Annotated in this window: 58 protein-coding genes (2 of these 58 only partly in view); 32 read left to right on the top strand and 26 right to left on the bottom strand. The window is 66.8% G+C overall.

Features of this window, described 5'->3' with window-relative positions:
- The 3 genes in view from ACZK5G_RS01545 to coaBC are tightly spaced (at most 12 nt apart) and all read right to left on the bottom strand, a layout consistent with a single transcriptional unit that may run on beyond the window.
- A protein-coding gene (locus ACZK5G_RS01545) for a phosphomannomutase/phosphoglucomutase (RefSeq protein WP_478465101.1) crosses the window boundary here: on the bottom strand, positions 1-327 show its beginning. Its footprint begins 2019 nt before the window's first position; only the first 327 of its 2346 coding nucleotides appear in the window; the start codon lies at positions 325-327; the stop codon falls past the left edge of the window.
- A gap of 12 nt (positions 328-339) precedes the next feature.
- Positions 340-813, bottom strand: a complete 474-nt coding sequence (gene dut, locus ACZK5G_RS01540) for a dUTP diphosphatase (protein ID WP_478465099.1) — start codon at positions 811-813, stop codon at positions 340-342.
- Positions 810-2072: a bifunctional phosphopantothenoylcysteine decarboxylase/phosphopantothenate--cysteine ligase CoaBC gene (coaBC, locus tag ACZK5G_RS01535; protein WP_478465098.1), complete on the bottom strand. Its 1263-nt coding sequence runs from the start codon at positions 2070-2072 to the stop codon at positions 810-812. The genes dut and coaBC overlap by 4 nt, the downstream gene beginning before the upstream one ends.
- A 228-nt stretch (positions 2073-2300) precedes the next feature.
- On the opposite strand from coaBC, the gene ACZK5G_RS01530 reads away from it, so the two are divergent.
- The 5 genes from ACZK5G_RS01530 to ACZK5G_RS01510 all read left to right on the top strand — a co-directional run bounded on the left by ACZK5G_RS01530 (position 2301) and on the right by ACZK5G_RS01510 (position 7742).
- On the top strand, positions 2301-2927 hold the full coding sequence (locus ACZK5G_RS01530) for a response regulator (RefSeq protein WP_478465096.1): 627 nt from the start codon (positions 2301-2303) through the stop codon (positions 2925-2927).
- Between the two features lie 70 nt (positions 2928-2997).
- The gene (gene radC / locus ACZK5G_RS01525) at positions 2998-3702 is read left to right on the top strand and encodes a RadC family protein (protein ID WP_049421495.1); all 705 of its coding nucleotides are present in this window, start codon (positions 2998-3000) and stop codon (positions 3700-3702) included.
- 114 nt (positions 3703-3816) lie between these two features.
- Complete coding sequence (gene argS / locus ACZK5G_RS01520) at positions 3817-5505, top strand: arginine--tRNA ligase (RefSeq protein ID WP_012478915.1); 1689 nt, start codon at positions 3817-3819, stop codon at positions 5503-5505.
- Positions 5506-5526: 21 nt separating this feature from the next.
- Entirely contained in the window at positions 5527-6432 is a 906-nt protein-coding gene (locus ACZK5G_RS01515) for an SPOR domain-containing protein (protein WP_100437688.1), read from the top strand.
- Positions 6433-6776: 344 nt separating this feature from the next.
- Positions 6777-7742, top strand: coding sequence for an IS110-like element ISStma4 family transposase (locus ACZK5G_RS01510; RefSeq protein WP_032130373.1), 966 nt, complete (start codon positions 6777-6779; stop codon positions 7740-7742).
- Positions 7743-7809: 67 nt separating this feature from the next.
- On the opposite strand, the gene ACZK5G_RS01505 is transcribed toward ACZK5G_RS01510, so the two are convergent.
- Positions 7810-8562, bottom strand: a complete 753-nt coding sequence (locus ACZK5G_RS01505; protein WP_019337645.1) for an SDR family NAD(P)-dependent oxidoreductase — start codon at positions 8560-8562, stop codon at positions 7810-7812.
- Between the two features lie 117 nt (positions 8563-8679).
- Between ACZK5G_RS01505 and ACZK5G_RS01500 the strand changes: the two genes are divergently transcribed.
- A complete protein-coding gene (locus tag ACZK5G_RS01500; RefSeq protein ID WP_005411992.1) occupies positions 8680-9147 on the top strand; it encodes a YehS family protein in 468 nt (155 codons plus the stop codon).
- Here the strand turns inward: ACZK5G_RS01500 and ACZK5G_RS01495 are convergent.
- Complete coding sequence (locus ACZK5G_RS01495) at positions 9116-10003, bottom strand: LysR family transcriptional regulator (protein WP_478465094.1); 888 nt, start codon at positions 10001-10003, stop codon at positions 9116-9118. The two genes, ACZK5G_RS01500 and ACZK5G_RS01495, sit on opposite strands and share 32 nt — an antisense overlap.
- A 144-nt stretch (positions 10004-10147) precedes the next feature.
- Between ACZK5G_RS01495 and ACZK5G_RS01490 the strand changes: the two genes are divergently transcribed.
- Complete coding sequence (locus ACZK5G_RS01490; RefSeq protein ID WP_343170875.1) at positions 10148-11296, top strand: MFS transporter; 1149 nt, start codon at positions 10148-10150, stop codon at positions 11294-11296.
- Here the strand turns inward: ACZK5G_RS01490 and ACZK5G_RS01485 are convergent.
- The gene (locus ACZK5G_RS01485) at positions 11293-11985 is read right to left on the bottom strand and encodes a TorF family putative porin (protein ID WP_478466474.1); all 693 of its coding nucleotides are present in this window, start codon (positions 11983-11985) and stop codon (positions 11293-11295) included. The genes ACZK5G_RS01490 and ACZK5G_RS01485 overlap by 4 nt on opposite strands.
- A 178-nt stretch (positions 11986-12163) precedes the next feature.
- On the opposite strand from ACZK5G_RS01485, the gene ACZK5G_RS01480 reads away from it, so the two are divergent.
- On the top strand, positions 12164-12553 hold the full coding sequence (locus ACZK5G_RS01480) for a DUF6165 family protein (RefSeq protein ID WP_032130333.1): 390 nt from the start codon (positions 12164-12166) through the stop codon (positions 12551-12553).
- 7 nt (positions 12554-12560) lie between these two features.
- On the opposite strand, the gene ACZK5G_RS01475 is transcribed toward ACZK5G_RS01480, so the two are convergent.
- A complete protein-coding gene (locus ACZK5G_RS01475; protein WP_478465093.1) occupies positions 12561-13232 on the bottom strand; it encodes a response regulator in 672 nt (223 codons plus the stop codon).
- Between the two features lie 190 nt (positions 13233-13422).
- A complete protein-coding gene (locus ACZK5G_RS01470; protein WP_032130335.1) occupies positions 13423-13995 on the bottom strand; it encodes an OmpO family porin in 573 nt (190 codons plus the stop codon).
- A gap of 210 nt (positions 13996-14205) precedes the next feature.
- Here ACZK5G_RS01470 and ACZK5G_RS01465 point away from each other — a divergent pair, with 210 nt between their 5' ends.
- Together ACZK5G_RS01465 and ACZK5G_RS01460 are read left to right on the top strand one after the other, a co-directional pair.
- Positions 14206-16608 (top strand): S9 family peptidase, encoded by a 2403-nt coding sequence (locus ACZK5G_RS01465; protein WP_478465092.1) that lies wholly within the window; start codon positions 14206-14208, stop codon positions 16606-16608.
- Between the two features lie 91 nt (positions 16609-16699).
- Positions 16700-17059: a DUF1428 domain-containing protein gene (locus ACZK5G_RS01460; RefSeq protein ID WP_032130337.1), complete on the top strand. Its 360-nt coding sequence runs from the start codon at positions 16700-16702 to the stop codon at positions 17057-17059.
- Between the two features lie 15 nt (positions 17060-17074).
- Here ACZK5G_RS01460 and ACZK5G_RS01455 read toward each other — a convergent pair whose 3' ends face one another.
- Together ACZK5G_RS01455 and ACZK5G_RS01450 are read right to left on the bottom strand one after the other, a co-directional pair.
- Positions 17075-17776: a hypothetical protein gene (locus tag ACZK5G_RS01455; protein ID WP_478465090.1), complete on the bottom strand. Its 702-nt coding sequence runs from the start codon at positions 17774-17776 to the stop codon at positions 17075-17077.
- Between the two features lie 107 nt (positions 17777-17883).
- Positions 17884-18777, bottom strand: coding sequence for a histone (locus ACZK5G_RS01450; protein ID WP_317218200.1), 894 nt, complete (start codon positions 18775-18777; stop codon positions 17884-17886).
- 491 nt (positions 18778-19268) lie between these two features.
- Here ACZK5G_RS01450 and ACZK5G_RS01445 point away from each other — a divergent pair, with 491 nt between their 5' ends.
- From ACZK5G_RS01445 to ACZK5G_RS01405, 9 genes are all read left to right on the top strand, one after another.
- Positions 19269-20702 carry a Do family serine endopeptidase gene (locus tag ACZK5G_RS01445; protein ID WP_049421476.1) on the top strand — a complete coding sequence of 478 codons (1434 nt, stop codon included), beginning with the start codon at positions 19269-19271 and terminating at the stop codon, positions 20700-20702.
- 101 nt (positions 20703-20803) lie between these two features.
- On the top strand, positions 20804-21169 hold the full coding sequence (locus ACZK5G_RS01440; protein ID WP_032128158.1) for a hypothetical protein: 366 nt from the start codon (positions 20804-20806) through the stop codon (positions 21167-21169).
- 8 nt (positions 21170-21177) lie between these two features.
- Positions 21178-21648: a phage holin family protein gene (locus ACZK5G_RS01435; protein WP_478465088.1), complete on the top strand. Its 471-nt coding sequence runs from the start codon at positions 21178-21180 to the stop codon at positions 21646-21648.
- Complete coding sequence (locus ACZK5G_RS01430; protein WP_293794230.1) at positions 21645-22106, top strand: protein sip-5; 462 nt, start codon at positions 21645-21647, stop codon at positions 22104-22106. The genes ACZK5G_RS01435 and ACZK5G_RS01430 overlap by 4 nt, the downstream gene beginning before the upstream one ends.
- Positions 22107-22173: 67 nt before the next feature.
- Positions 22174-23283: an AI-2E family transporter gene (locus tag ACZK5G_RS01425; protein WP_032128161.1), complete on the top strand. Its 1110-nt coding sequence runs from the start codon at positions 22174-22176 to the stop codon at positions 23281-23283.
- A 31-nt stretch (positions 23284-23314) separates the two neighbouring features.
- The gene (locus tag ACZK5G_RS01420; protein ID WP_032128162.1) at positions 23315-24034 is read left to right on the top strand and encodes an HAD family hydrolase; all 720 of its coding nucleotides are present in this window, start codon (positions 23315-23317) and stop codon (positions 24032-24034) included.
- 3 nt (positions 24035-24037) lie between these two features.
- On the top strand, positions 24038-25405 hold the full coding sequence (locus tag ACZK5G_RS01415; RefSeq protein ID WP_478465086.1) for a leucyl aminopeptidase family protein: 1368 nt from the start codon (positions 24038-24040) through the stop codon (positions 25403-25405).
- A 135-nt stretch (positions 25406-25540) separates the two neighbouring features.
- The gene (locus ACZK5G_RS01410; RefSeq protein ID WP_478450318.1) at positions 25541-26644 is read left to right on the top strand and encodes a catalase family peroxidase; all 1104 of its coding nucleotides are present in this window, start codon (positions 25541-25543) and stop codon (positions 26642-26644) included.
- Complete coding sequence (locus tag ACZK5G_RS01405; RefSeq protein WP_012509795.1) at positions 26641-27177, top strand: cytochrome b; 537 nt, start codon at positions 26641-26643, stop codon at positions 27175-27177. The genes ACZK5G_RS01410 and ACZK5G_RS01405 overlap by 4 nt, the downstream gene beginning before the upstream one ends.
- 566 nt (positions 27178-27743) lie before the next feature.
- On the opposite strand, the gene ACZK5G_RS01400 is transcribed toward ACZK5G_RS01405, so the two are convergent.
- Genes ACZK5G_RS01400 through ACZK5G_RS01385 form a run of 4 tightly spaced genes read right to left on the bottom strand, consistent with a single transcriptional unit; the run spans position 27744 to position 31233 of the window.
- The gene (locus ACZK5G_RS01400) at positions 27744-28346 is read right to left on the bottom strand and encodes a response regulator transcription factor (RefSeq protein WP_005407733.1); all 603 of its coding nucleotides are present in this window, start codon (positions 28344-28346) and stop codon (positions 27744-27746) included.
- Positions 28343-29557 carry a sensor histidine kinase gene (locus ACZK5G_RS01395; RefSeq protein ID WP_478465084.1) on the bottom strand — a complete coding sequence of 405 codons (1215 nt, stop codon included), beginning with the start codon at positions 29555-29557 and terminating at the stop codon, positions 28343-28345. The genes ACZK5G_RS01400 and ACZK5G_RS01395 overlap by 4 nt, the downstream gene beginning before the upstream one ends.
- A 6-nt stretch (positions 29558-29563) precedes the next feature.
- Positions 29564-30340, bottom strand: coding sequence for an ABC transporter permease (locus tag ACZK5G_RS01390; RefSeq protein WP_478465082.1), 777 nt, complete (start codon positions 30338-30340; stop codon positions 29564-29566).
- Positions 30337-31233 carry an ABC transporter ATP-binding protein gene (locus tag ACZK5G_RS01385; protein ID WP_478465081.1) on the bottom strand — a complete coding sequence of 299 codons (897 nt, stop codon included), beginning with the start codon at positions 31231-31233 and terminating at the stop codon, positions 30337-30339. Before ACZK5G_RS01385 ends, ACZK5G_RS01390 begins: the two co-directional genes overlap by 4 nt.
- Positions 31234-31435: 202 nt before the next feature.
- On the opposite strand from ACZK5G_RS01385, the gene ACZK5G_RS01380 reads away from it, so the two are divergent.
- The 5 genes from ACZK5G_RS01380 to ACZK5G_RS01360 all read left to right on the top strand — a co-directional run bounded on the left by ACZK5G_RS01380 (position 31436) and on the right by ACZK5G_RS01360 (position 39241).
- The gene (locus tag ACZK5G_RS01380; RefSeq protein WP_478465079.1) at positions 31436-32689 is read left to right on the top strand and encodes an efflux RND transporter periplasmic adaptor subunit; all 1254 of its coding nucleotides are present in this window, start codon (positions 31436-31438) and stop codon (positions 32687-32689) included.
- Between the two features lie 102 nt (positions 32690-32791).
- Positions 32792-33481 carry an ABC transporter ATP-binding protein gene (locus ACZK5G_RS01375; protein WP_049399872.1) on the top strand — a complete coding sequence of 230 codons (690 nt, stop codon included), beginning with the start codon at positions 32792-32794 and terminating at the stop codon, positions 33479-33481.
- A gap of 14 nt (positions 33482-33495) precedes the next feature.
- The gene (locus tag ACZK5G_RS01370) at positions 33496-34653 is read left to right on the top strand and encodes an ABC transporter permease (RefSeq protein ID WP_134951784.1); all 1158 of its coding nucleotides are present in this window, start codon (positions 33496-33498) and stop codon (positions 34651-34653) included.
- A gap of 13 nt (positions 34654-34666) precedes the next feature.
- A complete protein-coding gene (locus tag ACZK5G_RS01365; protein ID WP_279912844.1) occupies positions 34667-35989 on the top strand; it encodes an ABC transporter permease in 1323 nt (440 codons plus the stop codon).
- Positions 35990-36415: 426 nt separating this feature from the next.
- Entirely contained in the window at positions 36416-39241 is a 2826-nt protein-coding gene (locus ACZK5G_RS01360; RefSeq protein WP_478465076.1) for a TonB-dependent receptor, read from the top strand.
- A 118-nt stretch (positions 39242-39359) separates the two neighbouring features.
- On the opposite strand, the gene rarD is transcribed toward ACZK5G_RS01360, so the two are convergent.
- Both rarD and yedA read right to left on the bottom strand, forming a co-directional pair.
- Positions 39360-40256, bottom strand: a complete 897-nt coding sequence (gene rarD / locus ACZK5G_RS01355) for an EamA family transporter RarD (protein WP_032128173.1) — start codon at positions 40254-40256, stop codon at positions 39360-39362.
- The gene (yedA, locus tag ACZK5G_RS01350) at positions 40253-41158 is read right to left on the bottom strand and encodes a drug/metabolite exporter YedA (RefSeq protein ID WP_032128174.1); all 906 of its coding nucleotides are present in this window, start codon (positions 41156-41158) and stop codon (positions 40253-40255) included. The genes rarD and yedA overlap by 4 nt, the downstream gene beginning before the upstream one ends.
- A gap of 223 nt (positions 41159-41381) precedes the next feature.
- On the opposite strand from yedA, the gene ACZK5G_RS01345 reads away from it, so the two are divergent.
- Together ACZK5G_RS01345 and ACZK5G_RS01340 are read left to right on the top strand one after the other, a co-directional pair.
- Positions 41382-42716 carry an MFS transporter gene (locus ACZK5G_RS01345; protein ID WP_010486964.1) on the top strand — a complete coding sequence of 445 codons (1335 nt, stop codon included), beginning with the start codon at positions 41382-41384 and terminating at the stop codon, positions 42714-42716.
- 67 nt (positions 42717-42783) lie between these two features.
- Complete coding sequence (locus ACZK5G_RS01340; protein WP_100435675.1) at positions 42784-43080, top strand: hypothetical protein; 297 nt, start codon at positions 42784-42786, stop codon at positions 43078-43080.
- A gap of 126 nt (positions 43081-43206) precedes the next feature.
- Here ACZK5G_RS01340 and ACZK5G_RS01335 read toward each other — a convergent pair whose 3' ends face one another.
- The 4 genes from ACZK5G_RS01335 to ACZK5G_RS01320 all read right to left on the bottom strand — a co-directional run bounded on the left by ACZK5G_RS01335 (position 43207) and on the right by ACZK5G_RS01320 (position 47818).
- Positions 43207-44859 carry a M28 family metallopeptidase gene (locus tag ACZK5G_RS01335; protein ID WP_336684606.1) on the bottom strand — a complete coding sequence of 551 codons (1653 nt, stop codon included), beginning with the start codon at positions 44857-44859 and terminating at the stop codon, positions 43207-43209.
- Positions 44860-44964: 105 nt separating this feature from the next.
- Entirely contained in the window at positions 44965-45897 is a 933-nt protein-coding gene (locus tag ACZK5G_RS01330) for an MBL fold metallo-hydrolase (RefSeq protein WP_032128178.1), read from the bottom strand.
- Positions 45898-46053: 156 nt separating this feature from the next.
- On the bottom strand, positions 46054-46356 hold the full coding sequence (locus ACZK5G_RS01325) for a hypothetical protein (protein ID WP_164080611.1): 303 nt from the start codon (positions 46354-46356) through the stop codon (positions 46054-46056).
- Positions 46357-46525: 169 nt separating this feature from the next.
- Complete coding sequence (locus ACZK5G_RS01320; protein WP_478465074.1) at positions 46526-47818, bottom strand: tryptophan--tRNA ligase; 1293 nt, start codon at positions 47816-47818, stop codon at positions 46526-46528.
- Positions 47819-47926: 108 nt separating this feature from the next.
- On the opposite strand from ACZK5G_RS01320, the gene ACZK5G_RS01315 reads away from it, so the two are divergent.
- Positions 47927-48727: a hypothetical protein gene (locus ACZK5G_RS01315; RefSeq protein ID WP_478465072.1), complete on the top strand. Its 801-nt coding sequence runs from the start codon at positions 47927-47929 to the stop codon at positions 48725-48727.
- A 73-nt stretch (positions 48728-48800) separates the two neighbouring features.
- Here ACZK5G_RS01315 and ACZK5G_RS01310 read toward each other — a convergent pair whose 3' ends face one another.
- The 3 genes from ACZK5G_RS01310 to rocF form a co-directional block, all read right to left on the bottom strand.
- Positions 48801-49022, bottom strand: a complete 222-nt coding sequence (locus tag ACZK5G_RS01310; protein ID WP_004153772.1) for a CsbD family protein — start codon at positions 49020-49022, stop codon at positions 48801-48803.
- 203 nt (positions 49023-49225) lie between these two features.
- Entirely contained in the window at positions 49226-49363 is a 138-nt protein-coding gene (locus tag ACZK5G_RS01305; protein ID WP_008266021.1) for an entericidin A/B family lipoprotein, read from the bottom strand.
- Between the two features lie 162 nt (positions 49364-49525).
- A complete protein-coding gene (gene rocF, locus ACZK5G_RS01300) occupies positions 49526-50446 on the bottom strand; it encodes an arginase (RefSeq protein WP_049462319.1) in 921 nt (306 codons plus the stop codon).
- Positions 50447-50578: 132 nt separating this feature from the next.
- On the opposite strand from rocF, the gene ACZK5G_RS01295 reads away from it, so the two are divergent.
- Positions 50579-50926, top strand: coding sequence for a hypothetical protein (locus tag ACZK5G_RS01295; RefSeq protein ID WP_478465070.1), 348 nt, complete (start codon positions 50579-50581; stop codon positions 50924-50926).
- Between the two features lie 17 nt (positions 50927-50943).
- Here the strand turns inward: ACZK5G_RS01295 and ACZK5G_RS01290 are convergent, their stop codons facing one another.
- Positions 50944-51888, bottom strand: a complete 945-nt coding sequence (locus tag ACZK5G_RS01290) for an ankyrin repeat domain-containing protein (protein ID WP_478465069.1) — start codon at positions 51886-51888, stop codon at positions 50944-50946.
- A 581-nt stretch (positions 51889-52469) separates the two neighbouring features.
- Here ACZK5G_RS01290 and ACZK5G_RS01285 point away from each other — a divergent pair.
- Positions 52470-52877, top strand: a complete 408-nt coding sequence (locus ACZK5G_RS01285; RefSeq protein ID WP_121505132.1) for a hypothetical protein — start codon at positions 52470-52472, stop codon at positions 52875-52877.
- An 80-nt stretch (positions 52878-52957) separates the two neighbouring features.
- Positions 52958-53281 (top strand): hypothetical protein, encoded by a 324-nt coding sequence (locus tag ACZK5G_RS01280; protein WP_478465067.1) that lies wholly within the window; start codon positions 52958-52960, stop codon positions 53279-53281.
- 57 nt (positions 53282-53338) lie between these two features.
- Here ACZK5G_RS01280 and ACZK5G_RS01275 read toward each other — a convergent pair whose 3' ends face one another.
- Positions 53339-53641, bottom strand: a complete 303-nt coding sequence (locus ACZK5G_RS01275; protein WP_478465065.1) for an addiction module antidote protein — start codon at positions 53639-53641, stop codon at positions 53339-53341.
- 58 nt (positions 53642-53699) lie between these two features.
- Positions 53700-53987 carry a type II toxin-antitoxin system RelE/ParE family toxin gene (locus ACZK5G_RS01270; RefSeq protein ID WP_010486984.1) on the bottom strand — a complete coding sequence of 96 codons (288 nt, stop codon included), beginning with the start codon at positions 53985-53987 and terminating at the stop codon, positions 53700-53702.
- A 233-nt stretch (positions 53988-54220) separates the two neighbouring features.
- Here ACZK5G_RS01270 and ACZK5G_RS01265 point away from each other — a divergent pair, with 233 nt between their 5' ends.
- Together ACZK5G_RS01265 and ACZK5G_RS01260 are read left to right on the top strand one after the other, a co-directional pair.
- Complete coding sequence (locus ACZK5G_RS01265) at positions 54221-54820, top strand: hypothetical protein (RefSeq protein ID WP_478465062.1); 600 nt, start codon at positions 54221-54223, stop codon at positions 54818-54820.
- Positions 54821-54847: 27 nt separating this feature from the next.
- A protein-coding gene (locus ACZK5G_RS01260; RefSeq protein WP_478465060.1) for an XVIPCD domain-containing protein crosses the window boundary here: on the top strand, positions 54848-54862 show its start. The gene runs 1110 nt beyond the window's last position; only the first 15 of its 1125 coding nucleotides appear in the window; it begins with the start codon at positions 54848-54850; the stop codon falls past the right edge of the window.

Genomic DNA, 54862 nt, shown 5'->3' with positions numbered 1-54862 from the left:
CGTCAGTACCTCGGCGTGCTCGACGCCGGTCCAGCTCTCGCGGACCGCGAGTGCCGCCGCAGCGGCATCACCGGCCTGCAGCGCCTGCTGCACGCGCTCGTTCTTCAGCTGCTGCTGCAGCTGCTTCAGCTGGCCGGCAGCGGCCTCCTGCAGGCCCTGCACGGCCTGGTCACGTGCAGCTTCCAGCGCCTGGCCGTTGGCCTCCTGGCGCCATTGCTGCACTGCGCTCCATCCGAACCAGCCGGCCAGCAGGATCAGCAGCACCCCCAGTAGTGGCGCACTGCGTCCCAACGACCGTCCCCGCTGTCCTTCCCCGATGCCGCTCATCGATGTCCCCCGTCAACGCACCCCGGTATGGCCGAATCCACCCGTTCCCCGCACGCTGTCGGTGAAAGTATCCACCACCTGCAGGCTGACGCGGGCAATCGGCACGATCACCAGCTGCGCGATGCGATCGCCCGGCTCGATGGTGAAGGCCTCGCGGCCACGGTTCCAGACGCTGATCAGCAGCGGGCCCTGGTAATCGGCGTCGATCAGGCCGGTGCCATTGCCGAGCACGATGCCGTGGCGATGGCCCAGCCCCGAGCGCGGCAGGATCACCGCGCACAGGTTCGGGTCGGCAATGTGGATGGCCAGGCCGCTGGGCACCAGCGCGGTGTCGCCCGGCTGCAGGGTCAGCGCGGTATCCAGCGCCGCGCGCAGGTCCATGCCGGCGCTGGCTTCGGTGGCGTAGGCCGGCAGCGGCCAGCTGTCGCCGAAGCGCGGATCGAGCAGCTTGACCTGCAGCGGTTGGGAAGTGAAAGCCTGGTTCATGCCTGGAGTCTCCGCGCGATCAGCGCCAGCAGTTGTTCGGCCAGCTCACGCTTGGAGGTGGCCGGGAATACCTGTTCACCGTCCTGCCAGAAGGCCGTGGCGGCATTGTTGTCGCTCTCGAAACCGCCGCCGCTGATGCCGACCTGGTTGGCGATCACCAGGTCCAGGCGCTTGTCGACCAGCTTGCCACGTGCGTATTTCTCCACGTCGTGGGTTTCGGCGGCAAAGCCGACCACCAGCTTCAGCGACTGCGTCTGCGCAGCCACCTCGGCAAGGATGTCCGGCGTGCGCACCAGTTCGATCACCAGCGACTGGCTGTCGGCGGTCTTCTTCAGCTTCTGCGGCGCGACCTGGCGCGGCGTGTAGTCGGACACTGCAGCGGCACCGATATAGATGTCGGCCGGCAGCGACTTCAGCACGGCATCGCGCATCTGCGCAGCCGAGCGCACGTCCACACGCTGCACGCCGGGCGGCGTCGGCAGCTGTACCGGGCCGCTGACCAGCACCACCTGAGCACCCATCGCGGCGGCGGCCGCGCCCAGGGCAAAGCCCATCTTGCCGCTGCTGCGGTTGCCGACATAGCGCACCGGATCGATGTCTTCATAGGTCGGGCCGGCGCTGATCAGCAGGCGCAGGCCCTGCAGCGCGCGGGTTTCCGGCGCGGCAACGGACGCCGCGCTGCTGCCATTGGCGGCCAGCGCGGCCACGATGTCGCCCGGTTCGGCCAGACGCCCCGGACCGGACTCGCCTTCGGCCAGCGGGCCATCGACCGGGCCGATCACCTGCGCGCCGCGCTGACGCAGCAGGGCGATGTTGGCCTGGGTGGCCGGGTGCAGCCACATGCGATGGTTCATCGCCGGGCAGATCGTCAACGGCGCGGTACTGGCCAGGCACAGCGTGCTGACCAGGTCATCGGCGTGGCCCTGGGCCAGCCGGGCCAGCAGATCGGCGGTTCCCGGGGCAACCACGATGCGGTCGGCCCAGCGCGCCAGCTCGATGTGGCCCATGGCCTGTTCGGCGGCGCTGTCCCACAGCGTGGTGCGGGTGGGCTGCCCGGACAGGGCCTGGAAACTGAGCGGAGTGACGAACTGCTGGGCACCGGCGGTCATCGCCACCTGCACCTGGGCACCGGCGTCGCGCAGGCGCCGCACCAGTTCCAGGGCCTTGTAGGCCGCGATCCCGCCTCCGACGCACAACAGCAGTTTCTGACCTTCCAGCGCGCGGGCCTGCGCGGGGGAAGCGTTGGGGGAGTCAGCCACCTGGAATTCCTGTGCAAACGAGGGCGCTAGCTTACCCGATGGTCGGTAATGTCCCGGTGCAGGGTGCACATAGCGGACAGCTATCAGTAGATGGAGCGCGCTGCGCCTGACCCTGGGTCAGCCGGGCATCGGTTTCGGACCTTTCCTATACCTCTACGGGTCTGCGCTTTTGCAGAATCAGGCATTGGCTGCCGTCTGCCGTGGCCTGTTCGACCTTCGAGGAGCCTCGTGCATCCACGCATCATCATTGCCGACGACCATCCCGTGGTCCTGCATGGCATCCGTATCGTGCTGCAGACCCACCTGATGGACATCGTCGGCAGTGCACGTGACGGCGCCCAGCTGCTGGAGCTGGTGGACCACCACGACTGCGATGCGGTGCTGACCGACCTGTCGATGCCGGGTGACGGCCCGGACGGTCCAGAGCTGATCGACGCGCTGCGCGTGCGTCACCCCAGGCTGCCGGTGGTGGTGCTGACCGGCGCCCGCCATCCCGGGCTGCTGGACGGACTGCTGCGCGAGGGCATCAGTGGGCTGGTCGACAAATGCGCCGATTTCGCCGAACTGCCGCAGGCACTGAACGCCGCACTGGCCGGGCAGGTCTTCGTCTCCCAGCAGCTGCGCCACCACCTGCAGGCGCGCGACCTGCTGTTTCCACGCGAACCGTCGCCGCTGTCGGCACGCGAACAGGAAGTGCTGGATCTGCTGGCGGCCGGGCTCAGCGTGAATGCCGTCGCCGAGCGTTGCGGGCGCAGCCCGAAGACCATCAGCCGGCAGAAGGCCGAAGCCAAGCGCAAGCTGGGCCTGCAGAACAACCAGGAACTGTTCGACTATCTGCAGACCCGGCGCGGGTGAGGCATCCTCCGACCCGGTGCTGCGGTATGCACCGATGGGAGCCGCCACGCAGGCTGGCGATGATGCAGGCATGCCCATCCATGACTGGCCCGAACAGGAACGCCCCCGCGAGAAGCTGATCGCGCGCGGGCCCACGGCACTTTCCGACGCCGAACTGCTGGCCCTGTTTCTCGGCTCCGGGTTCGGTGGCCGCGATGCCGTGCAGACCGCGCGCGACCTGCTGCAAGCGCACGGCCCGTTGCGGGTGCTGCTGGACCGCCCCGCGCGTGAACTGGCCCGCCTGCCCGGGCTCGGCCCGGCGCGCAGCTGTACGCTGGCTGCCGGGCTGGAACTGGCCCACCGCTACCTGGCTGCCGAGCTGGAACACGGCGAAGCGGTCGGCAACAACCCGGCCGCGGTCGGCCGCTATCTGCAGCACCGCCTGCGGGGGCAGGCCCGGGAGATCTTCATGGCCCTGTTCCTGGACAACCGGCACCGCCTGATCGCCTGCGAGGAACTGTTCCACGGCACCATCAACGCCGCACCGGTCTACCCCCGCGAAGTGGTGCGGCGCGCCCTGCTGCACAACGCGGCGGCGGTGATCCTCAGCCACAACCACCCTTCCGGCGACCCGGAACCCTCCAGCGCCGATACCCGCATCACCGACGAACTGCAGCAGGCACTGGCGATGGTGGACGTGCGCCTGCTGGACCACTTCGTGGTCGGTGAGGGCCGCCCCGTTTCGTTTGCTGAACGAGGCCTGCTGTCGCCGCCCCAGCCCCGCCTGTTCGGCTGAGCGCCCGCCCTCCAGGCGCCATCGGTCGCCCCCACAGGCAGGTTTCGGTCAGCGTGGCCGCTGGTATCTGCGCTAAAATGGGCGATTCCGCCGCTCATTCTCACAGCAGGCCTCGTGAAAAATCTCCTCCGCGCCCTGATCAGCCAAGGCATCGAAGCCTTGCGCGCCAATGGCACCCTGCCCGCCGACTCCCTGCCGCCGGACTTCGTGGTCGAGCGCCCGAAGACCCGTGACCACGGCGACTTCGCCACCAATGCCGCGATGCTGCTGGCCAAGGCCGCGCGCAGCAATCCGCGCGCACTGGCACAGGCGCTGGTCGAGGCGCTGCCGCGCAGCGAGGACGTCAGCAAGGTCGAGATCGCCGGCCCCGGCTTCATCAATTTCCACCTGGCGCCGGCCGCGTACCAGCGTGAAGCCGCGTCGGTCATCAAGGAAGCCCACGACTACGGCCGCAACCTGTCCGGCAATGGCCGCACGGTGGGCGTGGAGTACGTGTCGGCCAACCCGACCGGCCCGCTGCATGTCGGCCATGGCCGCGCGGCGGCGATCGGCGACTGCGTGGCACGCGTGCTCGATGCGAACGGCTGGAACGCCAAGCGCGAGTTCTACTACAACGACGCCGGCGTGCAGATCGAGAACCTGGCGCTGTCCACCCAGGCACGGATCAAGGGTATCGCGCCGGACCAGGATGGCTGGCCGGAGGGTGGCTACCGCGGTGAATACATCGCCGACGTCGCCCGCGCCTACATGGCAGGCGCCAGTGTCGATCTGGAAGGCAGCACCGTGGTCGGTGCCAAGGACCCGGACGACATGCAGGCGATCCGCCGCTTCGCCGTGGCCTACCTGCGCAACGAGCAGAATCTGGACCTGGCCGCGTTCGGCGTCGACTTCGACATCTATTTCCTGGAAAGCTCGCTGTACGCCGACGGCAAAGTCGCCGAAGCGGTCGCCAAGCTGCAGGCCTCGGGTCATACCTATGAAGAAGGTGGCGCGCTGTGGCTGCGCAGCACCGACTTCGGTGACGACAAGGACCGCGTGATGCGCAAGTCCGACGGCACCTTCACCTACTTCGTGCCGGACGTGGCCTACCACCTGTCCAAGTGGCAGCGCGGCTACGAGCGCGCGATCACCGAGCTCGGCGCCGATCACCATGGTTCGCTGGCACGCGTGCGCGCCGGCCTGCAGGCGATGGAAGTGGGCATCCCGCAGGGCTGGCCGGAGTACGTGCTGCACCAGATGGTCACCGTCATGCGTGGCGGCGAGGAAGTGAAGCTGTCCAAGCGTGCCGGCAGCTACTTCACCCTGCGCGACCTGATCGAGGAGGCCGGCCGCGATGCCACCCGCTGGTTCCTGATCGCGCGCAAGCCCGATTCGCAGCTGACCTTCGACATCGACCTGGCCCGCCAGCAGAGCAACGACAACCCGGTGTTCTACGTGCAGTACGCGCACGCCCGCGTCTGCAGCCTGCTGCGCCAGGCACAGGAGAAGGGCCTGGTGTACGAACAGGGCAATGGCCTGGCCAACCTCGGCCGCCTGGCCGACGACGCCTCGCTGCTGCTGATGAACGAGATCTCGCGGTACCCGGAAGTGGTGGAGGCGGCCGGCGTGGCGCTGGAACCGCATCTGGTGGCGCAGTACCTGCGTGAATTGGCGCACGCGTTCCACACGTGGTATCACGGGACGCCGGTGCTGGTGGAAGACGCTGCGGATCGCAACGCCAAGCTGACCCTGGCCTGCGCCGCGCGCCAGGTGCTGGCCAACGGCCTCGAACTCCTGGGCGTCAGCGCCCCGGAAAAAATGTAAGCATCAGGAGACGCAGTACACATGGCAGCACGACGCGGCAAAAACCAGGCACGACGCAACAGCAGCAGCCAGGGCACACCCGGATGGGTGTGGCTGGTCGCTGGCGTGGCGATTGCGGCCGTGGTGTTCCTGGCGGCGCCGAACCTGTTCAAGGGCGAAGGCGATGGCTTCCTGCGCGCCGGTCCGCAGCCGAACCCGAACGCGCAGCCTGCCCCGGTCGCTGATGCCGACAGCGATGTCGGCACCCAGCCGGCCGCGCAGCCGGCCACGCCGAAGCCGGCCGAACCGGAAAAGCCGGCCGCCACCCAGTACGACTTCTACACCCTGCTGCCGGGCAAGGAAGTTGAAATGTCCGACGCCGAGCTGGCTGCCAGCGCGCGTGCTGAAGACCAGCGCCGGGCCAAGGCTGAAGCGCAGCGCGCGCAGGCGGCACTGGAAGGCAAGCCGGTTCCGCCGCCAGCGGCTACCGCGCCCGCACCGACGGCAACCGCCAGCGTGGCCAGTACCGCGCCGGTGACCGCCACCAGCCGTCCGCTGCCGGCACCGCTGAGCGAACGACCGGCTGCGGCAACGCCTCCGGCCAGCACACCGACGGCGTCGACCAGCACCGCCGCCGCCACTCCGGCAGCGCGTGCGGAAACCGCGCCGACCGCGGCCACTCCCCCGGCCGCTGCGGCACCGGCTGCCGCCGACAATGCCCGCTACATCCTGCAGGCGGGTGCGTTCGGTGCCTCCGGCGATGCCGAAGCGACCAAGGCCAAGCTGGCGATGATGGGCCTGGCGGCACGCGTGGAATCGGCGCAGATCAACGGCAAGACCGTGTACCGCGTGCGCATGGGGCCGTATGGCAGTGCAGGTGAACTGTCTGAAGCCAAGCAGAAGCTGGATGGCACCGGCCTGCAGGCGATGGCGATCAAGGCACAGTGAGTCTGCGGAAGTGAATGAAAAAGCCGGGCACAGCCCGGCTTTTTTTGTCTGTGTAGAGTCGAGCTTGCTCGACTGCCGTTCAAAGCAGTCGAGCAAGCTCGACTCTTGTGTCTTGGATCGTGCCCTGATCAGGCACAATCCCCCGGTGACCCGGGAGGCTCCGATGACGCTGCCTCGGCTCTTAAGCCTTCGAGCTTGCAAAGTAGATTCAGCGCGTCGGCGGCCTGACACCGCCATGGAACTTGAACGGTATCTTAGGCCCGCCATCGGGTGAGAGCCTGTACTCACAAGGGCAAGTCTGGCGGCTTCCGATCACGATCGTAAGTTCAAGCTGGAGCGAAATCATGCAATTTATCGGCATCGACGCAGCCAAGGCGACTTTTGACATCGCCCTGCCTCTATCTCACGGCAAGTATCGAACCAAGGCCAAACTCCCCAATACGCCAAAGGGTTTTGATGAGCTTCTGGCTTGGCGCGCCAAACATGCGCCGAACGCGGCGGTAGGTATGGAGGCTACAGGCATCTATCACGAGGCCTTGGCTCAAGCACTGGTGGAGGCAGGGGTCGTGGTTCATGTGGCCAATCCCGCCCGAGTAAAGGCGTTTGGGCAGGCGGAGGGGATGCGGACCAAGACTGACCGCAGCGACGCCAAGCTGATTGCCCGTTTTTTTGAGGCACAACGCTCGGAAAAGCTATATCCCTACGTTCCACCGACGCCCTCGGAGGTGAAGCTGCGCGCCTTGGTACGGCGTCGAGATGACCTCCAGGAAATGCTGCAGATGGAGCACAACCGCCTGGACGTTGCCGATATCTCGGTCCAGCAAGGGATCAAGGATGTGATCCGGACGTTGGAAGAGCAGATCAAGCAGGTCCAGAAGGCGATTGAGGACCATATCGATAACGATCCGGACCTGCGCCGGCGTCATCAACTGCTTACCAGCATCCCCGGTGTAGGCAACACCAGCAGTGCCCAGCTGTTGGCCATTCTGGGGGATCTAAGCAAATACAGCGACGTGCGCCAGGTGGTTGCCCACGCGGGCCTGAATCCGGCCCAGCGTCAATCAGGAAACTACGAAGGCAAATGCCGGATATCACGCGTCGGCGACGCCAATTTCCGCAAAAAGCTGTACATGCCGGCGCTGACCGGGAAGACCCACAACCCCACACTGAAGTCCTTTGCAGACCGGCTCAGCGCGAAAGGCAAGCCCTTCAAGGTCGTCATGTGTGCAGTGATGCGCAAGCTCATCCATCTGATTTGGGGCGTACTGAGAAGTGGCCGACCCTTTGAGCCTGACGTCGCCCTTGCCTAGGCGAGGGCGACACGGTATCTACAAAGGGCGAAGGGCAGTCGAGCAAGCTCGACTCTACAGACGGCGGTCAGCCTTCGCGGGCGACCTGGAAACCGGCGAAGGACTGGCTGACCGGCATCAGTTCCAGGCGATTGATGTTCAGGTGCGGCGGCAGGCTGGCCACCCAGAAGATCTGTTCGGCGATGTCTTCGGCGGTCATCGGGTTGGCGCCGGTGTAGAGCTTGTCCGACGCCGCCTGGTCGCCATGGGTACGCACCACGGTGAACTCGGTTTCGGCCATGCCTGGCTCGATCGTGGTCACGCGCACGCCGGTGCCGTGCAGGTCCGAACGCAGGCCGAGCGAGAACTGGCTGACGAAGGCCTTGGTGCCACCGTAGGCGTTGCCGCCCGGGTACGGGTAGACGCCGGCCACCGACGAAATGTTGATGATTGCGCCCTTGCGCTCCACCAGCTGCGGCAGCAGGCGGTGGGTCAGGGTCACCAGCGCGGTGATGTTGGTGTCGATCATCGTGGTCCAGTCCGACAGCTTGGCGCTCTGTGCCGGCGCGGTGCCCTGCGCCAGACCGGCGTTGTTGACCAGCAGATCGATCTCGCCGAAGGCCGGCGGCAGTGCCAGCAGCGCCGCTTCCATCGCCACCGGATCGCGGATGTCGAAGGCGGCGGCATGCACCACGTCCTTGCCGTAGCGCTCGACCAGCGGCTGCAGGCGTTCACCGCGGCGGCCGGTGGCGATCACCTTCCAGCCCGCCTGGGCGAAGCGGTGGACGGCGGCGGCGCCGAAGCCGGACGTGGCGCCGGTAATCAGGACAGTGCGGGTCATCAGGCAACTCCAGGGGGAAAAACCAGACCCCCATTCTGGCACCGTCGGCCGGGGGTTGCGTTGCCTGATCGGCCAGATCCGGCCCCACCTGCCGGGGTGACCGGTACAATTGGGGCCATGATCAACAACGATGTCCTGCGCAGCGTGCGCTACTCCCTGGACCTGGGCGACCACCACGTGGTGACCCTGTGCCAGATGGCCGACCCGGCCTTCGCCGTGGATCCCGAACAGGTGAAGGCCTGGCTGCGCCGCGAGGACGAAGCCGGTTTCGAAGCGATGAGCGACAGCGCGCTGGCGCACTTCCTCGACGGCCTGATCGTGCACCTGCGCGGTCGCGACGAAAGCCAGCCGCAGCGTGCGGTGGAAACCCGCATCGACAACAACCTGGTGCTGAAGAAGCTGCGCGTGGCCTTCCAGCTGCGCGACGTCGATCTGATGGAGATCTTCGCCAGCGCCGGCTTCAACGTCTCCAAGTCGGAAGTGGGCGCATTGTTCCGCCAGCCCGGGCACACCAATTACCGGCGCTGCCTGGACCAGATGCTGCGCAATTTCCTCAAGGGCCTGAGCCTGCGCCTGCGCGGCTGAGCACAGCTTCGACAAACGCCCGCGCCGCCGGTGTTGGCAGTCGCTGCCAGACCAGGTGCACGCGGCGGGTCGGGGTCGGCTGCAGCGGAATCTGTACCACCCCCTGGAACCCGTCGGCGATCAACGCTGGCACGATGCCAACCGCCAGCCCATGGCGGACGAAGCGCTCGATCAGTTCCATCAGATTGACCTCGAAGCGCACCGTATGCGGCAGGCCAGCGGCGGCGAAGGCATCGTCGGTCTGGCGGCGTGCACCGGTGCCGCGCGGAAAGTCGACCAGCGCCTCGTCCTGCAGTTCGGTCAATGGCAGCCGCTTGTGGCGGGCCAAGCGGTGCGACGGCGCCAGCACCGCCACCAGGTCTTCTTCCTGCAGCATCTGGTGGCAGACCCCGTCCAACCCCGCCGACGGCGCCAATCCGACCAGTGCCACGTCCAGCTCTCGCGACTGCACCTGCGCGATCAGGTCCTCGCTCTTGTCGACCCGCAGCTGGAACTCCACCTGCGGGTGCGCCTGCTGGAAGGCCGCCAGCATCGCCACCACATCGATGTCGGTCAGCGAGGAGATCTGCCCGATCGCCAGCAGGCCACGCACCTCGCCAGTGACGGCGGCCACGTCGGCGCGCAGGTGGCGCAGGCTGGCCAGCACATGGCGTGCATGCACCAGCAGCGCCTCGCCGGCGGCGGTGGCCCGCACCTGGCGCGGCAGGCGCTCGAACAGCGTTGTGCCCAGTTCCTGCTCAAGATGGGCGATCTGGTGACTGAGCGCGGACTGCACCACGTGGCAGCGCTCGGCGGCGCGGGTGAAGTTGCCCTCCTCGGCCAGGGCGACGGCGAACTCGAGCTGCTTGAGATTCACGCAACCATCTCATTTCCAGATGACAGGGATGATGATGATTCATTTCCATCATGACTGCAGCAGGCGGACACTGTGCTCCCCCGCTTCCTGGAACACCGCGTGAGTCCGTCCCTTCCCCCTCTGCACCGCTGGCAGGTGCTGCTGATGTCGGTGGCTACCGGCGTGGCCGTGGCCAGCAACTACTATGCGCAGCCGCTGCTGCACACCATCGCCGATGCCTTCGGTGTGCCGTTCGGCCAGGTCGGCATGGTGGTCACCGCCGCACAGCTGAGCTATGCCGCCGGACTGATCCTGCTGGTGCCGCTGGGTGACCTGTTCGAACGTCGCCGCCTGATCGTGGTGATGAGCCTGCTGTCGGCAGGCGGGCTGGTGATCAGTGCCTGTGCACCGTCGCTGACCTGGTTGCTGGTCGGCACCGCGATCACCGGCCTGTTCTCGGTGGTGGCGCAGGTACTGGTGCCGTTTGCGGCCACGCTGGCCGCGCCGGAACATCGTGGCCGCGTGGTCGGCACATTGATGAGTGGCCTGCTGCTGGGCATCCTGCTGGCGCGCACCGTGGCCGGCCTGCTTTCCAGCCTGGGCGACTGGCGCCTGGTGTATGCGATCGCCGCCGGCACCCTGGTGCTGACCGCACTGGCGCTGCAGCGCGGCCTGCCGCGATTCCACCACAGCGCCGGCCTCGGCTATTTCGCATTGCTGCGCTCGATCGGCGTGCTGTTCGTGCAGGAGCCGGTGCTGCGCCAGCGCACCCTGCTGGGCGCCTGCAGCTTCGCCATGTTCGCGATCTTCTGGACGCCGCTGGCGTTCCTGCTGGCACAACCACCGTACGCCTACAGCGATGCCACCATCGGCCTGTTCGGGCTGGTCGGCGCCGCCGGTACGCTGGCGGCCGGCCTGGCCGGGCGCATGTCCGACCGCGGCCAGACCGGACGCGCCACCGCCATCGCGCTGGTGCTGTTGCTGCTGTCATGGCTGCCGCTGGGACTGTCGGCACACTCGCTGCTGGCGCTGCTGGTCGGCGTGGTGGTGCTGGACCTGGCCGCGCAGCTGCTGCACGTGAGTAACCAGAACCTGATCTATGCACTGCAACCGGCAGCGCGCAACCGCCTCAATGCCGGCTACATGACCGGCTACTTCATCGGCGGTTCGCTGGGTTCGCTGCTGTCGGCGCAGGTCTACCAGCGCTTCGGCTGGACCGGCGTCTGCGTGGCCGGTGCTGCGGTGGCCATGCTGGCCCTGCTGCTGTGGCTGCCCGGCGCGCTGCGCGCGCGCCAGGCTTCGGTGACTGACTAGAAGCTGCCCTGCAGCGCCAGCTCCCAGCGTCCGCCGGCATTGCCCGGAAACAGCCGCTTCGCTGCGTTGTCGGTGTCATGCACGGTGGCGCGCAGTTCCCATGCCGGGGTCAGCGAGGCGATGGCACTGAGCTGGCCATGCAGGTAATCAGGCCCCTGTGCGGTGGCCAGCCAGTACTGGCCTACCGCCGCTTCCAGGCGGAACCGCTCGTGCAACGGCACCCGCACACCCAGCTGGGCGTAGGTGCCGCGATGGCCGCCCGCCAGCGCGTTGTTGGAATGCGCCAGCTGCAGCCAGGCGCGCTGCTTCCAGGTCACGGTGGTATTGAGCTCGGTCCAGTCCAGCGCGCGGCCGGTGCCCGGGTACACGTAGCGGGTCAGGTTGGCATCCAGTGCCCAGTCCGGTGCCAGTGCACCACTCCAACCGGCCACCAGGTCGAACTCGCTGCGCGCGCCGTTGTCCGGTTTGAACGATACGTTGGACCCCCACACGCTGGCGTACCAGCCCGATGGGATCGAGACCTTCGCGCCGGCCTGCACCGCCGGGTCGCCGTCGCTCTGCGAGCTGCCGCGCCACACGTAATCGCTGGTCAATGCGGCACTGCCACTCACCTGCGCCTGGGCGGTGCCGATGCCGAGCAGCCCTGCCAGGGCGGCCACCACTGCCGCCATCATCCCCTTGCTGTTCACTGCACTGTGTTCCTCGTCGAAGGCGGTCACGCCGCCGGGACCGCAGTGTCGAGGCGGTGGCCGTAACGGATCGAGGGTGCTGCCGGGCCCGTGGCGCAAATTCGGCGTAAATCCCGCGGACCGGGGCCACATGCCAGCAGCGCGGTATCATGGCGCCCTGTTTCCAGGAACCAACCGCGTGGACGCCATCCTGACTCCGGTATCGATCGGCGAGCTGATCGACAAGATCACCATTCTCGAGATCAAGGCCGAGCGCATCGACGATGCCGCCAAGCTGAGCAACGTGCGCACCGAGCTGGACGGCCTGCTGCCGTTGCTGCAGCTGCAGCTGCAGGCTCAGCCGGCGCTGGCCGTGCTGAAGCAGCAGCTGAAGGCGATCAACGAGCGCATGTGGGACATCCAGGACCAGCTGCGCGACAAGGAAGCGGCCCAGGTGTTCGACGATGCCTTCATCCAGTTGGCGCGTGGTGTCTATGGCACCAATGGCGAGCGCGTGCAGGTGAAGAACGAGATCAACCGCGTGGCCGGTTCGGCCCTGGTGGAAGAAAAGCAGTACCAGGGCGAGTAACGCCACCTCAGTCAGCGTCGATCAGATGGCGGAAGCGGAACAGCTCGCCATCGTTGCGGATGCCCAGCTTGCGGTACGCCGCTCGCTTCTGCGTGCTGATGGTGCTGGCTGCACGCCCACTGCGGCGTGCCATCTCGCCGGTGCTGCAACCACGCAGCACCCACTGCAGGACGGTGCGCTCGCGGGTACTCAACCGTGGTGAACGCATGGACTGCTGGCGCTGCCGACGGGACTGGTTCAACTGTGCACGCAGCTCCGGCGGCACGAAGCGCCCGCCACGGGCAACCACGCTCACTGCCCGCAGCAGCATCTGCGGCGCGCAGGCCTTGGACAGGAATCCGCGCGCACCGGCCTGCAGGGCCAAGGACACGACACCCGCGTTGCAGTGCGCGGACAGCACCAGGATCGGCACTGCCGGCCAATGGCGTGATAGGTGCCGCAGCAGTTCCAGGCCTTCGCCGCTGTCACCGATCGGCAAGGCGTCGACCAGCAGCAGATCGATCGCGGCCGCCTGCTGCTGCAGGCGCTGCAGCAGATCACCGCTGCGGCCGTAGCTTCCATCCACCTGCAGGCCCGCCTGCCGGGCCAGGACTTCCTGCACGCCATGCCGCAACAGCGGGTGTGGATCCAGCAGCAAGAGGCGGCAGGGAGGATCGCGGGGCGACGGAAACGTGGGCATCGTTGCATTCCTGCAGAACAGGCCACTCACCCTAGGGCGCAGCCGACGCCTGCGGAATCCAATTCGTTGCAATGCCGCCCTTCCGCCGCGACACGGTCAGGTAGCGTTTGCCCAGCCGGAAACGCAACAGGCCCGGCATGGGCCGGGCCTGTCGAGGCATCTTCGGCGCGCAGGCGCGCCGAGGAAGCAATTACCAGCTGAAGCGCGGTCCGACGGTGTATTCCTTGTCGCCGTCGCGGTTCATCTTCAGCTCGCCGTTCAGGCCCCAGTTCTGGTTCAGCTTGACCTGACCACCCAGGCGGCCGTACCACTGGCCTTCCGGATTGATGCCGTGCTTCTTCGAGAAATCTTCGTAGCCGACCATGCCGTAGACTTCGGCGTGGGCACCGAAGGCGGTGCGGATACCGGCTTCAGCGCTGTAGCCATTGAAGTCCAGGCCGTGCTTCTGGTCGCGCTTCTGGTAAGCAACGCGGGCAACGAAGTCGGTGGTCGGGGCGATTTCAACGTTGTAGCCGGCGCCGATCTTCCACTGGTCCAGCTTGATGTTGGTGTGGTCGATTTCCTGGCGGCTGTACTCACCGAAAGCGTGGAAGTTCGGCAGGAAGCCGTACGAACCCTTCACGCCCCAGCCGTCGGCCTTGAACGCGTCGATGTCGGTCTTGGCGTAGTCGGCTTCGGCGTAGTTGTACGACAGGTTCTCAGCAGCCGAGGCGGTGAACGGCAGGGCAGCGGCCAGGGCCAGAGCAATCAGCGAATTCTTCATGGGGGTACACCTTTACTTTCTTATGGTGTGCAGCAGCGCCAGGGCGCCATCGCATCGGGAATGTAAATTCTCCGTTATTCGCCACAACGCTCCCTGAAAACAGCGGTCTTCGCATTGCTGAATTTTTTGCCTTGATTCAGGCTGTCTCTGGCATACGCGCGCGGCGCGCGTGCATTTGTGATTCGTCGTCGATTGCAACAGGAGGTTGCCTTGTACGTTTCCGATCCGCCGCTGATGCCTGTTCGCGCCGCGCTCCTGGCATGCGCGGCCCTGTTTCCGATCCACGCTGCGCACGCACTGCAGGCGGCTGACTACCAGCGCGCCGAACGCGTGCATGACAGTCACCTTCGCGGTGCGCTGCGCAATGCTTCGGTGCTGCCCCACTGGCTGGCCGATGGGCGCTTCTGGTACGAACGCGAAAACACGCAGGGCCGGCGCCAGGCGGTACTGGTCGATCCAGTCCAGGCCACACGCCAGATCATGTTCGAACCCGATGCGCTGGACGCCGCGGTTGCACCTCTCGGCGCCAGCGGACCACGCCTGCGCTTGAGCAGCGTGCAGGTACTGGATGAAGGCCTGCGCCTGCAGTTCAACGGCGAGGCGGCGATCAGCTGTCAATGGCCACGCCTGCAGTGCGTGCGTTCGCAGGATGCAGCGCCAGCGACCGATGCACTGCCATCGCCCGGCGGTGATGCCTGGCTGCAGGTACGCGATCACAACCTGTGGCTGCAGTCGCCCGGAATGGCAGCACGAGCGCTGACCAGCGGCGGTGAACCCAATCATGGCTTTGGCGTGCTGCCGGACTTCACCCTGCGCGGCATTCCACGCCGCCAGGGCCGGATGCCGACGCGGCCGTTCGCGGTCGGCTGGTCACCGGATGGCCGCTACGTGGCCGGCATCCGCTACGACGAACGCGCGCTGCAGGACTACCCCTATCTGGAAAGCAGCCCGGCCAACAGCGCGCGGCCGCGCGTGCATACGGTGAAGCTGGGGGTGCTGGGTGACACCCGGCAGGTGCGCGACAGCGTGTATGTGGTCGACACCCACAACGGCCAGCAGCGTGACATCCCCCTGCCAGAAGGCTGGAACACCCTCAGCGAAGCCGGCGTACTCGGCTGGGACGGCGACCGGTTGTATGCCGTGATCGCGCACTTCGATGCACCGCGCAGGCTGCGTCTGCTGGAGATCGATGCCAACAACGGTGCGTTGCGCACGGTTCTGGAAGAAGCCAGCGACACCCGCCTGCAGCTCAACGTGTATTCCTACAACCGGCCAGCGGTGGCCATCCTGCCCGGCCAGGACACGGCGGTGTGGTTCTCGCAGCGCGATGGCTGGGGCCATCTGTACCGGGTCCGCCTGTCCGACGGCAAGGTGCTGCGCCAGCTCACCCGCGGCCAATGGGCGGTGCGCGACCTGCTGGGCGTGGACGCTGCGGGTGGCTGGGCGTACTTCAGCGCCGGCGGCGTCGACGGTGGCGACCCCTACGTACGCGGCCTGTACCGTGTATCGCTGCAGGGGGGGCCGGTCCAGCGCCTGGCCGCCGATGGCAACGACCATCTGGCCGATGCCGGCACCGGCGCGTTGTTCGGCGGGCGCGACCCCCAGGCGCTGTCGCCTGGCGGTGGCTATCTGGTGGATACCGTTTCCCGTCTCGACCAGCCACCACGCACCGTGCTGCGGGCCAGCGATGACGGCCGTGAAGTGATGGTGCTGGAAACAGCGGATGACGGCGCGATCATTGCTGCCGGCTGGCGCCCACCACGGCGCGAACGGCTGCTGGCCGCCGATGGGCGAACGCCGATCTTCGCCACCGTCTACCTGCCCCGCGACTATCGCGACGACGGCCGCTTTCCGGTGATCGACGCGATGTACGGTGGCTCCTTCGTCAGCAATGCGCCGGTGACCTACGCCGAGGCGGTGTCCGCCTTGAATCCGGTGTCACGCGCCAGCCTGGCCGAACTGGGCTTCGTGGTGGTCAGCATCGACGCGCGCGGCACCGGTGGCCGCGACAAGGCGTTCCATGACAGCAGCTTCCTGCACGGGGCAGATGTGCAGCTGGATGACCATGTGGCTGCGCTGCGCCAGCTGGGCGAACGCTACCGGGGCATCGACCTGCAGCGGGTCGGCATCTACGGGCATTCGTTCGGTGGTTACAGTGCAGCGCGCGCCCTGCTGCGCTATCCGGCGTTCTACAAGGTGGGCGTGGCCTCGGCCGGCAGCCACAATTTCCAGGGCATGTACGGCGGTGCATTGCACGGCATGGACCGGCTGTTCGGTGGCGTGCTGCCACCAACACCCCTGGCCGATGGCGTGCCGGCGCCGTTTGCCGGACTCGACAATGCAGCGTTGGCCGGCAACCTGCGTGGGCATCTGATGCTGGTCTATGGCGAACTGGACGAGAACGCGCCGCCGGCGCTGACCCTGCAGCTGGCCGCCGCCCTGAACAAGGCCCAGCGCAGCTACGACCTGCTGTACCTGGCCCGGCAGGACCACGAACTGTTCCGCAACGACGCCACCTACACGCACCGCATGTGGGACTACTTCGTGCGCCACCTGGCCGGCCAGCAGCCACCGGAGACGGTGCTGGCGCCGCTGCCCGGCGGGCCGGGCTGAACAGGCGCACACAGGATGTCGATCCACGGCGCCCTGGTTCGTCGGGTACTTGAAGGCCGTGCATGCGGCACGGTCCATCCGGAGGCAGGCAATGAGCTACATCGATGGTTTCGTCCTGGCGGTGCCCACCGCCAACAAGGAGAAGTTCCTCGCCCATGCACGCACAGGGGATCCCGTTTTCATCGAATACGGCGCGCTGCGCGTGGTCGAGTGCTGGGGTGACGACGTACCGCACGGCAAGACCACCGACTTCTTCGGCGCGGTGAAAGCCACGCCGGATGAGACGGTCGTGTTTTCCTGGATCGAATGGCCAGACAAGCCGACCCGCGACGCCGGCATGAAGAAGATGATGGAAGACCCGCGGTTTGATCCGGCGACGAATCCGATGCCGTTCGACGGCGCGCGGATGATCTACGGTGGGTTCGTGCCGCTCTACGAGCTGACGCGCTGAATCCGGCGGACGTGCTCAGCGCGCGTCCGTGTCATCGCTGGCAGACGCATGGCCGGCGCCCAGTGCGGCGCCGGCGCCGAGGCCCATGCCGCCCATTCCGGCCCCCATTCCGCCACCGCCACCGCCGCCGCCACCGCCACCACCCGCACGACCGCCCTTGGCATCGCCATCGTTGCGGCCCTTGCCACCGCCACTGGCAGCGGGCCGGGTCGGGCCCTGCGGTGGAATCTGCAGGTCGGTCGGGATGGGGGCCAGATCCAGCGCTTCGCGCACGAAGTCGCGCAGCGAGACCACCAGTTCGTGGAGGTGCACCGGCCGCCCCTGTGCCAGTTCGTTGGCCGCACGCGCGGCCAGCCGCACCTGCTCGTCGGTGCCCAGCAACAGGATGTCCGACAGTGCCGCTTCAACCGCATCGCGGATGCGGCGCGCGCGATCCGAGCGGGGTTCGGCGATGCCTTCGGCATCTTCGCGCTGGCGCAGGTCGCGGCGATGGCTGGGATCCACACCCAGTTCGCCAGTGAACGACCCGCCCAGGGTCTTGTAGGCCGCCATCAGCGTGCGCAGCCGTTCGTTGATCTGCCGGTTCTCGCGTTCGCGGCGCTGCTGCAGGGTCTGCATCACCAGCAGGCGGATGCCCACGCCCAGCAGGGTGATCAGGACCAGGCCGGCCAACGTGGACAGCACGCCCTGCCAGGAACTGAAGTCGATACCACGCATGCCCGGGGCTCCTGCAGGAAGAACCTGCATCTTGCCCCAGACCGTGCCCCAGAAACGCGAAAGGCCCCACCACCCGTTGGGTGGCAGGGCCTTCGGTCACGGCGCGATTACTTGCGCTTGGCGACCTTGCGCACGGCCTTCTTGGCCGGAGCCTTCTTGGCGGCGACCTTCTTCAGCGGCGCAGCCTTCTTGGCGACCGTCTTGCGGGTGGCGGCAACCTTCTTGCCCACCGCCTTCTTGGCAACGGCGGTCTTCTTGCCGACAACCTTCTTGGCAGCAGCGCTCTTCTTGCCGACGGCCTTCTTGGCGACAGCAGCCTTCTTGCCGACAACCTTCTTGGCGGCCGCGGTCTTCCTGGTGGCGACCTTCTTGGTAGCGGCAACCTTCTTGCCGACAACCTTCTTCGCAGCCACGGCCTTCTTGCCAGCGACCTTCTTGGCGGCGACGGTCTTCTTGGCCACGGCCTTCTTGGCGGTGGCGACCTTCTTGCCGACAACCTTCTTGGCGGCCGCGGTCTTCTTGGCAACGGTCTTCTTCGCGACGGCGGCCTTCTTGGTGGCAGCCTTCTTCACGGTAGCGACCTTCTTGCCAGCAGCCTTGGTGGCAGCCTTGGTGGTCTTCTTGGCAGCGGCGGCCTTCTTGGTCACGGCCTTGCCTGCAGCCGCCTTCTTCTTGGCCACTTCCTTCTTCAGGGCAGCGGCTTCGGCCTTGGCGTTCTTCTTGGCGGCTTCCAGCTTCTTCTTGGCGTTGGCAACAGTCTTGCCGACCGACTTGGCAGCCTTCTCGGCCTTCTTGGCAACGGTCTTCTCGACCTTCGCCACGGCCTTCTTGGCCTTGGCAACGCGGGTGCCGGCAGCCTTGGTGGCGCGCTTGACGGTCTTCTTGACCGACTTCACTGCGTCTTCGGCAGCGTGGGCGATGGTCTCGCCAACGTTGGTGGCGGTTTCTTTGACGTTCTCGACGGCGTCGGTCACGACCGACACACCATTACCGTTGCTCATGTTGCCCTCCTGCGGGCCTTAAGTATCAAAACGGGGCGATGCTATACCGACATTGACGATCGTGGAACGGGGCATGCGCCCGCAATCGCATCTGCTGCGACGGTAATGGTGTAGCCCAGCACCCTCTCGAGCACAGTGGGTTGACAGGAAACCCCTTTTTTTCAGTGCTGCGCCGCACGGTGCGGGTAGCGGCAGGTGCTGCCTGCGCGCACCTGCCAGAGTGCTGCGAAAGGCATGCGATATGGCGCATCGCGGCACCAGGATGCGCAGAACTGCGCAAGTATCAGCCTGTATCCACACGCGCTTCGGCAGACGTCGGCACATTGCGAAGCACGCCCGACGTTGTCGCCACCGCCCCACAGATGGCGACGCCGACCCGCGTTCCGGGCGCCCGGTTTTCATGGCGCATTTATCCAGATCGCGACACACTCATTCAGCTTGTTTTACCGTAGGGCCGAACCGCCCCCACCCACGCCAGCGAACCGACTCCCATGCGACCGCTTCCCACCCTGCTCACGCTCGCAATCGCCGCCGCCTTCGGTGGCTTCGTTGCCACCGGCATCAATGCCCACCTGGACAACCGTGCCGACGCCGCGCCGCTGCCTGCGGTACTACCGACCACGGCGGCATTGCCGGCCTCGGTGGCCGGACAGGCGGTGCCGTCGCTGGCACCGATGCTGGAGAAGGCGATGCCGGCCGTGGTCAGCGTCAACACCAAGCAGGTGGTGCGCGTGCGCAACCCCTTCTTCAACGACCCGTTCTTCCGCCGCCTGTTCCCGGACATCCCGCAGGAACGCATCAACGAATCGCTGGGCTCGGGCGTGATCATCGACGCCAAGGAGGGCCTGGTGCTGACCAACCACCACGTCATCGACAACGCCGATGACGTGCAGGTGACACTGGCCGACGGACGCACGGTCAAGGCCGAGTTCCTCGGTTCGGACCGCGATACCGACATCGCGCTGATCCGCATCCCGGCGCAGAACCTGACCGACATCAAGCTCGGCAACAGCGACCAGCTGCGGGTGGGCGACTTCGTGGTGGCGATCGGCAACCCGTTCGGCTTCAGCCAGACGGTCACCTCGGGCATCGTCTCGGCGGTGGGCCGCAGCGGCATCCGCGGGCTGGGCTACCAGAACTTCATCCAGACCGATGCGTCGATCAACCCGGGCAACTCCGGTGGCGCACTGGTCGACCTGCAGGGCCAGCTGGTCGGCATCAATACCGCCAGCTTCAACCCGCAGGGCAGCATGGCCGGCAACATCGGCCTGGGCCTGGCGATCCCCTCCAACCTGGCGCGCAGCGTGGTCGACCAGCTGGTCAAGCACGGCGTAGTGGTGCGCGGCACGCTGGGCGTGGAGAGCCAGAACCTGACCGCGCAGATCGCGCAGGGGCTGGGCCTGGGCGAAACGCGGGGTGCGCTGATCACCCGCGTGCTGGCCGGTTCGGCCGCTGCGACCGCCGGCCTGAAGCCGGGCGACGTGGTGGTCTCGGCCAACGGCCAGCGCGTGGACAGCGCAGAAGCCCTGCACAACGTGGAAGGCCTGGCGGCGGTCGGCAGCACGCTGACGCTGGACGTGCGCCGCGAGGGCAAGCCGCTGCAGATCAAGGCAACCTTGAAGGAACAGGCGCGCGCGGTCACCGGCGAGAGCCTGGACCCGCGCCTGACCGGGGCCACCTTCGTCGACCTGCCCGAGTCGCTGCGCCAGTCCGGTGTCGGTGGCGTGCTGGTCAGCGAGGTCAAGCGCGGCAGCCGCGCGGCCACCAACGGCCTGCAGCAGGGCGACATCATCACCGATGCCACCGTGGGCGAATTCGCCGACCTGGCCAGCTGGCGCGCCAACTTCCAGCAGCGCCCGCCGACCCTGGTGATACGCGTGCTGCGCAACAATGGCCAGCAGCAGGGCCAGCTCGTGATGCGCTGATCGCCCTGCCGTAACACCCCCTATACCCCGGCAATGCTATTGCTGTCAGTCCAGGTCGGCACCGCCGACTCCCGTTCCCCCATCGCAACAGGAGTGATTCGATGAGCCCCACCAATACCGAGAACCTGAAGGAACACCTGGGTGAAGCCGGTTCCCATCTGAAGCAGGCCGCGTCGGCCGCCGGCGGTGCGATCAAGGGTGCAACCGGCGCAGCCGGCGACGAACTGCGCATCGGCAAGGCCAACGTCAAGGCTGAACTGTCCGACAGCGCGCTGTCCGGCCTGGCCGCCGCCGAGTTTGGTGGTGCAGCCGCCAAGGAACAGGTCGACGCGCTGATGGACAAGGGCAAGGACCTGATCGACAGCGCCGCTGAGCTGATCCGTGAACGTCCGCTGGCCTCGTTCGGTGTCGCCTTCGCTGCCGGCTGGATCATCGCCAAGCTGGCCCGCGGCAGCAGCGACAAGTAAGCCGCGGCGTGAGCGAAGACAACGCGCAAGCGCCTGATCCGGCGGCTACCCCGCCGCTGGATGAGAGCATCCGCCAGGTCGGCGCGGCCGGTCGTGCCGCTGCCGATTCTGCCAAGCACACGCTGCGCTCGCTGCGCCGGTTGGCCTCGGCCGACTTCGCGCTGGCGCGTAGTGCATTCGGTCGCGCGCTGGCCTGGGCCGGCGTGGCGATCGTGTTCGGTGCCTCGGCCTGGCTGCTGATGGCCGCCACCCTCATCGCCCTGCTGCAGAGCTGGGGCCTGAGCTGGCTGCAGGCGCTGCTGATCACCTCGCTGCTGAGCCTGGCCGTCACCGGTTATGCGATCTGGCGGGTGTCCTACTTCTTCCACCACACCGGCATGCACGCTACCCGGCGCCAGCTGTCACGCCTGGGCCTGTTCGACGAACCCAGCGAAGAGGATCCCGATGCCGAGGTGCAGCTGCCCGAGGGCAAGCCATGAAGTTCGGCGCGCTGCAACGGCGGGTGAAACGCTGCGAACAGGTGGTGACCGTGCGCCTGGGCGAAACCCAGGACCACTGGTCCACGCTCAGCGACGTCTGGCGAAAGGGCTGGTCGCCGCTGCGCATCGTGGTGGTCGGCCTGGCCGGTGGCTTCATCGCCGGCAAGCTGGAAGTGCCGGGCAAGGTCAACGGTGCCCGCTGGCTGCAGATGGTGGGTTCGGTCTCGAACCTGTTCGCCAGTGCACAGGCGGCGTTCGCCACGGCGATGGCGGCACAGGCCGCAGCCACTGCCGACGACGCGGCTGAGGAAGCCGACGAAGCCAGCGAACAGGCACAGGCGGCGGCCTCCGCTGCCGAGCCACGGCCGGCACCGGCTCCACGCTCCGTGCCGGAGCCAGAGCCGGACCCGCGCGGACCGCATCCGGCCGAAGCGGCCACCGAGCTGTCCGAACGTTGATCCATGGAATCCGCCGCGCCGATCGCGGCCGGCGGATAATGCGCTCCCCTTCCCGGTTGGTGCGTCGATGAGCGAGTCCCTCCTGTCCCCGTCACCGGCCGGCCCCGAACAGCCCGACGCCCCGTTGCCGCCACCGTCGCGTCCACGCGGACCGATGTCGCTGGTGGTGCTGGCGACCCTGGCGGTGGGCTACACGCTGTGGGCGGCACAGGACATCATCCTGCCGGTGCTGCTGGCGATGTTCTTCGCACTGGTCGGCAATCCGATCCTGCGCCTGCTGCAGAAGCTGTGGATTCCACGTGCGCTGGGCGCTCTGCTGATCCTCGGCGCGGGCCTGGGCGTGACCGGTTCGCTGGCGGTGCAGTTGATCGGCCCGGCAATGGAATGGGCACAGGAAGCACCGCAGCAGCTGCGCAAGATCGCCCGCCAGGTGCAGGACCTGACCAAGCCGGTGCAGCAGGCCAACCAGGCTGCGGAGAACTTCGCCCGCGTGGCCGGTGGCGACAGCAACCGCAAGGTGCAGGTGATCCGCGCCCAGCTCGATGACCCGTACCGCATGTTGACCCGTGCGCCGCGGCTGGCCGCCTCGGTGCTGGCGGTGGTGCTGCTGACCCTGTTCTTCATGATCTACGGGCAGAGCCTGCAACGCGCGGCGATCGCCTTGTTCCCGAACCGTCAGCAGCAGCGCTTCACCAGTGACATCCTGCGTTCGATCGAGCGCGAGGTGTCGCGCTATGTGTTGACCATCAGCGTGATCAACACCCTGGTCGGGCTGGTGTTCGCCGGCGTACTGATGCTGCTCGGCATCGGCCTGCAGGAAGCGTTGCTGTGGGGCACGGTGGCCGCACTGCTGAATTTCGCTCCGTATGTGGGTCCGTTGATCGGCGTGGCGCTGATGCTGCTGATGGGCTTCGTGGAATTCCGCGACCCGCTGCAGGCCCTGCTGCCGGCCGCCGCCTACCTGGGCCTGCACACCCTGGAAGGGCAGATGGTGACCCCGATCGTGCTGGGCCGTCGCATGAAACTGTCGCCACTGGTGCTGATCCTTGCGCTGATGGTGTTCGGCTGGGCCTGGGGCATGATCGGGCTGCTGCTGGCGGTGCCGCTGCTGGTCTGCATCAAGCTGGTGCTGGCGCGGTTGGACGGGATGCAGGGCTGGGCGCGTCTGCTGGAATGAAAGCCCGCGCGGGCAGGGGTAGAATGGCGGGGTGAATTTCCCCGTCCAAGCCATCACCCTCGACCTTGACGACACGCTGTGGCCGTTCGCTCCGATCGGCGCCCGCATCGACCTGGTCTTGCACGAGTGGATGCGTGAACACAGCCCCGCCACGGCCGAGATGTATCCGGTGGCGGCGATGCGCGAACTGCGCGAGCGCCTGTACCACGCCCATCCGCACCTCCATCACGACCTGAGCGCACTGCGCCGGCTGACCCTGCACGAAGCGCTGCACACCAGTGGTGCCAGCCTGGATCTGCTGGAGCCGGCGTATGACGTGTTCTTCGCCGCGCGCAACCAGGTCGAGTGCTACCCCGATGCGATCGACGCACTGGCACGGATTGCCGCGCGGGTGCCGGTGGCGGCGCTGAGCAACGGCAATGCCGATCTGGAGCGGATCGGCCTGGCCCATCATTTCGCCTTCCAGCTGGGCGCGCGCGAACACGGCGCGGCCAAGCCGGAGGCGAGCATCTTCCACGCCGCCTGCGCCCGCCTGGGTGTTGCGCCGGCGCAGGTACTGCACGTCGGCGACCACGCCGAAATGGACGTGGCCGGGGCGATCGCTGCCGGCCTGCGCGGCTGCTGGATCAACCGCGAAGCAGCCACCTGGACCCATCCGCAGCTGCAGCCGGACCTGCAGTTCGACACCCTCACCGGCCTGGCCGACTGGTTGGATGCCAACCTCGACGCTGCCGCACCCCGGAGTACCTGACGCATGAGCGAGATCACTGGTTTCACTGCCGACACCGCCGCAGCACTGCCGCTGTACGTGCTGGACCGCGAGCAGTTCGCGTCCTGGAAGGACGGCCAGCCGGCCGCCACCCAGGCATGGCTGGCGTCGCAGGGCTTCACCTCCGGTGCCTTCACCACGGCGTTGCTGCCCGGCGCCGATGGCCTGGCCGGTGCGGTGATCGGCGTGGGTGATCGTGGCGATGCCTACAGCTACTCGCATGCCCCGCACGCGCTGCCGGAAGGCAGCGTGTGGCAGCTGGCCAGCGAACTGCCGGCCGCCGAACAGGCGCTGCTGCAGCTGGGCTGGGGCCTGGGCAGCTACCGCTTCGACCGCTACCGCAAGCGCCACCGTGCACCGGCGCAGCTGGTGGCGGCGCCGACCGGTGAAGTGGCCGACCTGATCGCCGCCAGCCTGCGCGTGCGCGACTGGGTCAACACCCCGACCGAAGACATGGGTCCGCAGCAGCTGGAAGACGCCGCGCGCGCGCTGGCCGATGCGCACGGTGCGCAGGTCGAGGCGATCACCGGCGATGAACTGCTGAAGCAGAACTTCCCGGCCATCCATGCCGTCGGCCGCGCCTCGCACCGCGCACCGCGCCTGGTCGTGCTGCGCTGGGGCAAGGACACCGATCCGGCACTGGTGCTGGTCGGCAAGGGCGTGTGCTTCGATACCGGCGGCCTGGACATCAAACCGGCCGACGGCATGCGCAACATGAAGAAGGACATGGGCGGTGCCGCGCATGCACTGGCCCTGGCAGGCCTGGTGATGGCGCGCGGCCTGCCGGTGCGCCTGACCCTGCTGGTGCCGGCGGTGGAAAACGCGATCGGCCCCGATGCCTTCCGCCCGGGCGAAGTGATCGCCACCCGCAAGGGCCTGAGCGTGGAGATCGACAACACCGACGCCGAAGGCCGCGTGATCCTGTGCGATGCGCTGACCTTCGCCAGCGAACAGAAACCGGACCTGGTGCTGGACTTCGCCACCCTCACCGGCGCCGCGCGCATCGCGCTGGGCCCGGACCTGCCGGCGCTCTTCAGCAACGACGACAGCGTGGCGCAGCAGTGGCTGCAGGCCGGCGACGCGACCCGCGACCCGGTCTGGCGCATGCCGCTGTGGCGCCCCTACCTGCGTTACCTGAGCAGCGGCATCGCCGACCTGGCCAACGCCGGTTCGCGCATGGCCGGCTCGGTCACCGCCGCGCTGTACCTGGAACGCTTCCTGGAAGACGGCCAGCGCTGGGCGCACCTGGACGTGTACGCCTGGAACGACGGCGAACGCCCGGGCCGTCCGGCTGGCGGTGAAGCACTGGCGCTGCGTTCGGCGTGGGCGATGCTGAAGCAGCGCTACAGCTGATCGGGTGGGTGCCGACCTTGGTCGGCACGCCGTCCCCGGCAAACTTGACGAAAAATTGAATACCGGGCCTGGAAGGGTTCTGCGAGGATGTGTGGGTCGACCACCCACACGCTCCGTGAAGGCAGGACTCCGACCATGTCGCTCTTCCGCTATACCCGCGCCGGCCAGACACCGGGCGCGCCGCGCAGGCATTCCCCACTGCTCTGGATCGCACTGATCGCACTCATTCTGGGTGCGGTGGCGCTGGCCTTCGCCTGGTTGGCCGGCTGGATTGGCGGCCGCCTGACCGCGCAGCGCTTCACCGACACCATCGAGGCCACCGGCCCGGCCCATCCGGGCTTCCGCCGTGCGCACAGCAAGGGCGTGTGTGTAAGCGGTTGGTTCGAACCCAGTGCGCAGGCCCCCACCCTGTCCAGCGCCCGCGTGTTCTCGCAGCGCCGCGTGCCGGTGATGGGCCGCCTGTCGATCGGCGGCGGCGACCCGTACGGCGCCGACAACACCGCACGCGTACGCAGCCTCGCGGTACAGATGGTCAGCGATGATGGCCAGGAATGGCGCATGGCGATGAACAGCTTCCCGTTCTTCGCCGTGCCCAACGCCGAGGCGTTCTACGAGCAGACGCGCGCCTCCATCCCGGACCCGGCCACCGGCAAGCCAGACCCGCAGAAAATGGCCGCGGTGCTGGCGAAATACCCCAGTGCACAAGCGTTCCAGCAGTGGGCCAAGACCGCGCCGTGGACCAGCAGCTGGGCCGACACCACCTTCAACAGCGTCAACAGCTTCTGGTTCACCAACGCGCAGGGCCAGAAACGCGCGGTGCGCTGGCGCTGGCAGCCGCAGGCGCCGGTGGTGGAGATGGATGCGGAAACGCGCAAGAACGCCAGCGTCGATTTCCTCAGCCAGGAACTGCAGCAGCGCCTGGCCAGCGGCCCGGTGCGCTGGAACCTGGTCGTGACCACCGCCGAGCCCGGCGATGCCATCGATGATCCGTCGGTACCGTGGCCCGAATCGCGTGATCAGGTGGTGGCCGGCGTGCTCAGCCTGGACCGCATGCAGTCGCAGGAACAGGGCGCGTGCGGCCAGATCAATTTCGATCCGCTGATCCTGCCCAGTGGCGTGCGTGGCAGTGACGATCCGATCCTGGCGGCCCGCTCCGCCGTGTACTCGCAGTCCTTCAACCGCCGCGAACGCGAGCGCGCCACCGGCAACGTCGAGCAACCGAAGGAGGCCGCACGATGAGCACCGGCAACGGCCACTTCAACCTGCTCGCGCGCGTGCTGCACTGGTCCATGGCACTGATGATCATCGCCATGCTGTTCATCGGCGTGACCATGGTCGCTTCGTTGCATCTGCGGCCGATGCTGATCGATCTGCATCGCCCGTTGGGCATCGCCATCGGCGTACTGGTGCTGCTACGCCTGTACAACCGGCTGCGCCATCGCCCGCCACCGCTGCCGGCGGATCTTCCCGTATGGCAGGTGATGGCGGCCAAGGCCTCGCACTGGATGCTGTATGCACTGATGCTGGCGATGCCACTGATCGGCTGGGCGATGCTGTCGGCCGGCGGTTACCCGATCGTGCTGTGGGGCGGCCTGCACCTGCCGCCGATCGTGCCGCACACCCCGGCGCTGTATGCCGCGTTGCGTAACGCGCACAGCCTGCTGGCCTATGTGTTGTTCGCCACGGTGCTGATGCATGTGGGTGCGGCGCTGTTCCACCTGTGGGTGCGGCGCGATGGCGTGTTCCAGGCGATGGCGCGCGGGAAGGATTGATCGGGTTCGCCGGGAGTTCCCGGCGGATCGTTTCCGCGACCGCGGGGGGTGTCACTTTTCTTTTCGCGCGAAAAGAAAAGTAACCAAAAGAAACGCGCCGCCAGAGCGCGAGCCGGTGCTGCGCACCGGTGCCCCGTGCTTCTCGGTGAATCAGGGGACGGCGCCGAACTCGCTGCGCTCAAGCAGCGGCGCCTCTTCGCCCCTGATTCCCCTGCGATGCTCGGCTCGCTCAAGGCGGACCCAAGGTCAAATGCCACAGCTGCACCCAGTAGATCCACGCCATGCGTGGATGCCGTTGCCGTTGCCGTTGCCGTTGCCGTTGACCTTGACCTTGACCTTGACCTTCCAGTCCGCCTTCAAGCGAGCCGAGCACCGCAGGTCCGGCGAGGGCGAAGAGGTGCGGGTGTCTGAGCGCAGCGAGTTCCCGCGCCGTCCCTCGACGGACCGAGGAGCGCAGGGCACCGGCGTGCGCAGCACGCCGGCTCGCGGCCGGCGGAGCGTTTCTTTGGTTACTTTCTTTGCGCGCAAAGAAAGTGACACCTCTCCGCAGGCGCGGAAATGATCCGCTACAACCACCCCTTCTGCCGCGCCAGCCGGTACGCCTCGATCCGATTTGCCACGCCCAGCTTGCCGATGCACTCGGACAGGTAATTGCGCACCGTACCGTGCGACAACCCCAGCTGCTCGGCGATCTCGCTGGCGGTGCGGCCCTCGCCCGCCAGCCGCAGCACGCGGCGTTCGCGGTCGGTCAGCGGGTCGGCCTGCGACCACGCATCCAGTGCCAGCTGCGGGTCGATCGCGCGGATGCCCTGCTTCACCTTGCGCAGGGCATCGGCCAGGTTCTCGGCCGGTGCGTCCTTCAGCAGGTAGCCCAGCACGCCCGCCTCCAGCGCGCGGCGCAGGAAACCGGCACGGGCGAAGGTGGTCACGATCACCACCTTGATCGGCAGTTCGTGGCGGGCGATGCGTTGCGCCAGCTCCAGCCCGCTCAGGCCCGGCATCTCGATGTCGGTCACCAGAATGTCCGGCTGCAGCTGCTGCAGCATCCGCCAGGCGGCCTCGCCATCGGCAGCACTGCCCAGCACTTCGATGTCCGGCTCCAGGCCCAACAGAGCCGACAGTGCGCCGCGCACCATGGCCTGGTCTTCGGCCAGCAGGATGCGGATCATGCGGCACCGTCCTGCGCCAACGACGTGGGCGACAGCGGCGTGGTCGCGGCCATCAACGGCACGCGTACCGTCAGCACGGTGCCCGCCCCGCGCGGCGACTGCAGCGTCAACTGGCCACCCAGTGCTGCGGCCCGCTCACGCATGCCACTCAACCCATTGCCCTCGGCCTGCACGCCGCCACGGCCGTCATCGCGTATCTGCATCGCCAACTGTCGTTCCTCAAGCATGAAATCCACCTGCACCCGGGTCGCCTGCGCATGGCGCACGATGTTGGTCGCCGCCTCGCGCAGCACCAATGCCAGCCCGCGCTCCACCTCCACCGGCATCGCAGGTGGCGTCGTGTACTGCAGATGTACCTGCTGGCATTCCAGCAGCAGGCGCGCCGATGCCAGCTCGCCAGCAAGGTCGCTGGCGCGGATGCCGGTCACTGCACTGCGCACCTGTGCCAGCGCTTCGCGTGCAATGTCCTCGGCCTCGCCGATCTCCTGCCGTGCACGCGCGTCATCGCGATCGTAGAGCTTGCGTGCCAGCTCCAGCTTCAGCGTGATCAGCGACAGCGTGTGCCCCAGCAGATCATGCAGGTCGCGGCCGATACGCTCGCGCTCGGCGGTGGTGGCCAGTCGCCGCACCTCGTCCTGCGACAGCTGCAGGGCAACGTCGCGCTGCTGGCTCAGGGCCTCCACGTTCACCACCAGCCCGACGATGAACGACACCGCCGGCATCCACACCATGGCCTGCCACGGATAGCCGAAGTACAGCGCGGTGCCGCAGAACAGCAGGTTCAGCGCGGTCAGCTGCAGCAGGTACGCCCACCAGCTGCTGCGCCCGCTCATGCGGATCATCACGCAGCCGAACACGAAGTAGCTCAGTCCCGAGGGGTACCAGGGCAGCAGTACCAGGGCCATCACGATCATGCCCAGCGCATAGCGCCACCCATGGTGCCGTGGCGACAGCATCACCCTGGCATAGAGCAGCAGGAACAACGGATAGCTGAGCAGGGTCAGCAGCAGCCAGCGCAGCGTGAAGCCATTGCCCAGCACCGGGGTGAGGAAGATCCATACCGACCACAGCAGGTGGATCGCTCCGCTCCAGGGCGACTTGCCACGTCGCAGCAGTTCGGCCACGGCCGAATCCGGCGCAGGGCGCAGCAGGGACGCAAGCCAGCTCGACGACACGGGAGAATCCAGGCGGGGACGATCGCTGCCGATCATGCCAGTTCAGCCGATCCGGCGCAGGCGACGGCGCGCCAGCAGCAGCGCGACCACCGTGACCGCCAGCAGCACCAGCAGATGGCCGGCCACGCTGCCCACCGACGGCAGCCCGACCACCGGCAGCGCCAGCTGCGCCAGATGCCAGGTCGGCCACAGTGGTGCCATCGTCGAGAACAGCATGGGCAGCGCAGACAGCGGCAGCCACAGGCCCGACAGCAGGGCCAGCGGCAGGTAGACCAGATTGACCATCGCCGGTGCCGCGCTGGCACTGACATGGCTGCCGATCAGCAGGCCAATCGCCCCCAGCGGCAGCGCCGCCAGGCCCGCCACCGCCAGCAGCTGCACCATCTGAAACGCCTGCAGCTGCACGCCACCGAGCACGCGCGCGACGCCGATCAGCAGTAACGCCACCAGCAGCGCGAACATCACCGCCATCGCCAGCCGTGCCAGCAGCGGTGCCGCCGCCGGCATCGGCAGCGCGCGCTTGAGAGTCAGCAGGCCGCCTTCACGATCCAGCGCCAACTGCACGCCGAAGCCGAACAGGGCCGGGGCCATCGCGCCGAACACGCAGTAGGTGGCCAACAGGTACAACGGCGCATGACCACGCCCCAGCAGCACGCCGAACAGCAGATAGAACAGCACCGGGAATAGCAACGAGGGCACCGCGAACGCCGGCGTGCGCCAGGCGCGGCGCAGTTCGGCCTGCAGCTCGGCGCGGTAGGGGCGCAGTACGCGGCGCCATGAGGCTGCTGGCGCGCTGGCGGTACGGATCAGGGTGTTCATGCGGCCTCCCGGGTCAGATCGAGGAAAGCGTCGGCCAGCGCCGCGCCCTGTACTTCCAGTTCGCGCAGCTGCGCATCGGCGGCCAGCAGGCGCGCCACCACAGGCTCGGCCGGGCTCGCCAGCAGCTGCAGGTGCTCGCCGTCGCGCTGCACCTCCTGCACGCCCGGCCACTGCTGCACGTCCGCAATGGGCAACCCGCTGCGGCAGCGGATGCGGCGCGGCCGATCGGCCAGGCGCAGCTCGCTCAGCGGCGCGTCGGCCAGGACCCGGCCCTGCTCCAGCACCACCACCTGCTGCGCCAGCGCTTCGGCTTCCTCCAGGTAATGGGTGGTCAGCAGCACACCACAGCCTTCGGCCACCAGCTGCCGGATCGCCTGCCACATCGCCTGCCGCGCCTGGATGTCCAGGCCGGTGGTGGGCTCGTCCAGGAACAGCACGCGCGGGCGGCCACACAGCGCGATGGCGAATTGCACGGCGCGCTGCTGGCCACCTGACAGCTGGCCGTAGCGGCGGCGCGCGAGCGCCTGCAGGCCAGCGCGCTGCAGCACCTCCTGCAACGGCAACGGGTCGGGATAGCAGGCGCTGGCCTGCGCCACCAGTTCGTCCACCTGCAGCATCGGCGGCAGGCTGGTGCTCTGCAGCATCACGCCCAGGCCGATACGGCTGGCGCGCTGCTGCGGGTCACCGCCAAGCAGCTCGACCTGTCCGGCGTCGGCGCGGCGCAGACCCAACAGCACGCTGATCGCGGTACTCTTGCCGGCACCGTTGCGGCCCAACAGCGCCAGCACCTGGCCAGCGCGTACCTGCAGATCGATGCCATGCAGGGCGGTATGGTCGCTATAGCGCACCTGCACCTGCTGCAGGCGGGCCAGCGACGGGGCGATCGGATCCATGGGCGGTACCGGTAGCGGGGACGTTGCCATCCTGTGCCGCCGTGGTCACATTTCGCAGTTGCCGCCGTCAGTGTCATCGGGTGACAGCTGTCACTGCCGTCATCGCTGTGCCTGCCTTCATGCTGTGCCGCACGCTCCACCGCCGGAACCGCCGCCGTCCGCTCTTCCGGCCACACCCGCCCGAACGTCTGTGATGGAACGAATGAACGCTTCTGCCGAGCTGTTGAAGGAACTCCGTATCGACCGCAAGTCCCCGCCGCCCGCCTCCGGAGGGAGTGGCAGTGGTGGTGGCCGCCGCTGGCTGTGGATCGCGATCATCGTGATCGTGTTGCTGCTGGCCGCTGCTGCCTTCGCCCTGTTCGGGCGTACGCCGGCGGTAGACGTGGAAACCGCACCGGCGGTGGCCATCCAGCAGGGCAACGCCAGCAGTTCGGTGCTCGACGCCAGCGGCTATGTAGTTGCGCGGCGCATGGCCACCGTCTCGGCCAAGATCACCGGCAAGGTTCGCGAGGTGATGATCGAGGAAGGCATGCGCGTGGAGCAGGGCCAGATCATGGCCACGCTGGACCCGATCGATGCCGACGCGCAGCGCAGCCTGTATGCCTCGCAGCTGCAGGCCGCACGCAGCCAGGTGGCCGGTCTGGAGGCACAGCAGAAGCAGGCCGCCGCCGAAGCCAGCCGCCTGCAGGCACTGGTCGGCCAGCAGCTGGTGTCGCGCTCGCAGTACGACCAGGCGGTGGCCCAGCGCGACAGCCTGCGGGCACAGCTGGACACCGCACAGCGCAACGTCAAGGTGGCCAACGACCAGCTGGCCATCGCCGACCTGGGCGTGGACAACAACATCGTGCGCGCGCCGTTCTCCGGCGTGGTCACCGCCAAGGCTGCGCAGCCCGGCGAAATCGTTTCGCCGCTGTCGGCCGGCGGCGGCTTTACCCGCACCGGCATCGGCACCATCGTCGACATGGACTCGCTGGAGATCGAAGTCGAGGTCGGCGAAGCCTTCATCGGCCGCGTGCAGCCGAAGATGCCGGTGGAAGCCACGCTCAATGCCTACCCGGAATGGAAGATTCCCGGCGAGGTGATCGCCATCATCCCCACCGCCGACCGCGGCAAGGCCACGGTGAAAGTGCGCGTGGCGCTGAAGGTGAAAGACCCGCGCATCGTGCCGGAGATGGGCGTGCGCGTCAGCTTCCTGGAGCAGGCGCAGCCGCAGGCGGCCGCCAAGCCGCAGGGCGTGCGCGTGCCGGCGGGCGCCGTGGTGCAGCGCGAGAGCGCCTCGGTGGCCTTCGTGCTGGGTGATGAGAACCGCGTACAGCAGCGCACGGTCGAGGCCGGCCAGGCGATGGGCAAAGACCGCCAGATCCTCAAGGGCGTGAGCGCGGGTGAATCGGTGGTGGTCAACCCGCCCGACACCCTGCACGATGGCGCCAAGGTGCAACAGAAACAAGCGCAGTAACGGCCTGGCGCCCATGGGCGCCGCCGGCAACACCGCTCGACGCACGCCTGCGGCCACCGCAGGTGCGCTTCCCCGTTTCCCGCCTTCCGTGGAGAACCACCCATGTCGACCCTGGTTTCATTGCGCAACATCACCAAGACCTACCAGCGTGGCCCCGAAAAGGTGCAGGTGCTGCACGGCATCGACCTGGACATCGCCAGCGGCGACTTCGTCGCGCTGATGGGCCCGTCCGGCTCGGGCAAGACCACCCTGCTCAACCTGATCGGCGGCTTGGACAACCCCAGCGGCGGCGAGATCAGCATCGAAGGCGAGCGCATCGACCAGATGAGCGGCGGCCAGCTGTCGACCTGGCGCAGCCACCACGTCGGCTTCGTGTTCCAGTTCTACAACCTGATGCCGATGCTGACCGCGCAGAAGAACGTGGAACTGCCACTGCTGCTGACCCACCTCAATGCGGCGCAGCGCAAGCGCAACGCCGAGATCGCGCTGACCCTGGTCGGCCTGGCCGACCGCCGCAGCCACCGCCCGAATGAACTGTCCGGCGGCCAGCAGCAGCGCGTGGCGATCGCGCGGGCGATCGTCTCCGACCCTACTTTCCTGATCTGCGACGAACCGACCGGCGACCTCGACCGCCAGTCTGCCGAGGAAATCCTGGGCCTGCTGCAGCAGCTCAACCGCGAGCACGGCAAGACCATCATCATGGTCACCCATGACCCGAAGGCCGCCGAGTACGCCACGCACACGGTGCACCTGGACAAGGGCGAGCTGGCCGACGCGCCGCTGGCCCACTGACGGAGGCTACGGCGATGAAGTATTTCTCCCTGGTGTGGGCGCAGCTGTTCCGCAGCCGCACCCGTACATTGCTGACCCTGCTGTCGGTGGTGGCTGCGTTCCTGCTGTTCGGCATGCTCGATTCGGTACGCGTGGCGTTCAATTCCGGCGGCAGCGTGGAGGGCGCCAATCGGCTGGTGGTGGCGTCGCGGCTGTCGATCACCCAGTCTCTGCCGATCCGCCTGGAAACGCAGATCCGCCAGGTGGCCGGTGTGCGTGATGTGGCCTACGGCATGTGGTTCGGCGGCATCTACCAGGATCCGAAGAACTTCTTCCCGAACTTCTCGGTGTCACCCAACTACTTCGATGTCTACCGCGAGCTGCAGATCGACCCGGCGCAGCTGGAGGACTGGAAGCAGACCCGCACCGGTGCCATCGTCGGCGAGACCCTGGCCAAGCAGTTCGGCTGGAAGATCGGCGACACCATCCCGCTGCAGGCAACCATCTTCCCGCGTGGCGGCAGCAATGACTGGCCGTTGGAACTGAAGGGCATCTTCCGCTCGAAGGACCGCACACAGGCGGGCAACGAAGAACGCCAGTTGATGATGAACTGGAAGTACTTCGACGAATCCAACGACTACATCAAGAACCAGGTGAGCTACTACACGATCACCCTGGACAACCCGGACCATGCCTCGCGGGTGGCGCAGGCGATCGACGCGATCTCAGCCAACTCCGACCACGAGACCAAGACCCAGTCCGAATCGGCGTTCCAGCAGGCGTTCGTCAAGCAGTTTGCCGACATCGGCATGATCGTCACGTCGATCATGGGCGCGGTGTTCTTCACCCTGCTGCTGTTGACCGGCAACACCATGGCGCAGGCGGTGCGCGAGCGCGTGCCCGAACTGGCCACGCTGAAGACGCTGGGCTTCAAGGATGGCACCGTGCTGTCGCTGGTGATGATCGAGTCGGTGCTGCTGGTGGGCCTTGGCGGCCTGCTCGGCATGGTGCTGGCCTCGCTGGTGCTGCCGGTGGTGGCCGCGAACTTCGGCGGCGTGCTGCCCGCGCATGTGCCGTGGAATACTTGGCTGCTGGGCGTCGCCCTGGTGCTGCTGATCGGCACCATTGTCGGCCTGCTGCCCGCGCTGCGTGCCAAGCGCCTGAAGATCGTCGACGCACTGGCCGGCCGCTGAGGAGAACGCAGACATGTTCAAGAGCAAACTCAAGAAGTGGCTGGGCAACGGCGTGACGGTGCTGCTGCTGGTGATCGGCCTGGTGCTGTGGATCAGCCTGCCGTGGATCGGCGTGCTGGCCGTGGCCGTGCTGGTGGCACTGTGGCTGCTGCTGACCCGCGGTGGGCGACTTGCACTGGCCGCCACCCGCATCGGCGTGGCCAGCCTGCCGCAGCGCTGGGGCGCGTCCTCGGTGATCGTGGTCGGCATCGCTGGCGTGGTCGGCGTGCTGGTGGCGATGCTGGCGATGGGCGAAGGCTTCCAGGCCACGCTCAACAACACCGGCGATGACACCACCGCCATCGTGCTGCGCGGCGGCTCGCAGGCCGAAATCAACTCGGTCATCACCCGCGAACAGGTGCCGACGCTGTCCACCCTGCCCGGCATCAGCCGCGATGCCGAAGGCCGGCCGCTGCTGTCACCGGAGCTGTCGCAGGTGGTCAACCTGGTATCGAAGTCTGATGGCACCGACGTCAACGCGCAGTTCCGCGGCGTCGGCCCGCAGGCGTGGGCGGTGCATGACAAGGTCAAGATCGTCGAAGGCCGCACGTTCGCCACCGGCCTGCGCGAGATCGTGGTCGGCCAGGGCGCCAAGGGCCAGTTCCGCGATCTGGATGTGGGCAAGACGCTGACGCTGGGCAACCAGACCTGGACCGTGGTGGGTGTGTTCGCCACCGGCGATGCGCATGACTCGGAACTGTGGACCGACGCCGATACGCTGGCCACCACCTACCAGCGCAGTGCGTGGCAGTCGATCAGCGTGCGCACCGATGGCAAGGCCGGCTTCGAGCAGTTCAAGGCCGCCGTCGCCGCCGACCCGCGCCTGAAACTGGACGTGGAAACCACCCGCGTCTACTACAGCAAGCAGGGCGGCGGGCTGACCAAGCTGATCGACATCCTCGGCAAGGTGATCGGCACCATCATGGCGGTCGGTGCGGTGTTCGGCGCGCTCAACACCATGTACGCGGCGGTCGCCACGCGTGCGCGCGAGATCGCCACCATGCGCGCGATCGGCTTCCGCGGCCTGCCGGTGGTGACGGCGGTGATGCTGGAGACGATGCTGCTGGCCCTGCTGGGAGGCCTGCTGGGGTGTGCGGTGGCATGGCTGCTGTTCAATGGCTACAGCGTGTCCACCATCGGCAGCAACTTCAGCGCGGTGGTTTTCAAGTTCCATGTGTCGCCGGAACTGCTGTGGACCGGACTGAAATGGGCGCTGGGTATCGGCCTTGTCGGCGGCCTGTTCCCGGCGCTGCGCGCGGCGCGTTTGCCCATCACCACGGCGTTGCGCGAAACCTGAGCATCACGCAGCGATACAACGCGCATTGCGCAGGGGACGGAGCGAACGCTCCGTCCCTTTTTCTTGCGCGTCATCCGCGAATGGCGTGGATCTACCCAGGGCGATGCAGCCAGGCCGGGTGATGAACCAGTACGTCCAGTAGATCCACGCCATGCGTGGATGGATGCCTGCGCACACGCAATGCTACAGATTGCGGGAAATCCGCCGCTATGGATGCCTCTGCCCATCGCCAACGCAACGCACGTGACGTTGCGCACATCACATCTGTGGATTGTTGGTTGCGATTCATTTTCGCGCACATCCGCGGCACAGCGATAAACAGTTACGAATGGAAACATTCTAGAATCGCGCCCCCACGTTGGTTTGCAGCACCCCACGCGCCCATAGAACGGGCGCATGTTTTTCCTGAAACACGAGATTTCACGGATGTCCCTGAAGACCACTCCGCTGCGCAACGCGATCGTCATCGCGCTGGCCGCCAGCTGCACCACCCCCGCCTTCGCACAGAGCGCCGGCGATACCCCCACCAACCTCGACCGCATCGAAATCACCGGCTCGCGCATCCGCCAGGCCAGTGTCGAGACCGCACAGCCAGTGATCGCGCTCAACCGCGCCGAGATCGAGAAGAAGGGCTACGTCAACGTCGCCGACATCCTGCAGGACATTCCCGCTGCTGGTTCGCCGAGCATGAGCCGCGCGTCTTCGCTGACCTCCTCGCGCGACTTCGGTGGCATGTACGTCAGCCTGCGCAACCTCGGCCCGGAACGCAGCCTGGTGCTGATCGACGGCCGCCGCATGGGCGTCAGCGCCGGCGGCTACTCCGACCTGGCCTCGATTCCGTCGGCCATCGTCGAGCGCGTGGAAGTGCTGACCGATGGCGCGTCCGCGCTGTACGGCTCGGACGCCATCGCCGGCGTGGTCAACATCATTACCCGCAAGAACTTCGACGGTGGCCAAGCCAGCGTCTATGTCGGCCAGTACGGCCAGGGTGACGGCCAGAAGCGCTCATACAGCGCCACCTTCGGCAAGACCTTCGACCGCGGCTGGTTCACCGTGGGTGCTGAGCGCACCAAGGAAGACGAAGTGCTGGGCAAGGATCGCGAGTTCAGCCGCTATCCCAACGGCCCGCGCCACCCGACCGACAACCTGAACGGCAACACCCCGTGGGGCTACGTCACCGTCGGTGGCAAGAACCTGACCGTGGGCCCGGGCGGCGATCCGAGCCAGAAGGGCAACTTCCACGCGCCGGATCCGGCCGATGGTGCCAACAGCAAGACCAACATGAGCCTGCTGACCGGCCTGGAGCGCACCTCGGTGTTCGCCAACGGCGGCTTCTCGATCACCGACGACCTGCGCATCGTCGCCGACGCGCTGTACAGCAAGCGCGAATCGACCAAGCAGCTAGCCGGCTACCCGTACTCGGTCAGCGCCGCGCAGGCGCGCAACGGCAGCCGTGCCGCCCTGTCCAAGGACAGCACGTTCAACCTGTGGGGCCAGGATGTGCTGTTCGCGCACCGCTCCGAGGAGCTGCCGCGCGGCACCGAGAACAATCTGGAGACCAAGCGCGCCAGCATCGGCCTGGAAGGCAGCTTCGAAACCGGTTCGCGGTACTGGGACTGGAACGTCAGCTACATGTACAACCGCAATGAAGGCGAGCGCATCGGTACCGGCAGCATGTACCAGCCGCACGTCAACCAGGCCGTCGGCCCGTCCTTCATGGATGGCAACGTGGCCCGCTGCGGCTCACCGGGTGCGGTGATCGCCGGCTGCGTGCCGTGGAACCCGGCTGCGCCGATGGGTTATACCGGCCCTGGCTCGCTGAGCAACCAGGACGTACAGGACTACCTGTTCGCCCGCTTCGTCGACAAGATGAAGAGCACCACCAAGGTGGCCAGCGCCAACATCTCCGGTTCGCTGTTCACCCTGCCGGCCGGCGACATCATGGGCGCGATGGGCTTCGAGCACCGCAGCGAAGAAGCCAGCTACACCCCGGACATGCGGGTGCAGAAGGGTGAGATTACCGGCACCAGCGGCCAGCCGACCCGTGGCGACTACTCGCTCAACGAGGTCTACCTGGAGCTGCAGGTGCCACTGCTGGCCGATCTGCCGTTCGCGCGCGAACTGTCGCTGGACGTGGCCGGTCGCTACTCGGATTACAACAACTTCGGCTCGACCACCAACAGCAAGTTCGGCCTGAAGTGGAAGCCGATCGACAGCCTGCTGGTCCGCGCAACCTATGGCACCGGCTTCCGTGCGCCCACCGTGGATGACCTGTACGGCGGTACCGTCAGCACCCGCGATTCGTTCACCGATCCGTGCGATACCTCGTTCGGTACCGCGGCCACCAGCCCGACCGTTGCTGCCCGTTGCCAGGCGCTGAAGGTGCCGGCCAACTTCCGCCAGCTCAACAGCGATGGCACCGTTGCCACCAAGCCGGGCCAGCAGTCGACCGTCGACTTCAACTCGGGTTCCAACGCGGCGCTGAAGCCGGAAACCGCCAAGACCTGGACCGTGGGCCTGGTGTACAGCCCGGACTTCGTGGCCGGCCTGGATGTCAGCCTCGACTGGTGGAAGATCCGCATCAACAACGCCATCGTCTCCGAGACCACCAACAGCATTCTCGAGCAGTGCTATGTGCAGGGTTCGGACGCCGCCTGTGGCCGCTTCACCCGTGGCAGCAACGGCCAGGTCAACAGCCTGGACCGCTCGCTGGTCAATGCCGGTTTCCGCGAAACCGCCGGCTATGACATCAACGTGCGTTACCGCCTGCCGGAAACCACGTTCGGCCAGTTCGCCGTCAACTGGAACACCACCTACACCGACTACCTGAAGCAGCGCAACGACAACGCCGCGACCACGCCGGTGGAGCAGCGCACCAGCTGGGGCGGCGACTTCCGCGTCCGCTCGACCTTCAACCTGGATTGGCAGTACGGCGACCTCGGCATCGGCTGGACCGCGCGCTACTACTCCAGCATGAAGGAGAAGTGCTCGTACATGGACGAGTGCAACCTGCCGGGCTTCAGTTCGTCGTACACCAGTGCATCGCCGACCAACAAGGTGGGCTCCAACACCTTCCACGACCTGCAGGTGCGTTACAGCCTGCCGTGGGACGGCACCGTGTCGCTGGGCGTGAACAACGTGTTCAACCACCAGGGTCCGATCATGTACAGCCAGCCGAACAGCAGCTTCACCTACTACGGTGGCTTCGACATCGGCCGCTTCATGTACATGAAGTACCAGCAGCGCTTCTAAGCCTGCAACCGCGTTCCCGTCACAGCCAACTCTCTCCTGGCTGTGGATGGAAGCAGAGCGGCGCCCCTCGGGGCGCCGCTCTTTTTTGTGCACACGTGTCAGCCGAGCGGACGCGGCGCTAGCGCTTGGCGCGCATCGTGCGGATGTTGTCGCCGACAAACAGCACCAGGCCGGCCCAGATCGCGGCAAAGCCGATCGCCTTGGCGGTGTCGAACGCTTCGTGGAAGAAGAACACACCCAGCAGCAGCTGCAGGCTCGGCGCGATGTACTGCAGGATGCCGACCAGCGACAGCGGAATGCGCTTCACGCCGTAGGCGAAGCCGATCAGCGGCACGGCGGTGACTGCGCCGCCGAAGATCAGCAGCAGGTCGTTGCGCCAGCCCCAGCCATGGAAGAACGCGCCGCCATGGCCGTTCTCGGCCCAGATCGCGAAGGCCAGCGCCGGCAGGAACAGGTACATGCTTTCCACGCCCAGGCCGGCCACCGGGTCGACCGAAACCAGCTTGCGCAACAGGCCATACAGGCCGAACGAACAGGCCAGGCCCAGCGCGATCCACGGCGGTGTGCCGGCGTCGATGGTCAGCCAGGCCACGCCCACCGCCGCCATCGCCACCGCCACCCACTGCAGGCGGCGCAGGCGTTCCTTCAGCACCAGCACGCCCAGCAGCACGTTCACCAGCGGGTTGATGAAGTAGCCCAGGCTGGTCTCGATGACATGGCCGGCGTTGACCGCCCAGATGTACAGGCCCCAGTTGAAGGCGATGGTCAGGCTCGACACCAGCAGGATCGGCAGCGCGCGCGGCTGTGCGGCGATCTTCTGCCACCAGCCCAGGCGCGAGCTGATCAGCAGCCAGCCCAGCACCAGCACGGTGCTCCAGATGATGCGGTGGGCGATGATCTGGAACGAGGGCACCTCGTTGAGCAGGTGCCAGTACACCGGCACCAGGCCCCAGATCACGAAGGTGGACGCAGTGACCAGCAGGCCCCGGCGTTGTTCTTTCTCATCCATGCTCATTTCTTTCTCGTCCTTGCCATCGTCAGCACCACCACACCCAGAAGAATCACCACCATCGCCAACAGGTCGCGCCAGCCGAACCGTTCACCGTTGAGCAGTGCGCCCAGCAGCACCGCGATCACCGGATTGACGTACGCGTAGCTGCCCGCCAGCGCGGGGCGCACGTTCTGCAGCAGCCACACGTAGGCGGTGAACGCGACGATGGAGCCGAACACGCACAGGTAGGCCATCGCCAGCAGGCCACCGGTATCGGGCAGCGTGGTCGGGCGCTCGCCCACCGCCAGGCCGATCAGCACCAGCAGCACGCCGCCGCAGAGCATCTGCCCGGCAGCGGTCATGAACGGGCCCGGCAGATCCAGCCCGCGTGCCCAGACCGAACCGAAGGCCCAGCCGATCGGCGCGATCAGCAGCAGCACCAGCCCGGTCGGCGAGGCCGTCAGGCTGCTGCCGGCGTTGAGCCAGACCACGCCCAGGAAGCCGATGGCGATGCCCAGCCACTCGCCACGGCTGGCGTGCTGGCCGCGCAGCGCCGAGAACAGCGCCATCCACAGCGGCACCGAGGCCACTGCGGTGGCGGCCAGGCCCGAGGACACCTCACGCTCGGCCAGCACCACCATGCCGTTGCCCAGCACCAGCATGGTCACGCCCATGATGACCAGGTTGCGCCATTGCCGCAGGGTCGGGTTCGGCATCTTCCAGAACAGGCGCAAGGCCAGGAACATCAGACCACCGGCAATGATGAACCGGCTGCCGGAGACCATCGTCAGCGGCAGTGCGCCGCCGTGCAGGGCCTTGGCGATGCCCAGGTAGGTCGAGCCCCAGACCACGTAGACCAGCAGCAGTGCCAGCGCGACAAGGCCACCCCGGGGGGCAGCCGCAGACGAAGAGGGGGGAGCCGACATGACACACCAGGGAGCCGGGGGAAGGCGGATTCTAGGACGTTTTGAGTATGGTCCGGGACCCCATACGGTGGCACGCTGTCATCCATCCATGCACCCTGCTCTGGTCTGCTACCCCGTGTTGACGGTCGATGCAGTACCAAGAGGGCTGCCCGGCCGCGCCGCCCCAAGGCCGGGCGCCGTTTTCCCTGCGCACGGACGCGCCGCATCGAGGATTCCCACCCAGATGAGCACCACGTCCCAACCTGCTGTCCCCGCGAACGACCGCGCCGCCCTGCGGCGGTCGATCTCCAATACCCTCAAAGGCTCCGCCGGCAACCTGGTGGAGTGGTACGACGTCTACGTGTACTCGGTGTTCGCCGTGTACTTCGAATCGCAGTTCTTCTCGCCCGACGACAAGAACTCCACGATGTACGTGTGGGCGATCTTCGCGGCGACCTTCCTGATGCGCCCGATCGGTGCCTGGTTCTTCGGCCGCTTCGCCGACCGCCATGGCCGCCGCCTGGCACTGACCGTGTCGGTCACGCTGATGGCGCTGTGTTCGTTCCTGATCGCCATCACCCCCACCGCCGCCAGCATCGGCATCTGGGCCGCGGTCATCCTGCTGTTCGCGCGCCTGCTGCAGGGCTTCGCCACCGGTGGCGAGTACGGTGCCAGCGCCACCTACATGTCCGAGGCCGCCATTCCCGGCCGCCGCGGCTTCCTGTCGTCCTTCCACTACGTCACCCTGGTCGGTGGTCATGTGCTGGCCCAGCTGACCCTGCTGCTGATGCTGACCTTCTGGGGCAAGCCGGAGATCTCCGAGTGGGGCTGGCGCATCGCCTTCGGCATCGGTGGCATCGCAGCAGTGGTGGTGTTCTGGCTGCGTCGTGGCATGGACGAGTCGCTGTCGGAGTCGTCCATCGAGGCCGCACGCGAGGGCAAGGCACAGAAGTCCGGCTCGATGTACGAACTGTTCGTGCACCAGTGGCGGCCGCTGCTGCTGTGCTTCCTGATCACCGCCGGCGGCACCGTGGCCTTCTACACCTACTCGGTGAACGGCCCGAAGATGATCCAGAGCGCCTTCGCCGGCAACGATCCGATGACCGGCACCCTGATCAACCTGGGCGTGCTGGCGTTCCTGATGGTGCTGCAGCCGGTCGGTGGCTGGCTGTCGGACATCATCGGCCGCAAGACCCTGCTGGTGTTCTTCGGCGTCGGCGGCGTGCTGTACAGCTGGTACCTGATCACCCAGCTGCCGCACCAGCATGACGCCACCCTGGCCTTCCTGACCCTGGCCATGGCGTTCGTCATCCTCACCGGTTACACCTCCATCAACGCGGTGGTGAAGGCCGAACTGTTCCCCACCCATGTGCGCGCACTGGGCGTGGGCCTGGGCTACGCGCTGGCCAACTCGCTGTTCGGCGGCACCGCCCCGCTGCTGTACCAGGGTGCGCTGAAGACCGGCCACGTCGACTGGTTCGCCATCTACGTGACCGCGACGATCGCGGTATCGTTGGTGGTCTATGTGTTCTTCCTCACCAACAAGGGCCCGAACTGGCTCGACGGCACCCGCAAGTAAGCGCGTTGCCCTGATCGCGGCCACCGGTGCACTGCCGGTGGCCGCTGCGTCTCCCGCCACGCCTCTGATGTGGATCGCGGCGACGCTGGCCGCAGCCACGGCATTGGCCTGGCTGCTGCGCCGCCCCAACGCACAGGCCGCGTGGCCGCGCATCGGATTCGGGATTGCCCTGCTGGTGTTCTGCGCCGCGCTGGCGCTGCAGCTGGCGGTGGACCTGGGCAGCGGCCACAGTTCGTTGCAACTGCGCCTGCATCGCGGCATCAATGCAGGGTCGCCGGTTGGACTGCGCACGATGGTGGCGTGCTATCTGGCAGCGCTCGCCGCCAGTGGCTGGGGCGCGTGGAAGCTGCTGCGCCGGCGCTGACGAATACCCGGGCGTGCCGGCCGCTGGCCGGCAACGCCACCTCTTTCGGTAGTGCCAGCCGCTGGTCGGCAACTCCACATTCTTTCCGAAGGTTCATGAGGTTGCCGGCCAGCGGCCGGCACTACCTCAACGGCGGGCCGCTTCGCTCTTGTCGCGCGCGCCGCGGAACTCCGATTCCTTTTCCCACGTCGGCCAACGGCGGCTGTTGGCCAGCTCGGCGCCCAGGTCGTAGACCAGCAGGGTGTCGGCGGCGTGGCCGCTCGGGTCCCAGCTAGGGGTCCAGGCATCGCAGGCCTGGTGGTAGCAGTCAGCGAAGTACTTCTCGCGCAGCGCGCGGCCGGCTTCAATCCCACCGTCCAGCTTGTCCAGGCCCGGGCCGATGGTGATCGCCGGCACGCCCAGGCGGGCGAAGGCGAAGTGGTCGGCACGGTAGAAGAAGCCGGCTTCCAGGTTCGGGTCCGGGCTGTAGCTGCGGCCGCGGGCCTTGGCCACGCGCTCCAGGTCACCCTCCAGCGACACCCGGCCCTTGCCCCACGAGGCGATGTCACGGGTCGCGCCATCCGGGCTGAACATTTCGATGTTCAGCACTGCAGCGGTCTTGTCCAGCGGCGCCAGCGGGTGCGCGGCGTAGTAGCTGGCACCCAGCAGGCCCTTCTCTTCGGCGGTCAGGGCCACGAAGTACAGCGTGCGCTGCGGCTGCGGGCCGGCGGCGAACACCCGGCCCAGTTCCAACACGGTGGCCACACCGGTGGCGTTGTCGATCGCGCCGCGGCGGATGCGGTCACCCTTGGCGTCCGGCTGGCCGATGCCGAAGGCATCCCAGTGCGCGGAGAAGATCACCGCCTCGTCGGCGTGTTCACCACCGGGCAGCTTGGCCACCACGTTGCGGGTCACCACCTGCTCGCGCTTGAGCGCGAAATCCACGCTCAGCTTTGCATTGTCCAGCGCCACCGGGCGGAAGTCGGCGCGCATCGCCTTGCGCTTCTCGGCATCGAAGTCGAGGCCGGCGTCGGCGAAGATCGCCTCGGCCAGTTCGCGCTGCATCCAGCCACGCAGCGGGGTGTGCTGGGCCATCGCCTCGGCCTGGCCACGCTCGATGTCGAACAGCGGCGAGGTACCCGAGCTCTTCACCGTGGCCCAGCCATAGGCGGCCGGTGCGGTCTCGTGCACGATCAACACGCCCTCGGCGCCACGGCGCGCGGCTTCCTCGAACTTGTAGGTCCAGCGGCCGTAGTAGGTCACCGCCTTGCCGTCGAACGCGCCCGGCGCATCGGCTTCGAAATCGGCGTCGTTGATCAGCACGACGGCGATCTTGCCGTGCAGGTCCACGTCCTTGTAGTCGTTCCACTGGCGTTCCGGCGCGTCGATGCCGTAGCCGACGAACACCAGCGGCGCATCCTTGATCTGCACGCGCTTGCGCGGCTGCAGGCTCTGCAGGGTCACGTCCACGCCGTTGGCCAGCGCGCGCTTGCCCTGCTTCAGCGACAGGCTGGCCTTGGCCGCGCCATCCAGCTGTGCGCGCACCAGCGGCACCGGCTGTACCCAGCTGCCATCCACGCCACCCGGCTGCAGGCCGTAGCTGCGGAACTGCTCGATCAGGTACTGCACCGTGCGTTCTTCGCCCTCGGTGGCCGGCGCGCGGCCCTCGAATTCATCCGACGCCAGCACATGCACGTGGCGCGATAGTGCCTGCGGATCGATACCGCCACCCGGCAGGTCGTTGGCCGCATGGGCCAGGCCACCGACAAACAGGCAGGACGACAGCAGCAACACGCGCATCGGATTCACGGCAGTACCACGGCTAGCTTGGAAGTCACCAGAGTGTAACGTGGTCGCGACATCACGGCGCAGCCTGGGCCCACGTCATCCACGCATGGCGTGGATCTACCTGCTGATGCGGTCCAGCCAGCAGGCCAGGCCCTGCGCGTTGAGTTCGATGTCCATCGCCAGCACTGCAGTCACCGCGGCATCGTCCAGCGCACAGCCATGCAGCTGTGCGCGTTCCAGGTACAGCGCCTGCAGTGCGGCCAGCAGGCAGCGGTGGCGGTCCGGTCGGCCATCGCACTGGCGGCCGATGGCGGCCATCGCATCGATCTGCTCAAACAGGTCGTCGGCCAGTTTCTCCACCTGTTCCACACGACCGTAGTGGGTCAGGTACATCGCCTGCGGCGCGTAATCGAGCATGCGCCGGATCGAGGCCTTCATCGCCTCCGGATCGAACTGCACCGGCGATGAGGTGGGGAAGATGAAAGCACCCTGCGCACTGTCCAGCTCGCGGTAGGAGATGCCGAACGTATCGCCGGTGAACCAGCTGCGGCTGCGCGCATCCCACACGCAGTAGTGGTGCAGCGCGTGGCCCGGGGTATGCAGCAGCACCAGCTCGCGGCCGGCCAGGTCGATGCGGTGGCCGTCTTCGGCCACCACCACACGGTGCTCCGGAATCGCCTCGATGCGGCCATAGCTGCGCGCGATCTCTTCGGCGCCATACACCGCCGTGGCACCCGCAATCAGGCGGGTCGGATCGATCATGTGCGGCGCACCGCGCGGGTGCAGCACCGCCTTCGCATTCGGCAACTGCTGCATCAGCAGGCCTGCACCGCCTGCATGATCCAGATGCACGTGGGTGAGCAGCAGCCAGTCCACCGCCTCCACGCCCAGGCCGGCATCCGCCAGCGCCTGCAGCATCGCCGGCACCGACAGGCCGGTGCCGCAGTCGACGAACGCAGCACGGCCGTTCTCAACGATCAGATACGCCGCGTCGAAATCCGGGCGCTGGAAACCGGTATCGATGGTGTGGATGCTGGGGTCGGCGGTCATCGGCACGCACCTGGCAGGATCGGGAACAGACCCCCATGGTAGGCGCGCGGGCAGCCCGGGTTCGATGCGGCTTTGGTCGGGTAGTGCCGGCCGCTGGCCGGCAACCTCGGGATAGCCAGGAGAATGCATGTGCCGGCCAGCGGCCGGCACTACCGATCAGCCGGGGCGCAATGCGAACCGCGGCCGCAGCAACAACGCCAGCACCAGCACCGCCAGGAACGCGCCGTAGGCGTACAGCACCGCCAGCACCTGCGGCCAGATCGGGCCGGCGCCGGGCTGCACCACGCCAATGCGGTAGCCCCACAGCATCGACACGATGCTCAGCGCGAATGCGAGCACCAGGGTGGTGCTGTCGAACAGGCGCCGCCGCGCGGTACGCGGCTGGCGCGGGAACAGCCAGTACAGGCTGCCCAGCAGCAGGAACCAGGGCAGGAACAGCAGCAGCGACAACCAGGCCATCGCAGACTCCATGTCATCGCGCCGGAGGCGCGCGGACATCATGCCATGACCTTCGTTCACGGGTAGTGCCGGCCGCTGGCCGGCGTTTCCTATGCAAATGCCGTGGTAGTGCCGGCCGCTGGCCGGCATCCGCCCTTCAACGGGGCCGACCAAGGTCGGCATCTACCGATCATTCGGCTCGCAGCGCCGCCAGTGCGGCCAGCACTACATCCACTTCCGCTTCCAGCTTGAACAGCTCGCTCTGCAGCTGGTCACCCTGCTCGGCCTGCTTGATCACCGCGATCAGCTGGCCCGCATCGCGCGGCGAATCGAAGCCTTCGCTCTGGATCAGCAGCGTGCCGTCACCGGCGGTCAGCTTGAAGTAGAAGCGGCCATCCTTTTCGCGGTACTGCTTGAACAGCGGCGGTGCCACGCGGGCCACGCCGGCGTCCTCGCTGGCGATGTCGCCCGCAGTGGACAGGTCACGCAGGCCCACCGCATGGCGCAGCTCGTCCAGCAGCGGTGCCGCCAGCTGCTCGCGCAGCTGCTGGCCACGGCGCTTGAGCAGCGCTTCGATCTTCTCCGGCTCGGCCATCAGCGCGTTGTAGCGCTCGCGCAGCGGCGACAGCTCGCTGTCGATGCGCTCGAACAGCTGCTGCTTGGCATCGCCCCAGCTGATGCCGGCGGCGAACGCCTTGGCGAATTCCGCGGTCTGTTCCGGGGTGGCGAACGCCTGGTACATCTGGAACAGCGCCGAGCCCTCGGTGTCCTTCGGCTCACCCGGTGCGCGCGAGTCGGTCAGGATCGAGAACACCAGCTTCTTCAGCTCCTCGCGCGGCACGAACAGCGGAATGGTGTTGTGGTAGCTCTTGCTCATCTTGCGGCCATCCAGGCCCGCCAGCGTCGCCACCTGCTCGTCGATCACCACGTCCGGCAGCGGGAAGTACTCCTTGCCGTACACGTGGTTGAAGCGCTGGGCGAAATCACGCGCCATCTCGATGTGCTGGATCTGGTCGCGGCCCACCGGCACCTGGTTGGCCTTGAAGATCAGGATGTCGGCGGCCATCAGCACCGGGTACATGAACAGGCCGGCGCTGACGCCTGCGTCCTCGTCCACACCTTCCTCGCGGTTCTTGTCCACCGCCGCCTTGTAGGCGTGCGCGCGGTTGAGGATGCCCTTGCTGGCGATGGCGGTCAGGAACCACATCAGCTCGGTGGTCTCGCGGATGTCGCTCTGGCGGTAGAACCACACGTGTTCCGGGTCCAGCCCGCAGGCCAGCCAGCTGGCCGCGATCTCCAGGGTCGCGCGCTGGGTGCGCTGCGGGTCCTGCGACTTGATCAGGCTGTGCAGGTCGGCCAGGAAGAAGAAGCTCTCGATCCCCGGCGCGCGGCTGGCCGCGATGGCCGGACGGATGGCGCCAACGTAGTTGCCCAGGTGGGGCGTGCCGGAGGGGGTGATGCCGGTAAGGACTCGGGTCGTCATGACTGCGTGGGGTAACCTTCGATGAACGGGGCCAGTTTACCTTGCACGCCACCAACCCCGTCAGGGCCTGCGGCGCGTTCATTCACGCAACCCCGCTGGAGACGCCCGATGAAACGCCTGCTGCCCCTGCTGCTGATCCTGCCCCTGGCCGGCTTCCGCCCGGCCCCGATGCCGCCGCCGGTGTACGAGGGCGGCCCCGTGCGCATGGCCCTGGTCGACCGCGACCGCGGTACTGAACTGCGCGCCTACCCGGCCGACGGCCAGCGCTGGGTGGCCGGCGAACGCGGCCACCGCTACGCCGTGCGCCTGTACAACGACAGCCCGCGCCGGGTGCTGGTGGTGCTGTCGGTGGACGGCGTCAACGCCATCTCCGGCGAAGATGCCGATCCTTCGCAGACCGGCTACGTGCTCAATCCCGGCCAGCGCGCCGACATCACCGGCTGGCGCAAGAGCCAGGACGAAGTGGCGCAGTTCGTGTTCAGCAGCCCCAGCGGCAGTTATGCCAGCCGCACCGGCCGCCCGGACAACATCGGCGTGGTGGGCGTAGCGGTGTTCGAGGAAGCGCGCCGCTGGCGTCCGGATCCGATCCTGCGCCGTGGCCTGCCGCTGCCAGCCCCGGCGGCGGAAGCGTCGGCCGATGCCAGCGCCAGCAGCAGCCGCATCGAGGGCTACGCCAACAAGTCGCAGGCGCCAGCGCTGGGCACCGGCCACGGTGCACGCGAGCAGTCTTCGGTGCGCGATACCGACTTCGAACGCGCCAGCCGCAGCCCGGCACAGGTACTGCAGCTGCGTTACGACAGCGCCCGCAACCTGCGCGCACGCGGCATCCTGGTGGATTCGCCGTCGCGCCTGCCGCGCGAACCTCAGGCGTTCCCGAACCGCTACGTGCCGGACCCGCCGGCGCGCTGATCGTACCGCCCAGACAACACAACGCCCGCAACCTCTCGGTGCGGGCGTTGTGTTGTGGGGGAAACCGAAGTGCTTACTTGTAGTCCGGGTAGTCCTTGCTCACGGCGTCCTGGAACTCACGCACTTCCTTCTCCGCGCGGTCCTTGGCCCAGCCATAACGTTCCTGCAGGCGACCGGCCAGATACTCGGCATTGCCTTCGGCCACATCGAAGTCGTCGTTGGTCAGATCGCCCCACTTGGCCTGGGCCTTGCCCTTCAGCTGCGACCACTTGCCGGAAATGATGTCTTTGTTCATTGCTGGGAGTCCTTGGTTGCAACGGCGTTCTTACCGTGGCTCCAGCTTCGCGCAGCGGCTGTTGAATACCGGTCAACCGGCAATGAAATAGATGCTCACCTGCTTGAATGGTTCACTCCGCTTCGACAGCACGCAGCGAAAAGCACGCGCAAAAAAAGGCCGGGGAAATCCCCGGCCTTTTCTCTTTCCGTTCCGTGCAGGGCTCAACGGCCCTTCGCGGTGTCCTCGACCTTCTCGCCCGCCTTCTGCACGTCCTTGCCGGCACCGGCAATGGTGTTGCAGCCGGCCAGCAGGGCCACCGAGAACATCGACAACAGCATCAGGGCAACTACGCGCTTCATGGGCTTCTCCTTGGGTTTGCCGCTACACCGCTTCATTCGCGGATGGGATTGTTTCGCTCGGCGGGAGAAGGCCAATGCCCACCACCGCCGCGTGAAGTGCAATCTGGCGGCAGTGGCGTGGAGCGGGCGTGAACGGATCACAGATCCGTTCAGGCGGCGCCGTCAGTCACGCATCAGGGTGGACTTGCCGAACAGGCTTTCGACCAGGTCCACGGCCAGTTCGGCGGTGGCATTCTGCTTGTCCAGCAAGGGGTTGAGCTCGACGATGTCCAGCGAACCCATGCGCCCGGTGTCGGCGATCATCTCCATCACCAGCTGCGCCTCGCGGTAGTTCACCCCGCCCGGCACAGTGGTGCCCACGCCCGGCGCGATGCTCGGGTCCAGGAAGTCCACATCGAAGCTGACATGCAGGTGGGTGTTCTCGTCGATGCCGGCCAGTGCGGCTTCCACCGCGCGCTTCATGCCGTTCTCGTCGATGTAGCGCATGTCATAGACATCCACCTTGTGGGTCTTGATCAGGCGCTTCTCGTCCGGGTCCACCGAACGGATGCCGATCTGGTGCATCTGCGCCGGGGTGATCGCCGGCACGGTGCCGCCAAGGCGGGTCAACGCATCCGGGCCGAGGCCGCACAGGCAGGCCACCGGCATGCCGTGGATGTTGCCCGACGGGGTCACGTCGCTGGTGTTGAAATCCGAATGGGCATCCAGCCACAGCACGCGCAGGGTCTTGCCCTGTTCGCGGCACCAGCGCGCCACCGCAGTGATCGAACCAATGCCCAGGCAGTGGTCGCCGCCGAGCATGATCGGCATGCGGCCAGCCTGCAGTTCGGCATAGCTGGCTTCCATCAGCGCATGGTTCCACGCCACCACTTCATCCAGGTGGCGGTAGCCTTCCACCGGCGCGGTCCACGGGTTGCGCGGGCCATCCAGGTTGCCCAGGTCACGCACGTCCACGCCGCGCGCCTCCAGCGCCTCCGGCAGGCCCGCCACGCGCAGCGCTTCCGGGCCAAGCCGGGCACCACGATGGCCCGCACCCACGTCGGTGGGAACGCCAATCAGGGATACGGAGATGGGATGGGCCATGGGTGCCTCCTGCGGTGGGGAAAAAGAAGCACAGTCTAGCCAGAGCTGTGTGACACCACTCGCGGCGGTGCAGCAGGACATTGGCATGGCATGATGCCGCGCGGACCCAGCCGCCCCTCATGGAAGATTGCGATGTCGCCCTTCATCAATACCGCCTGGCCGCGCTTTTTCATCGTGGCACTGCCCATCGCCCTTTTTGCGGTTCTGTTGAACAGCACGGTCGATGCGACGCCGAACGGTTGGTTGATCCAGACGGCGCTCCTGCTGGTGCCGTTCTCGACCCTGGTATTCCTCGGGTTGGGTTGGCAGCGTCTGCGCAAGGCACACGCTGAATATCCAATCCTGAAGAGCGAACTGCACCGTATGCTGGCGGCGTTGATCGGCAACGTAAAAGTGGCCGCGCTGTGGTTCGGCCTGACCTTGGTCGGAACGTTCGCCCTGATGCTGGCGTGGGTATTGCTGCGGAAGACGTGTGGCTGACGCGCGGCGGGTCGCGCTCAGAGAATCGCCGACGACCACGCTTCGGTGCGGAACGGGCGCTTCTTCAGCACGTCGATCCGCCATTGCCCTGCCACGCGCTTGAGCACGAACAGGCGTTCGTAACGTAGCGCGCGGGATTTCTGTGCATGGTCACGTACCAGCACTTCGGCCTTGGAGGCCGTCGGCTGACCGACGGCGGCCAGCAGATCCTCCGGCACGTGCACCGGCGGATTGCCCACCGACATGCCCGTGGAATACACCCGCTTCCGGTCGGTACACCAGGCCGCAAGGATGTTCGCGCGCTCCTGTTGGAATGATGGACTACCGAGCAGGTCTCCACCGGCCTTGGCATCACGGTAACCACGCGTTTCCCACGCATGGCAGGCCAGCATATAGCCACGCACCTCGGCTGCCGGTTCCCCTTCTGCGGCCGGTTCAGGCCACACAAGCGGCGGCGCCTCCTCCAACACCGGTGGCATCTGTGCGCCCGCTGCCTGCAGGCACTGCACCACAGCCGCATGCCCGCGCGCTTCGGCCAGCGACAGCGCATTGCGTCCTTCGAAATCCACGCGTGCAACATCAGCACCGCCAGCCAGCAACGGCTCGACCATCGGCAGATGACCGCCCTGCGCCGCCACCATCAGCGGTGTGCGATGCAGTTCCGGCGAGGCCACGTCCAGCGAGGCGCCGCGCGCGATCAGCAGGCGTCCGATGTCTGCGTCGTTGCGCTCGGTCGCCCATCCCAGTGCGGTAAAGCCCACCGCCGTGCAGGCATGCTCGATGTTGGCACCGCGGTCCAGCAGCCGCGCCACCGCGTCAGCCTTTCCGGCGATCACCGCCGACAACAACGGCGTGCGTCCGGTGCCTTTGTGCCGCCACTCGATGTCCGCGCCGGCATCCAGCAGCGCATCGATACGGTCGAGATCCTGTTGTTCGGCCGCCTTGGCCAGGAGGTGGGACATGGGGGGCTTCCGTGGGGTTGGCACAGGCCCGGTAGCTTAGTGCCGTCGCAACGCCGGGGCCACTTTGTGCCGATGTGAAGCAACGATGCCGTTGGCCGCTTATGATGATCGGGTGGGTGAACTGTGCGGTCAGTTAAGTTGGCTTTACGCGTTGTTTCGCCCTGCGCGCAGGTGGCTGCGCTGCGATGGGGTATATGCCCGCACGTTCCAGCGCTGCGCGATATGTCGCTTTTGCCATGCAACTGCGCAGAACAAGCCAAACGCGATAATTCATTTTTCCTCTCGGATCGCCCGATGCCATCGAAACAAACGACTGGCAGGCGGTGATTCTGCGTGCGCATGATGAATCGCCACCTGAAAAGGTGGTCGGGACTTCCAAGCCCGAGTTGTCAACGATGTATACGCTTGCCAGCCGGCGTCGTCCTTCCAGGTGCGACGCCGGCTGGCAATCCGTTAGCCGATCGACGGCGGGCGGTGCGTGGGGGCCTCGTGCCCGCCGATTCGTTGACCCGGTCTTGGAAGCCACGCATCGCCCGCCACCCTATCGTGGCGGCGCCTCTGTTCCTGACGAGGATGCCCGCATGTCCAACGCCCATCACCCCTACCTGACCGCAACCCTGGGCGAGGCCGCCCTGCGCCTGCCGCCGGAACTGGCGCAGCCGTTGGAAGCGGCCTTCGCCGCTGCGAACGAGGCACCCGCGCCGATCAATCTGCCCGGCTGCCTGCAGCGCATCCGCGCCGGTGATGCCGCCGACGGACAGCCGTGGACGGGGCCCGCCAGCACACCCGGCCAGGCAGTGGCCGCCGCACGCCGGGACCGCGCTGCGGTTGGCCTGGTGTCGCTGCTGGAGCTGTATCACGCCGCTGAGCGCGTGCGCGTAGACGGGGAAGAGAAAGACGATATCGGCGATGGCACGCGCGAAGGGCTGATATTGGCCTGTCGGGGGTTGGCGGAGTATGTGGCGTTGCAGGTGGGCGGGGCTCAGTAATGGGGAATGCTGAGATCCCCAACGTGCAGGTACAACGCGTCGCAACCCCGGCTAACGAATCAGGCAGACCCGCTGCTGGAATGAGCACACCCTACCCAAACCTGAAACCTGTCCTCGTTGAGCTGCGGCTGGACGAAGTGGATTCGCGTGGCGGCGCTGTTGCCGAGATGATCGCGTCCACCGCACGCCCCATGGCGCGTTCCATGAGTCCTGAACTCATGTGGTATAGCTTCGTCTTGAATGACAGAGCCATCACCCGAATCCGTCCCGCCACGCGGATACACTGCACGATCTCATTCATCAATTACGAAGGTGCGAAGGAGACGTTCCCCTGTGGCACATTGGCCGCCTTCGGAGACGGATCGTCGACAAGAGGCTTGATCCGCATCATCCGGTTTGATTGAACCTGTTCGCGCCGGACTTTCTGAGATCGCCGAGCTTGAGCGAAATGCCCTGATGCTTTACACAGCGCTGGCGTGCAATCGCACACCCAGGGCCCGGGTCACCTTCAGGATGGTCGCGAAATCCGGGCTGCGCTCGCCCGACAGTGCGCGATACAGACTCTCGCGCGACAGGCCCGCCGCACGCGCAACCTTGCTCATGCCCTGAGCGCGAGCGATATCGCCGAGCGCCTTGGCGATAAATGCAGAATCACCGTCGCTTTCTTCGATGCAGGCGTCGAGATAAGCCGCCATCTCCTCCGGCGACCGAAGATGCTCGGCCACATCAAATGATTTGAGTTCGACTTTTCTCTTGATGGCCATGATGGGACAGCTCCGGTACTTCAGTATTGAGTCATTTCGCCTACAGCCAGTTCGATGCTCACAGGGCACGCGCAATCTCCCTGGCCTTCTCGATATCGCGCTGCTGTGAACCCTTGTCGCCTCCAACCAGGAGAATCACCAACTGCCTGCCGCGCTGGGTGTAGTACACGCGGTAACCCGGTCCTGCATCGATACGCAATTCAGAAACGCCATCCGCCAGATAGCGGTGATCACCGGGATGGCCTTCAGCGAGCCGACCGATACGGGCCAGGATGCGAGCGCGTGCGGTTACGTCCTTGAGAGCGTCAATCCATGTCGCGAACTGACGGGTACGCTGGATCTTCATGGAGGACTGTAGCCTACTGGCTACAGTCCTTCAACTATCGGGAATGCGCGCATGGAGCTGTGCTCGGCCTTCCGTCTGGTGCTCCTTCCCTCGCAGCCGACGCCCCCTTCTCTCAAATTGGAAGGTGGAATCGGGTGCGTTTTCAGTAGCTCATTGTGCACGCGGACCCGATCCGCACTCACAAAATGCTGTGCTAGATTCAAGAGTGTGACATTGGCGCGCGAGATGCTTTCATGAATGCATGGGTCGAGAAATGCGCTTCTTCATCAAAACGCGGACTTCGGCGCCGCCTCTGGATCGCAGCGCGTCGTCGCCTCGCGATCGCTGTTCCGGCGCTTGTGCTGGCAGCATGTTCGAGCGCCGCGCCACCGACCCCATCAGATCATCTGAATCAAAGACAGTCCGTCGAATCAGGGAGTGAAACTGGTATGGAGCGATTCAAGAACGACATCGAGCGTTTGACCAAGGTGCGTTTTGATGATGTCGACGCGTTGAATGAACAGCTCCACACACACCTGGGAGAACCGACTCGACAAGGCTTGAGGGACGAGCGGACCGCAGAACGCGGCATGCTGGGCGGACTTGAGATCCAGAACATCACGCTGAGAAGTCCTGCCGACGATCCTACGCACGCGACCTTGGTCTTTGAGGTCGCCCCACCGAGCATCGCGCTCGGGGAAATCATCTGGGAGGAATCCGCCATGTATCCACCCCATCCGGATGCGCCTGATTCCCGCCCTTACTGGTCTGCTCAGGTGAACAGTGCCAAGGTTGTACTCGGGCTCTCCCTTGACCACAAGACGCTGACCTACGTATCGATCAGTCAGCGCTGATCCCTGTCATTGCGAAGGAGCCGCACCATGGAGCGTGCTGAA

The organism is Stenotrophomonas sp. 62841_Sma, from assembly GCF_056482945.1.
The sequence above is the reverse complement of the archived record's forward strand: the minus strand, read 5'-3'. Positions and strand labels throughout refer to the sequence as shown.

Excerpts from the sequence above, each read along its gene's own strand:
- ACZK5G_RS01345 (WP_010486964.1), top strand. The coding sequence starts at position 41,382 with ATGAGCACCACGTCCCAACCTGCTGTCCCCGCGAACGACCGCGCCGCC.
- dut (WP_478465099.1), bottom strand. The coding sequence starts at position 813 with ATGAACCAGGCTTTCACTTCCCAACCGCTGCAGGTCAAGCTGCTCGAT.
- rarD (WP_032128173.1), bottom strand. The coding sequence starts at position 40,256 with ATGAGCATGGATGAGAAAGAACAACGCCGGGGCCTGCTGGTCACTGCG.
- ACZK5G_RS01385 (WP_478465081.1), bottom strand. The coding sequence starts at position 31,233 with ATGGATCCGATCGCCCCGTCGCTGGCCCGCCTGCAGCAGGTGCAGGTG.
- rocF (WP_049462319.1), bottom strand. The coding sequence starts at position 50,446 with ATGGCCCATCCCATCTCCGTATCCCTGATTGGCGTTCCCACCGACGTG.
- ACZK5G_RS01315 (WP_478465072.1), top strand. The coding sequence starts at position 47,927 with ATGAAACGCCTGCTGCCCCTGCTGCTGATCCTGCCCCTGGCCGGCTTC.
- ACZK5G_RS01510 (WP_032130373.1), top strand. The coding sequence starts at position 6,777 with ATGCAATTTATCGGCATCGACGCAGCCAAGGCGACTTTTGACATCGCC.
- ACZK5G_RS01360 (WP_478465076.1), top strand. The coding sequence starts at position 36,416 with ATGTCCCTGAAGACCACTCCGCTGCGCAACGCGATCGTCATCGCGCTG.
- ACZK5G_RS01470 (WP_032130335.1), bottom strand. The coding sequence starts at position 13,995 with ATGAAGAATTCGCTGATTGCTCTGGCCCTGGCCGCTGCCCTGCCGTTC.
- ACZK5G_RS01285 (WP_121505132.1), top strand. The coding sequence starts at position 52,470 with ATGTCCAACGCCCATCACCCCTACCTGACCGCAACCCTGGGCGAGGCC.
- ACZK5G_RS01400 (WP_005407733.1), bottom strand. The coding sequence starts at position 28,346 with ATGATCCGCATCCTGCTGGCCGAAGACCAGGCCATGGTGCGCGGCGCA.
- ACZK5G_RS01305 (WP_008266021.1), bottom strand. The coding sequence starts at position 49,363 with ATGAAGCGCGTAGTTGCCCTGATGCTGTTGTCGATGTTCTCGGTGGCC.
- ACZK5G_RS01320 (WP_478465074.1), bottom strand. The coding sequence starts at position 47,818 with ATGACGACCCGAGTCCTTACCGGCATCACCCCCTCCGGCACGCCCCAC.
- yedA (WP_032128174.1), bottom strand. The coding sequence starts at position 41,158 with ATGTCGGCTCCCCCCTCTTCGTCTGCGGCTGCCCCCCGGGGTGGCCTT.
- ACZK5G_RS01410 (WP_478450318.1), top strand. The coding sequence starts at position 25,541 with ATGTCGCTCTTCCGCTATACCCGCGCCGGCCAGACACCGGGCGCGCCG.
- ACZK5G_RS01270 (WP_010486984.1), bottom strand. The coding sequence starts at position 53,987 with ATGAAGATCCAGCGTACCCGTCAGTTCGCGACATGGATTGACGCTCTC.
- ACZK5G_RS01415 (WP_478465086.1), top strand. The coding sequence starts at position 24,038 with ATGAGCGAGATCACTGGTTTCACTGCCGACACCGCCGCAGCACTGCCG.
- ACZK5G_RS01440 (WP_032128158.1), top strand. The coding sequence starts at position 20,804 with ATGAGCCCCACCAATACCGAGAACCTGAAGGAACACCTGGGTGAAGCC.
- ACZK5G_RS01445 (WP_049421476.1), top strand. The coding sequence starts at position 19,269 with ATGCGACCGCTTCCCACCCTGCTCACGCTCGCAATCGCCGCCGCCTTC.
- ACZK5G_RS01290 (WP_478465069.1), bottom strand. The coding sequence starts at position 51,888 with ATGTCCCACCTCCTGGCCAAGGCGGCCGAACAACAGGATCTCGACCGT.
- ACZK5G_RS01395 (WP_478465084.1), bottom strand. The coding sequence starts at position 29,557 with ATGATCGGCAGCGATCGTCCCCGCCTGGATTCTCCCGTGTCGTCGAGC.
- ACZK5G_RS01330 (WP_032128178.1), bottom strand. The coding sequence starts at position 45,897 with ATGACCGCCGACCCCAGCATCCACACCATCGATACCGGTTTCCAGCGC.
- ACZK5G_RS01460 (WP_032130337.1), top strand. The coding sequence starts at position 16,700 with ATGAGCTACATCGATGGTTTCGTCCTGGCGGTGCCCACCGCCAACAAG.
- ACZK5G_RS01500 (WP_005411992.1), top strand. The coding sequence starts at position 8,680 with ATGATCAACAACGATGTCCTGCGCAGCGTGCGCTACTCCCTGGACCTG.
- ACZK5G_RS01505 (WP_019337645.1), bottom strand. The coding sequence starts at position 8,562 with ATGACCCGCACTGTCCTGATTACCGGCGCCACGTCCGGCTTCGGCGCC.
- ACZK5G_RS01405 (WP_012509795.1), top strand. The coding sequence starts at position 26,641 with ATGAGCACCGGCAACGGCCACTTCAACCTGCTCGCGCGCGTGCTGCAC.
- ACZK5G_RS01490 (WP_343170875.1), top strand. The coding sequence starts at position 10,148 with ATGTCGGTGGCTACCGGCGTGGCCGTGGCCAGCAACTACTATGCGCAG.
- ACZK5G_RS01475 (WP_478465093.1), bottom strand. The coding sequence starts at position 13,232 with ATGCCCACGTTTCCGTCGCCCCGCGATCCTCCCTGCCGCCTCTTGCTG.
- ACZK5G_RS01275 (WP_478465065.1), bottom strand. The coding sequence starts at position 53,641 with ATGGCCATCAAGAGAAAAGTCGAACTCAAATCATTTGATGTGGCCGAG.
- ACZK5G_RS01370 (WP_134951784.1), top strand. The coding sequence starts at position 33,496 with ATGAAGTATTTCTCCCTGGTGTGGGCGCAGCTGTTCCGCAGCCGCACC.
- ACZK5G_RS01515 (WP_100437688.1), top strand. The coding sequence starts at position 5,527 with ATGGCAGCACGACGCGGCAAAAACCAGGCACGACGCAACAGCAGCAGC.
- ACZK5G_RS01425 (WP_032128161.1), top strand. The coding sequence starts at position 22,174 with ATGAGCGAGTCCCTCCTGTCCCCGTCACCGGCCGGCCCCGAACAGCCC.
- ACZK5G_RS01380 (WP_478465079.1), top strand. The coding sequence starts at position 31,436 with ATGAACGCTTCTGCCGAGCTGTTGAAGGAACTCCGTATCGACCGCAAG.
- ACZK5G_RS01310 (WP_004153772.1), bottom strand. The coding sequence starts at position 49,022 with ATGAACAAAGACATCATTTCCGGCAAGTGGTCGCAGCTGAAGGGCAAG.
- ACZK5G_RS01365 (WP_279912844.1), top strand. The coding sequence starts at position 34,667 with ATGTTCAAGAGCAAACTCAAGAAGTGGCTGGGCAACGGCGTGACGGTG.
- ACZK5G_RS01335 (WP_336684606.1), bottom strand. The coding sequence starts at position 44,859 with ATGCGCGTGTTGCTGCTGTCGTCCTGCCTGTTTGTCGGTGGCCTGGCC.
- radC (WP_049421495.1), top strand. The coding sequence starts at position 2,998 with ATGCCCATCCATGACTGGCCCGAACAGGAACGCCCCCGCGAGAAGCTG.
- ACZK5G_RS01455 (WP_478465090.1), bottom strand. The coding sequence starts at position 17,776 with ATGCGTGGTATCGACTTCAGTTCCTGGCAGGGCGTGCTGTCCACGTTG.
- ACZK5G_RS01390 (WP_478465082.1), bottom strand. The coding sequence starts at position 30,340 with ATGAACACCCTGATCCGTACCGCCAGCGCGCCAGCAGCCTCATGGCGC.
- ACZK5G_RS01280 (WP_478465067.1), top strand. The coding sequence starts at position 52,958 with ATGAGCACACCCTACCCAAACCTGAAACCTGTCCTCGTTGAGCTGCGG.
- ACZK5G_RS01325 (WP_164080611.1), bottom strand. The coding sequence starts at position 46,356 with ATGGCCTGGTTGTCGCTGCTGCTGTTCCTGCCCTGGTTCCTGCTGCTG.
- ACZK5G_RS01375 (WP_049399872.1), top strand. The coding sequence starts at position 32,792 with ATGTCGACCCTGGTTTCATTGCGCAACATCACCAAGACCTACCAGCGT.
- ACZK5G_RS01295 (WP_478465070.1), top strand. The coding sequence starts at position 50,579 with ATGTCGCCCTTCATCAATACCGCCTGGCCGCGCTTTTTCATCGTGGCA.
- ACZK5G_RS01430 (WP_293794230.1), top strand. The coding sequence starts at position 21,645 with ATGAAGTTCGGCGCGCTGCAACGGCGGGTGAAACGCTGCGAACAGGTG.
- ACZK5G_RS01450 (WP_317218200.1), bottom strand. The coding sequence starts at position 18,777 with ATGAGCAACGGTAATGGTGTGTCGGTCGTGACCGACGCCGTCGAGAAC.
- ACZK5G_RS01340 (WP_100435675.1), top strand. The coding sequence starts at position 42,784 with ATGTGGATCGCGGCGACGCTGGCCGCAGCCACGGCATTGGCCTGGCTG.
- ACZK5G_RS01265 (WP_478465062.1), top strand. The coding sequence starts at position 54,221 with ATGAATGCATGGGTCGAGAAATGCGCTTCTTCATCAAAACGCGGACTT.